We start from the raw sequence: 57671 nt of genomic DNA, 5'->3' as shown, positions 1-57671 counted from the left end.
TTTTTAATACCCGTAGACGACGCTGCACAGCGTATAATGGCAGCTATCGACCAGAAGAAGAAGCAAGTAGTGTTTCCGAAGCGTATGAAGTGGTTAATGGCATCGCTGGGACTACTTCCAAATATCGTATTGAATAAAATTATGTCGAGGAAGGCCAAATGGATGAAAAACGACTGAAAAATAGGGGACTGCAATTTGCTGTTTTCCTTTATTGTGCGCTATTTTTCCAGGTGACTTATTCTGCTGCTGCGGTCCACGCTGCAAATCAGACTACTGTATCTTCGTTTGTGTTTCCTTTTGAACACTTTATGCCGTTCGTTTCTTGGATGATTATACCCTACATGAGCAGTGGTTTGTTCTTCGCTGTGGTTCCTTTCTGTTGTCGAAGTCGAGAAGAGCTTTGGGTCTATACGAAGCGTTTCAGTTTCATTACCATCTTCTCTATTTGTTGTTTTTTTATTTTTCCCTTGCGATTTTCTTTTGATAGGCCTAGCGTCGAGTATCCAGTTTTTGAATTTTTCTTCGCCTTTTTAGGGAAGTACGATTCCCCATTTAATCAAGCACCTTCGTTGCATGTGGCCTATGCATGTCTGTTTTGGGCGGTGCTCGGTAGGCAGCTAAAAGGATGGAAAAAAGAGGCTGTGAGAATTTGGCTGCTGCTCACGGGGATTGCTACACTCACCGTTTATCAGCACCATCTGGTGGATGTGCTGACCGCATTGATTTTGGTTCATATGGGATTCGTTCTATTCCCATCTCCATCGGGACTGCTTCATGACAGTGCATTATCTATGTTAAAGGCCGGGAAGTTGCCCTTTTTGGCTGGTACCGAAAAGGCGAATTTATACGAAAAGACGAAATTAGACCTGGAAGCGGAGATTTGTCGTAGAAACCAAAGAATTGGTAACGTTTACTATACCATTGGCTGGAATTTACTGTTACTGGCATTGTGGGGCGGAGCTCATGCTTTTGGATTATATCTTCTGTGTTGGCCATCCCTGGTCTGCATTGCGGTAGGAAGGAATTATGTTATCAATAATCCAAGGTTTTTAAAAAATGAAAAAGGTTGGATACCTGGATTTAAAAAATGGTTTTATTGTCCATATCAATGCATATATTGGTTACTGTGGCGTTTTGTCAGACGCAGCAATAATCCGCCTTTATTTGAAATTTTACCAGGTTGTTATGTGGGGCCGAGGATGACTGCAGGAGATCTCCGTGTGCTTGGTCTGAATAAGCATCTGGTTGTTTTTGATCTGGCTGCTGAATTGGAAGAAATACCTATTCTACATTTAGAGAAAAACTATCATTCGTTTCCATTGTTGGATATAGCAGCAATTAAATTGTCGGTTGCCGAAAGGATATTGGCAGCGCTCGTAATCAGTTATCAACAATTGAAGCGAGGTGAAAATATGATTATACATTGTACAATGGGTTACAGCAGGAGTATGATTTTTGCTGTTCTATTGTCACAAAAAATATTATCTTTAGATTTAACGGATGCTATAGATCGGGTTAAATCTCATAATAAGCATTTTGTATTGCATAGACATGCACTTGAGTTGATGGAGGTGCTGGTCGAGAGAAATAGCTAGACGGTCCTTTGCATGATCTTTGTTATGAAATATACTATTTGATATTAGTACGTAAAAATTATACATGAAATCAGGTTACTTCAAGAGTTTTGATCAAGGAGAGTTATTATATCGCGTTTGGAATTATCAGGCCGGACAGCGGGCATTGGTCGTACTGCACCGGGGGCATGAGCATTCGGAACGTCTGCAGGAGATGGCTACGGATCCACAGTTTGCCGATCACTCCATCTTTGCATTTGATTTGCGCGGACATGGTTATACGAAAGAACCAGTTTCACCGATCTTTATGGATTATGTGCGTGATTTGGATAGTTTCTTTCATTATATAGGCCGTGAATATTTGGTTGATTCGAAAGACATCTTCGTTATCGCCAATAGTATTGCGGGGGTTGTTGTCAGTGCGTGGGTACACGATTTTGCGCCTAAAGTCGCAGGTATTGCATTGTTGGCACCTGCATTTGAAATTAAATTATATGTGCCCCTAGCCAATCGGATGATTGCTTTGGGAACAAAGCTAAAAAAAGATCTGATTATCCAGAGTTACGTCAAATCCAAGGTGTTGACTCACGATATCGATCAGCAGAAGGCTTACGATGCTGATCCGTTGATTTCCAAATCTATCAATGGCGCTTTGTTGGTTGATCTATTAAAAGCCGGCGAGCGTATCGTTGAAGACGCAGCGGCGATTGATATCCCAGTAATTGTCCTTTCTGCTGAAAAAGATTATGTGGTCAAAAATTCGGTGCAGAAAAAATTCTTTGTGACAATAGCTTCAAAGTTGAAGACTTTTATCACTTTACGTAATTTCTACCACGGGATTCTATTTGAAACAAATCGGCAGAAAGTTTATCACTATCTGCGAAATTTTATCGACAAAGCCTATGCCCGACAAAGTCCTGAACTGACGCTCGAACCCGATGATTTTTCGGTGAAAGAGTATGAACAATTATACCATAAATTACTTCCTGCAGGTGAAAAATTGAACTATGCTGTCCAGAAATGGGCATTGGGCAAAATAGGTTCCTTAAGTAAAGGAATGAATTTAGGCCTGCAGTTTGGATTTGATTCGGGGATATCGCTGGACTACGTCTATCGCAATGAATCGCAGGGTAAAAATCGGTTCGGTCGTATCCTCGACCGAGGTTATCTGGAGGCGATTGGATGGAAAGGAATTCGCATTCGAAAACAGCACTTATTACAGTTATTGGAAGAGAATATCGCGAAGGTCAAAGCTGCTGGAAAGACCGTGAAGATATTGGATATTGCAGGTGGCACCGGCAATTACTTATTTGATATCAAAGCGAAATATCCCGAAGCCGAAATCGTGATTAATGAATTCCTGTTGTCCAATATTGAGGTGGGAGAGAGGATTATCCGTAGAAATGGATTGCAGGGGATACGATTTACCAATTACGATTGTTTTGATCCAGCTACCTATTCCAAACTGGAATTCGAGCCTAATATTGTTATTATCTCAGGTATTTTTGAACTTTTTGGTGACAATGAAATGGCAAGTAGGGCTGTAAAAGGCGCAATTTCGATTTGCGAATCAAGCAGTCATTTGGTTTATACTGGACAGCCATGGCATCCACAGTTAAAGATGATTGCTTACGTGTTAAACAGTCATCAGAAAAAGGACTGGGTGATGCGTCGTCGTTCGCAGAAAGAATTAGATCGTCTGATGGCGTACAATGGAGTTGTTAAGGAACGTATGCTGATCGATGACTTTGGCATATTTACGGTGTCTTCAGGGACGGTAAATGGGTAGCCATTCCGCTATTCTTAGCAGTGAAAAGTTATGTCTTTGTTTAGGGTAATGATTATTCCAGCTGACGCTTCCAATTACGTCAGCTGGAATAATCAGGACGAATATTAATTCCTATAAGCACGGATAGCTTGTATGATGCCCTCCAGGTTTTCGTTAAAGTCTTGCATTTGTGCAAAGACCTTATCATCTTTGGCAAGTCCACCATGTTTATTGTTCTTGCGGAATATTTCTTTGATGTGTTCCCACCGTTCTTGTTCCACTGTATTGATTAATCCAGCAAGTTCTTTCAATTTTAAAAGATTACTTTCCGTATCGGCAGTAAGGGTTTGTGACTCACTTTCATAATGTGCGAGGAGAACTTGATCGATTTCCTGTTCGTTCATCATCGGCACAACTTGGGCGACGAGCTTACTCATATTCCGATAAGACCCTTGCAGTTTGAACGGCGGTTCTGTTCGGTAATTGTCCTGCATGGCCGCACTTTGAATATAATTTTGATTGACCTTGATGACAACGTTTCTGATCTTTAATACATGTTTTAATACTGTGATAAAATCATCGATATCTTGCTTCAGGTAATTGCCTTCTAAATCGGGAAGTTGATCTACAACCGATTGTGCATAGTTCACTAAAGCATAGAAATCGTTGAAAGATTTGCTTGCTATTTTTTCAAGGTAGCTGTTTTCAATTGCCGCATTTTCAATTAAGCTGAGATTGAAAAGTGCTTCGGTATCACCGATCACATCCCCAAGATTGTATACATCCGCACGGTTGGCCAACATATCTGGAATCTGAAATTTGGACCCACTTTCGGTGTAAGGGTTTCCTGCCATTACGATGCAGAATCTTTTCCCACGCAAATCGTATGTTTTACTCTCACCTTCAAAAATACCGTCGATCTTACGTTGCCCATCAGCCAATGAAATGAATTTCTGAAGGAATTCGGGATTCAAATGTTGGATATCATCGAGGTAAAGCATCACATTATCGGCCATTTCGAAAGCAAGATTGATCTTCTTAAGTTCCTCACGTTCACCAGAGGTTTTCGCTTCCACAGGATCTATTGAAGTAATGGAATGCCCTATTGTAGGTCCGTTGATTTTTACAAAATGTAATCCCATGGTTTTCGCGAGGTATTCCATTAATGTTGTCTTTCCGTAACCTGGCGGAGAAATGAGGAGAAGCATACCCATCCTGGCGGTACGTTTATTGTCGCCAGCTTCCCCCAGCTGTTTGGCCAAATTATTTCCGATCAATGGGAAGTAAACTTCGTTGATCAACTTATTTCGGACAAAAGATGTTAGGACTTTTGGTTCAAATTCTCCGATTTTCAGCTCCTTGGCGTATGTTTTTCCAAGCTGCTCCTTCAAAGAAGCGAATTCTTGAAAACGAGGAACATTCCATTCTGCAAAAGTCTTCAATCTACGCAGAAATTGATGGTATTGAATTTGCTCTTCTCCATTGTTCAAGATCACGTGATTTCCCTTTAATCCCTGGATGAGTGCATTGTCTTTGGCGATGATCAATTGGTATTCATCCTTCGGATAAAGAAGCGTGACTGCAGTTTCCTCCACGTACTTTTGGAAAGCCTGGTAATCGTCGTTCTCGTCGATAAAAGAATTTAGCCAATTTAAGGTCAAATAGAAGCGGTCTACGAGACTAAATTGTGTATGCTGAATATCTGCTTCAAAGAGTTTAAAACTCTTCTTGTTTTCCAATAGCCTGATGAAAGCCTTTTTAAGTTCATCCGATTGCTCACTGACGACAAACTTGCTGTAGCTTGTGAAAGTCTGGAAGAGATAGCTCGCGACGTCCTCCGCATGAAATGTCGAACGATCCAAATGGGTGTCCCAATTGATGAATAATTTTGTGAGTTCGTCCACGACAGATTGGTAGCGTGTGGAATTTGGAAATGCTTTTAATACCGAATGTGTAGATTGAATCAACGCTGTCTGTTTTTCCTGCTCGTCTTGCGCAAGTGAATGCCAAAACAATTGTGCCATAGCACGCAAATGAGCATCGTAACGTAAAAGATCAAGTTTGCTATCTAGCTGCTTGATGGTATCATAGATTACCAAGGCATCAAAGTTATGCACTCCTTTGACATAACCTTCCGAATAACTTTGCTCGACAGTCTGATTGATAAACAGGTTGGCATCAAAATCTAACTGTCCTTTGGAAGCAAGGAATGTTTTATAGGCGAGATATTCAGCCCGGTATACGTCCTTGTTTTCGGAAATCAGTTCCTGATCCCAAATATCGCTAAAGTTTTCGATCTCGGATCCTTTGACTTTTTGATAGAAGCTCGTTCCGGTAAGATGGAAGAATAGTTCGTCATTTTTGCGTACGAGTGTTAAACTGAGTGACTGACTATTGACGGCAAATTTATGCTTGCCAAGCGCAATAATGTTCTCTCCATCTACAAAAAGATCATTCTTGTCACGTAAAATGCGTAATGCATCCTCCTGAGATTTTTTGAGCAGGTTTTCAAGATTTTCGGCTTTTGAAACATCACTGAGCGTTTTCAGCTCTTGCACAAGCTGTCTGATTTTGTCAATCATCAAATCTGAAGCAAAGAAACTTAGGATTTCCTCACGCGTTGCAAATGTCTTTGATTTGTTTTCGATATTCTTTAATACGCGAAGTCCAATTTGCTCGAGTGAAGAGCTACGTTTGTTGATCTGTTCAACGATTTGCTCTCTGCGGGAATTAAATGCTTTGATGATCTCATCGCGTTTATCTGCTATTTTCAGGGCGAAGTCCTCAAATTCTGAAAACTTACTTTCGAGTTCTTCCAGTTGAACAATGACCTTGGTATAATACTCGTCTACTTTTTCAGTTGTCGTAGAGAGTTCAAGATAATTGGTGACAGACTGTTCCAGTAGCGTAAGTTGGGCGGAAAATTCTGCAATGGCTTCCGTACTTTTTAATGAATTGAGTTTACGCGTAAGCTGCGCCCGGACCTCATTCAAGGACGAGAAAATAACGGCTATCTTCTCGATGATTTTGGTGGTTTGGGTGGAGTCGTCAATTTTTAAACTGTTTAGAATATCGATCAACAGCTCCAATTCACTCGATATAGCCGAATTGGCTTCCTCAATCGCTTTGGCGTCATAGACTTTGACAATTGCAGCAACATTGTTTTTCTGCTGCTCCACTTTCTGCTCATAGGGTTGTAAAGCCTCGTCGCGGAGCAAGAAAGCAATTGTCTTTTCGGCAAGTTCGGTGGTGATTGACTGCAGCTTCTCGAGTAAAGCATCGATACGGACTATATCAATATATCTGACATTTTTGAGGTCAATGATTTCGCCCTGTAAACGTCGTGAATCTGCCAGTTGATGAACAAGTTGGTCAAGCTTTTCGACTACAGTACTATTGATGGAAAAGGTAAGCTCTTCCATTTTCTTCTCGGCAGTGCTATTGAGCTCTGTAGCGTATTTACGTTGGGCTTGGACCTTAACAAATTCGTCAATTGCCGTATTAGCGACCTCCTTGATCTGAGCTAATGGCTGACCAAGGTTGGACAAGGCTTCATCCTTTATCCAAAAATAAGAGTCAAGAAGGACAGTCGATTTTTTGAGTATATCCTCGTAAAGGCCTTCATAACTATCTTCTTTGTTGATGAGCTGTATGACTTCTTGTGCTTCGGCCATGGCCTGTACGATCTGTTTATTACCAAGCTTATAAAGCGGGTCGTCTTTTTTTAACTCATTTTCTTTGAGCACGGCCATGTAAGGGGTTTCCCAGATCTGAACCTGATGATGCCTTGTTGCTTCGGCCTCTGTATGGAAGTAAATTAAACTACCGTCTTTAAAAAGTGTGAATCCATTGCAGATGATCGGCGTTTCGACATGCTGCTGAATGATGTTATAAGACAGTAAGATGTAGGTATTCGTTTCCTCCTGACAAAAGATATAGAGGAAGTCTTCACCGTTTGGTGATGCGATGCGTCTAAGGAAACTAACCCGGTCAAACTGGACGTCAAAGATTTTATGGGTGCCATTCTGCAGGTAGTATCCGTTAGAAAAAATGATTCCTTGATTATCGGGTAGTAAAATGGCTGATTCATTAAGGGATTTAAGATTCACCACTTCTTTTGTCCGTTGATTAAAGACAAATGCACGGAAATCTTCTTGATACGGTTTGATGCGAACGGCAATCAAATTGCCAAGGTCTGCATAGTAGTAATCCGCATCATCCAATTGTTGGTCGGCGTTTGAAACTTTTTCGGAGAAGATTCCTTTCCCTGTATCGGTGTTATTTTCAATTTTGAAAGTAATATCGCCATTGATCGCTTCTATAAAGATCTTGTCCTTAATGGATATGTGTGGGTGTTTTCCGAGGCGACGGTCTTCCAAGGTTGTTTTTGTCCATTCAAATTCAAATTGGTTGGGTAATTTGACTTCATGGATGCTGCGGTCGTCCTGATATTGGAGCTTTCCGTCTTTAATCAACCACTTGAATGCCTTCAGGTCAGCAGGATTTTTGCTGGTCTGAAAGATCATATAAAGATAGTTTTCCGTACGTCGAAACTTGGAAAAGATCGAGTCGCGATAGTATTTGTATAAATTTTGGTAATCGCCAATGAAATTAGGATCATTGATCAGATCGAGTGATTGTGGGATAAACTGATTGTTTTCGAATGTATATACACTGAAAACATCTTCGAGTTTAATTTCGGTGCGTAACCCAAAATGGACATTATAACCAAATATACATAGCTTGTCCAGGGCTAAAATACCACGAGCAACACAGTTATTTTCTGTGGTGATCCGTTGATTGGCCCTGAGTATAAAACTTGTCGCATTAAATATTTCCTTGCGGGCATTATTTAGTTGTTGGAGTTTGATAGTAAGCTCTTCTTTTTGTGTAAGAAGCCGCTTCCGAATAATCTCGTATGCACCTTGATCAAGGGAGTCGTTCTGATTTATTACGTTTTCTTCTGGCATAAAATGAGCTTTCTCGACTTGGTATATGTGATAAAATCTTTTGTTTATTGCCTGCAATGGTAATTATCATTGCAAGCAATAATGAATTGGGGAGGGACTAGGACAGTTTTTTGTTTGATATGCCCAAGTTTTTCGCCAATCCGAACAAAGAATTAATGAAGCTTGTATCTTCGCCATTTTCAGCATCAGTCGCCGCTTGTTGAAGTTTGATCAATGCTGCTGAAACGGTGAGGTTCTTAATATCGTTTGTGGAAATTCCATATTTATCGGCTAATCCACGCACCTTATCTGCGAGGTCTCCTTGTCCATCTGGACCTATCAAAGAATTTTTAATAGCTGTGGCATGTTTGGAGTTGTCAATCAAGTGATCAAAACCTTTGGAGTTGGATACTTGACGGACGATATTCTCAAAGAACATGGTTTCACCACCAACAATATCGATTTTTGCTGTTTTAAGTGCTTCCGATAATACGCCGGCTTGTGCTTGAGCAATGTCTTTTTGGATATTGATGTGTGCGAGTTCAATATCACGTTCTTTTTGCAATTGCAATTTGAATTCTTCGTGATCTCTGCCCACGCCGTCTAATTTCTTCATCGCTTCAGCTTTCTCTTCGATACCTTTGGCTTCAGCAAGCGCTTTCTCACGCACAACTTCCGCCTGTGCTAAGCCCTCTTTACGCATCGCTTCTGCTTTCTTCTCAATGACACTAGCTTCTACAGTACCTTGTTTTTCTTCAGCTTCAGCTTTGGCAACCATAACTTCGGCCTCGGATAAGCCAAGCGCAGCTTCTTCTTTGGCTTGTGCCTCGGCAATAATCTTACGACTTTCGGCTTCTTTGAGTGATGCTTCTTTTTTCGCTTCCGCATCGATCAATAGCTCTTGTGCACGCTTTTCGGCGATTTTACGAGCAGCCTCCGCGTCGATTACTTTTTTCTCTGCTTCCTGTTCTGCCGCAATTTTTGCAGCTTCGGCAGCTTTAACAGTTGAAATTAATTTTTCTTCTGCTTCTTGTGATGCCGCAATAACACCCGCTTGTTTTTTACGTTCTACTTCACGGAATACTTCGATGTCTTTGACGCCTTGTTGCTCTTCAACAACACCTTTTTCCAATTGTACACGTTCTTTGATAACGCCTTGGATACTTTTCTTTTCGGTTTCGATCGAGCGTTCTTTGTCGATCTGTGCTAAGGTAACAATGCGCTCGCGTTCTGTTTGTTCTAAGGCGCGATCTTTTTCTACACGTTCGGCCTCCACAGCATCGGTACGTTGTTTATTCTTTTCAGCAATGATAATCTGCCGCAGTTTATTTTCTTCTTGAACAGCGAGTTGCTCTTCGGTAGAAATCCGGACGCTTTCGTACTTGAGACGTTCTTCTTCGCGTACCTTTGCTATTTCTGCTTCTTCGCGTGCTCTGATGTTGTCAATTTCCCGTTTTTGTTTCTCTTCCTTTTCGGCAAGCTGACGGTCTAGTTCTAGAATTGCTTCCCTTGCTTCCACGTTTTGTTTTTTGATTAGTTTCTCCTCATCACGACGAATGAAGTTGGCATTTATATTTTGTTTGGCTGTTAATTCGGTGATCTTTTTGATACCCTCACTGTCTAGGATATTATTTGGATTGAGATGTTCGATGTCGGTCTGTTCAAGGTAATCAATCGCACAGTCGTCCAAAATATAACCATTAAGATCAGTTCCGATGACGTCGAGTATCTCATCACGGAATTCGCGACGGGCTTCGTATAATTCAATGAAATCAAATTTCTTACCTACTGTTTTGAGTGCTTCGGAGAATTTAGATTCAAAAATACTTTTTAATGTTTCTGGTTCACTGGCGCGGTCGCAACCTAAATTTTGGGCTACATTGATCACATCATCTACATTTTTATTGACACGAACAAAGAAAGCAACTTTGATATCTGCACGAATATTGTCCTTACAGATCAAACCTTCACCCTGCATACGGGCAATCTCAATTTTTTTGATTGAGATGTCCATGATCTCCATCTTGTGAAATACAGGTACAACATACATTCCCTTGTTGAATGCTACTTTTGTACCACCAACACCGGTTCGTACAATCGCCTTCCCTTGTGGAATTTTCTTGTAGAATGCACTCAATACAACAAAGAATGCAAAAATTAAAAAGACAGCCAAACCGACAATTAAAAGTATAATTCCGTTTAAGCCACTTAAAAATAAAAGAGGTTGATATAGCATATGATTTGTATTTATTTAGATTTTAATATTTGGGTTTACGATTAGAATTTAAAAGGATAAAGATTCGCTCTTTTAGGACAGTTGTTTAGTGTCGGGGCTTTGCGTTTATTCCTTTTCCATTAAATATTGTCTATCGTGATTTCTTTGGTCACATAATAATATTTCTTGTCCTTGGATTCGTCAACAATAATGACATCGTCTCCATAGCCTATTTTCTCCCCATTATGGCTGACAACATTGAGGCGAATAGGATCCTGTTGGATGATAAATTCGGCAGAACCTATTTTCTTGCCTTCAATACTGGCTCTCATTTTACCCATGCGACCAAGAAAATCGTGACTTTCTTCGCCATTGTAACCTATACTTTTGAACATTTTAGCTAAAGGTTTGGTCAGAAAATGCATTAAAATAAATGTAACAATAAAAACAGGGATCAGGATTAATACGGACTTTATCCCCCATGAAGCAACGTCGATAAAGAGCGAAGAAACAATGGTAATTATCCAGCCTATAAATTTGAACAGTGTTACAATAAGCATGATGGGTACTTTGCCAACATTGATGTAATCCATTGCTTTTGCAAAGAAACCAGGTTCTGTATTAGCGTCCGTATCCGTATGATGATGGTGTGCATGATCGCCGCCCTCAGTTGCGATATCATGTGAGCCATCAACGTCCGTGACATCAGGTGTAGGATGGAGGTCTATATCTGCATCGGCATCAAATAGATGTACTCCATCACCCATCAGAAACATAAATAACCAATACACTACAGACATGCCAGTTAAGACTGTCATAATTCCATTGGACAATGGATTGAATAAGATATTGATTAGTTCTGTCATAGTGTTATTGTTTAAATTTTCTCTCTCTTGAAAGTATAATGAAAAGACCAGGAATTCCCATTGACTTCAAGGTCCTGCATGGTTACCAATTCCCAGCCTTGATTTCCAAGATCATTTAAGATTTCATCAATTTTTTCGGGATCCAACTTTGTTCCCCAAAAACCTTTAGGTTCAATTTTTAGCGTTTTATATTCAAATCTTTTCATCATTATTTAATTTTCTTTTTAGTTCTTCTAATTCGTTGTTGACGGCTTCAGACCCGCCGATGGTCTCGTTGATCTCATCAACTTTACTTTTGTTACCTAGTGCAATCTCGCCATAGGCCTTTGCTAGTGCCTCGTCTTCCTCGACCTTCTCTTTCATACGTTCTAACATGGAAATCGTACTATTGGAATCGATATTAGCGAGCTGACGATTGACCATTTTAGCTGCGTTGGATACCTTTACACGTGCCTTTAAAGTAGAGAGTTCACCTTCCCATTTCGATATATTGAATTTGAGAATGTCTACATTTTTGTGTAGCTCATCCGATGAACTTTGATGAATCACGGCTTGTTTCTCCAATTCACCAGCTTCGATTAATAACTGTTTTTTCAACAACAGCGCTTCCTTTGCAAGACCTTCTGCCTTTTCTGTCGTTAATTCTCCCTTTTGTGCTTTTTGGAGTAATAGAATAGCTTTGTTTTCGAATTCATTGGCTTCTTCTTTTTTCCTTTCACAATTGTTTTGGGTACGTATGGCTAACGCTTTAACTTTAGCATAGGCTTCTAACGATTGTTCCAGGTCCTCTTTCATCTCACGGATACCCTGTTCCGTCATTTTGATAGGGTCTTCCATTTTGTCCACGACTGCGTGGATCTCGGCTTGACCAATTCTGAAAATTCTCTTAAAAATATTCATTATTCTATAATTTTGAAAAACTTATTAACTGATTATAATATTCACTCATCAAAAGACTCAGCGAATTAATGGCTGCATCAAACTCATTCTGATCGAGATTATGTATTTGTAAGGTATACCGAAATATAACTTTGGTACCATCTTCTGTTAATGCAAACCCACCGTGTATAATATCTCTATTTTTTATCAATAGTGATTTGAACATATCCATGGTGTCATTGCTGATTGTAAAAAGATATTGCTCAAAAATCAGGATGGGTTGGGCAATGCCTACAATCAGGTTACGGATTCCGTCGTCTTCATTTTCGATGACAAAGATTCCTTCTTTTGTATCCTTATGGGTGATGGTGTAACCGATATTGGCGATATAATTTTCAATTTTTGAGAAGTACATAATCAAGTTTTTTATATATTGCACATATTCTTTGCATAAAGGTAATAAAAATGCAAAAATATTTTGCAATAAATATTCAATTTTTTTTAAAATGAGCAACGTAGGCAACAATATTAAGAAATTAAGAAAAGTGAAAGGAATGAGTCAACAGGCATTTGGGGATATTTTTAATCTTACTAGAGGTAATATTTCGTCTTACGAAGAAATGCGTGCAGAGCCAAAAATTGAGATTGTTCTAAAAATTGCAAATTATTTTGGCATTCCTGTGCAGCATCTTATTGAAAAAAATCTATCTGTCAATGAAATTCTTAACTTCAATGATTATTTTGATCCAAATGTTTCTCTTATTGGACGTAAAAGATTGTTACAAATCCCGCTGCTGGAACGAGATGGTATTTTTGAGGCGGGTAGTTATTTTTCGAAATTAGAAGAGCTTCCAATAATTGAATTTCCTTTGCAAAGTAGGAACCGCCTCATCGCAATCGAATACGCTGACGCTATTCCGGTGCCGAGTGATTTTTTGGCTGGCCCTCAATCCATTTTATTTTTTGAAGAGGTAGATGTTCAGAGCCTACATACGTTGGATAAAGCATTTGGTTTGTATTTTTCCGAAGAAGAGTTCTTTATTGGAAAATACAGTTTGCAGGAAAAGGAGATTAGTTTAGCCTTAAATGCCTGGAAGAAGATTGATCTCACTATGGGGGAGAAAGCATATTTCTGGAAATTGTATGGCAGGTTTGAGCGAATCTAATTGCGTGGAACTTTTTCCTATTGTTTATTCGGTTTTGCCGGTATCGGGCGTATTTCCATGTTGTTATCATATCCGTGGTTAATTATGTAATCGCAGTCCATTTACAAGGTATTAACAAGGGGTTTGCAGGGGTTTACCCTTGTAATACCCCTAATATGTACGGCCTTGGAGTTGATCTGATGTTGACTTGCCTACAAGAAAAGAAGACTCCTAACTCAGGCCTGCAGAATGTGAGTGTCCACAAAAAATTTCGTAGAGTCGGGCATTGTAATTAAATTAGTTCGATAATAAAGTAACGTTACAAAAAGGTAGGGTTGTGATTAAGATGATGGTGAACTTGTCGATCCGATAAAACTAGAGTGATTTATTTAGCTTTAGAACAACACGCATAAACGAATAAATGACCAGACTTAAAAAACTAAATTTAAATAAATGAAGAAAGTAGCCTTATCAGCATTAATTGCTGGATTTTTTGTTATTTCCTGCAATAATTCCACGACTAAAAAAGTCGAAGTAAAAGATACAACTGCCGCTATTGACTTAAAAAAAGATACGGCCGAAACGTCGGTAGAAAATAGCGGTGGCGAAGTGCCAATACCGAAATTTAGTTCTGCTGAGACACAAAAATTGGCGGAGGATTATACAAAATATATCAAAGAATTTATCGCTGTTGCTAAAAGCGGCGATGTTGTTAAACTCAAGGAGCTTGCAGCGAAGCGACAGGAATGGGCGGCCAAAGAAACTGAAGCTGTTGCTAAGTTTACGCCAGAAGATGCTAAATTATGGAAGGCTTATGCAGAGAACCTAGGAAGAGCGTTGACTGCAAGCCTGACAAAATAAGTTGGAAACAATCGACGAGGTAGGGGCTTGAAAACCTACCTCGTTGATCATACTAGAAAGGCAGATCGTCTTCATTTTCATCTGGAGGTGTTGGGATGTCATCTTTGGCACCGTTCGAATCAGATAAAATCATAAAATTATCTACTTTAATTTCTGTGACATATTGTTTTACCCCATCTGCGTTCTCATAGTTACGATAGGTGAGTTTGCCTTCAACCATGAGTTTGGTCCCACGTTGGCATTTCTTTTCAATGGTATTGTTTTGCTTACCCCAAACCACGAGTGTATGCCATTGAACTTCTTCAACCCATTCACCGGCTTTGTTCTTGAAAAGATCATTGGTGGCGAGACGTAATATGGAGTAATTGGTGCCAGTGGAAGTTGTTTTGATTAACGGGTCGTTTCCTAAATGCCCAACCAATTGTACTTTGTTGCGTAATGTGCTCATGTGTCTAATTTTTAAAAGTTTTTAATAATTCTTATTTTAGTTGATGGTCATTGGCTATGAACGCCGAATGATCTTAAGCAAAGGTGGGGTGGGGAAATAACTATAGTCGTCTATTTACCATTTGTATTCGACTATAGTCGGTTGTAACCGTTTGTTGTCGTTTAATCTTCCGTTATGAGTTCTGGAGAAAAAGTCTGCCTTGAATGTGGCAAAGTAATATATGGCCGTTCGGACAAGCGATTTTGTGATGATGCTTGCCGGAACGCCTATAACAATAAATTAAATAGCGACCAGACCAATCTGGTGCGCAATGTGAATAATATCCTACGAAAAAACCGCCGTATTTTATTAGATGCATTGAGTGGGGTGGGTATGGTGAAGATACAACGGGAAAAGTTAAAGCGGTTGGGATTTGATTTTAAGTTTCATACACATACTTTTTCCAATAACAAGGGGCAGACCTATAGCTTTATTTACGAAACAGGGTATCTGTTGTTGGAGAATGATTGGGTATTGATTGTTCAAAAGAAACCGCTGTGATATTGATCACAATAGATTCATTTGTATTGGTTTAGTTTGCAGAACTGAGCTTGGCTTTTCTTATTGCAATATAATTAAAAATAGTAAACGTTAGAATCAATATGTAATAGCATACTGGGATGAGTAAAAAATAGGCGCTATTAAAGATATTGGTTAAAAAAGACGGTAGTGCAATTTTAAAAAAATCTGCAATAATGATATAGCCTATGAAACTTCCGAGAAAAAATAGTCCAACAGCGTGTATTATAATTATTTTTTTTAGGTGCTTACTGTATAGGGCGTCTTTGTTTTGTTTCGTATAACCCATAATTGCTGGGACCAATAGCCCTAATAATGGGTTGACCAAAAAGGTGAGCGATGCTAAATATAGCGCTTTAATACTTCCTGTTTGATTGTTGTCGATACTGATTTGATTTACATTTGGCATAATGAGTTGTTCTAATGGTATTTCCAAAATTTGACTGATCTGTTTGAGACTAAATCCACTGATTTCTTCCGTGCCTTTTTCTATGCGTTGTACTGTTCTTAGCGATACCCCCGCTTGATCGGCGAGTTCCTGCTGCGTTAGTCCCTTACGTTTTCTTGCTAGTTTGATTAATTGATTAGCTGATTGACTTTCCATAGTTCAAAGATGGGGAAATAGTCGTTGAATTTTAGTGAAATTGATGCGACAATAATATGCCAATATCGTGCTGAACAATATAACAGATTAATAATCAAAAGTTTTTGGAATTTGGTAAATATTTTGAATCTTTGCAATTCAATAGAGTAATTAATAAAAACGGAAGAATATGTTTGCAATATTAGAAAACCCCGCTTCGTCCACAGAGAAGATTCTCGGGAATATTCTTCGGAATACGGCCCTTTCCTAATCTTCTTCTTAATACGTTAAGTAACCTAGGTTGATATTGGCTAAAACGTGGCGCTCGAAATGGTAGTCCACTTTTCCAATATGCTTAGCTTATTCAGGAGTTTTAAAAATCCAGTTACTTTCAAAGTTATCGTGAAAGCTGGATATGAATGTTATGTTTTAGAAAATTTTATGAATTCAGTAAATAAATATGTCCTTCAGGCGCTGGATAACTATCCGATGTATTTGGAGGAGACCATGGAATCCTTATCCTATGCGCTATCCTATGATGAGTCCAATACAATGGCGCTGTGTTTGATGGGAAGAGTTCATGCCGAACAGCTATTGGACTATGAGCAGGCAAAAAGGTATTTCCAGGAAGCTTTGGTGCATAATGTGCAGGCACTGGAAGTATATCCTTATTTCATTCAGACATTGATTGATATGGGGGAGTATGAAGCTGCAAAAAAGACGATCAAATTTGCTTTGACACTTCCGGCCATGCCCTTGACAGGAATCTGGATCAAGAAAGCACTTCTATTTGAAAAAATGAGAAAATACAAAAAGGCATTGAAGGCGTTAAAAAAGGCTAAACTTGAAAATGTTGACCTCGATTTTTCGTCAAGCCTGAAGGCGATTGAAGATCGGATTAAAGGAAAACAGGAAATTAAGAACGGGAACGAAAAGGAAAACAAGAAAGAACGGAAGAACAGCCGAAAATAATCTCACCTTATTCGGATAACAGTTTTTATTTTGAACGAAGCCCAATAAAGAAGCCCTAGCTGAAATTTCAGCTAGGGCTTTATCAATATAGTTTAAGAATTATTCTGCTCTTAAGATTTTCGCAGCCTCAACCATAGACTCTAAAGCCGCTTTGGTTTCTGGCCAAGCACGAGTTTTCAAACCACAGTCAGGATTAACCCAAAGTTGTTCTGCTGGAACTACTGCTTTTGCTTTGCGCAATAGATCTACCATCTCATCTTTGCTTGGAACACGTGGTGAGTGAATGTCATAAACACCTGGACCAATATCATTTGGATATTTGAAATCACCGGCGAAAGCATTCAATAATTTCATTTGAGAACGTGAAGTCTCAATCGTGATAACATCGGCATCCATTGCAGCGATATCTTCGATCACATTATTGAACTCAGAATAACACATGTGTGTGTGAATCTGTGTATCGTCTTCAACATTTGATGAAGAGACACGGAAAGCACGTACTGCCCAGTTCAAGTAATCTTTTTGATCAGCTTTACGTAACGGTAATCCTTCACGGATAGCTGGTTCATCGATTTGTATGATTTTGATACCTGCTTTTTCCAAGGCTTGTACTTCATCCAAGATCGCCAATGCAATTTGGTAAGTCGTTGTTGAGCGCGGTTGATCGTTACGTACGAAAGACCATTGTAAGATTGTTACAGGACCAGTCAACATACCTTTAACCGGACGATTTGTCAATGATTGTGCATATGAAGACCAACGGACAGTCATATCTTCAGGACGGTATACGTCACCATAGATAATCGGAGGTTTTACACAACGTGAACCGTAAGATTGTACCCAACCATTTTGTGTGAAAGCGTAACCAGCCAATTGTTCACCGAAGTATTCAACCATGTCATTACGTTCGAATTCGCCGTGTACTAATACGTCGATATCCAATTGCTCTTGAAGACGGATGGTGTTTTCTGTTTCTTCTGCGATTGCTTTATCGTATTCTGCCTGCGTAATAGCACCCTTTTTCAGATCTGCTCTCCATTTACGAACATCTTTCGTTTGTGGGAATGAACCGATAGTTGTGGTCGGGAACGCCGGTAAGTTGAATTTCGCTTGTTGCGCTGCTTTACGGTCTGCAAATGCTGAAGTGCGTTTTGCATCGTCATCAGTAATATTGCTTGTACGTGTTTTAACCTCTGGTTTGTGGATCAATGGAGAGGTACGGCGGCTTTCAGCAGCCGCTTTGTTCGCTTCGAAGCGTTTTGCTGTTTCAGCATCAACTTCTCCCTCCGCTAGTACGGCTAAGTCTTTTACTTCAGCTAATTTTTGTTTAGCAAATGCTAACCAGTTTTTTACTTCAGCTGGTAGCGATTGTTCATTGTGTTCATTGTCTAAGTCAAAAGGAACGTGCAACAGTGATGAAGAAGGAGCTACCCATACACGGTCTTTTCCTAATGCATCAACAGCCTGTTTGATTTTAACCAATGATTTTTCGTAATCATTTTTCCAGATGTTACGGCCTTCAACAATACCTAAAGATAATGTTAATGAAGCAGGAACTTTAGCCAATACCGTATCCAATTGATTTTCACCGCGTACCAGATCCAAATGTAAAGCATAGATAGGTAGGTTAACTGCGATATCTTCGTTGTCTTTTAAAGATTCGAAGTAAGTCGTTGCGATTAATTTGATATTTTTTGCTGCTGCAGCTAATTTTTCGAAAGTAGGTTGATATAAAGCTTTTACTTTAGCATCTAAATCCAATGCTAAGAAAGGCTCGTCAATCTGAACATATTGTGCACCAGCATCAGCTAGTTTAGCTAGTATTTGCTCATATACTGGAATAAGTTTATCCAATAAATCGATACGGTCGAAGCCAGCTTCTTTTTCTTTACCGATCAAAAGGTATGTAATAGGACCTAATAGAACTGGTTTAGTATCGATGCCCAATGATTTTGCTTCGTTGTATTCATTTAAGAATTTTTCGGAAGTCAATTTGAATTCTTGATCTTTGGTGAATTCTGGTACCATGTAGTGGTAGTTCGTATCCAACCACTTGGTCATTTCCATTGCAGTCACGTCGATTCCTTCTTGTTGGAAACCGCGCGCCATGGCAAAATATAGATCTAAACTGTAATTGTTGTCTACTTTATTCAATAAAGAATGGTAGCGAGCAGGAATTGCACCAACAGTGAGGGTTAAATCCAATACTTGATCGTAAAAAGAGAAATCATTGGAAGGGATCAAATCTATTCCAGCATCTTTTTGTGTTTTCCAATTGCCTTCACGAATTTTTTTTGCTGTGTCCAATAATTCCTCAACAGAAGATTTTTTAGCCCAATAGGCCTCATTGGCTTTTTTCAATTCGCGGAACGCGCCCACACGAGGGTAACCTAAATTGTTAGTCAATAACATAATGAATGTTTTTAATATTTCTTTTTCAACTATATTTCTTGCTAGAGAGAGAAGGACACACTAGAATTTGGTGACTTCGGCTTATCATTCCCATATCAAGTAGGGTAGAATTTAGCACCTTGTCAAGGGACAGGTTGCTAAGGCTTCATCGGGTCTATTCCCTCTGCCTTTCTCTATAAGCGACGCTAAGTTAGAACATTTCTTTTTGAAATGCAAATTTTTTATAAAAGTGCGTCAATTTTTTATATTCTACTAAGGATGAAATTGTTTTGTTCTTTTATTTTCATCCACGAATTCGAGTAAGTCACGCTTGAATACGTGTGTAGCATAAAAAGGGGAATGACTATATTTTTCATTCCCCTTTTTTTAGCTGACCAAAAGTTTGTAACCTTTTCCGTGCACATTGACAATTTCAACTTTGCTATCTTCTTTTAGATATTTACGAAGTTTACTGAGAAATACATCCATACTTCTACCCGTAAAATAGTTATCATCATGCCATATTTTTAACAACGCTTCTTCCCGGGTCAGCACATCATTTTTCTTTAAGCAAAGCAAGCGGAGTAGTTCAGCTTCTTTCGTGGAGAGTTTTTGCATCTGTCCTTTGTAAGAAATCTGCTGACTTGTATAATCAAAGAAATAATCGCCAATTTCAAATTTATCCGCAACCACTTCTTCTTCTTTGTCTCGAACACTGCGTTTCAGCAAAGCATTGATGCGGAGCAATAATTCTTCCACTCGAAAAGGCTTGGTGATATAATCATCTCCTCCTAGCTCAAAGGCTTCGGTCTTATCTTCCATCATCCCCTTTGCTGTGGCAAAGATAATAGGAACAGTATTGTTTGTTTTTCTGATTTCACGTCCAACTGTAAATCCGTCCTTTTTTGGCATCATGACATCAAAAATACAAAGGTCGTAGTTATTTTTTTTGAATTGAGAAATCGCTTCATCTCCATCCGTGCATAATGTGACGTCAAATTTTCCCTTTAATTCGAGATAGTCTTTTAAAAGATCCCCCAAATTAGGATCATCTTCTGCTAATAATATCTTTTGCATAATGAATATATTAATTTTCACCAATGTCCCTTGATGCTGATAAATCAGCCTTCCTCAACCTTTGAAATTTTTTAAAGAGGAAATATACAAAAAAGGAACGTTTTATTTTTTAATAGGCAAAATTACTTCAAAGGTCGTGCCTTTATCTTTTTCACTTTTAACTGTAATTTTTCCGTTCAGCCTTCTCAGAATGTCCTGTACATAACTTAAGCCAAGGCCAAATCCTTTGACATTATGAACATTCCCAGTTGGAATACGGTAAAACTGGTCGAAAATCTTTTGCAGGTGATCCCGGCTCATCCCAATACCATTGTCGGCTATGGTGACAACAATGGTGTCGCCAACATTTTTTGAATTGATGTTGACATGTAAATCTCCTTTGCTGTACTTGATGGCATTATCCAAAAGATTGTAAAATACATTGGAAAAATGTAACTCATCACCAACGACAACATCCTTGGTCGCTGCAAGATCTATACTGAATTTCCCGCCAATATTTTGCATCCGTAGCTGCATACTGTCCGTTACTGCCGAAACAAGATCATTGATGCATACTTCTACCTGGTCGAGTTTTAGCGTTTCTTTTTCTAGTCTTGCCAAATCGAGCACACGTTCAATATGATTTCCGAGTCTAACATTTTCGTCGTAGATGATATTAGCCAATTTCTGAACGCGCTTGTGGTCGGCATTGATGTCTGGATCTTTAAGTGACTCACTGGCAATCATAATTGTTGCAACAGGTGTTTTAAACTCATGCGTCATGTTGTTGATGAAATCCGTCTTCATTTCCGAAACTTTCTTTTGTCTGAAGATGATAATCAGTGTATAAGCAAAACACCCCACCAACAAGAAAAGCAGTGCCAGCATGGGCAGCAACAGATAGCCCATATTATCGGCAATTATCGCCTTTTTATTGGGGAAATAGATGGTTAATTTTCCTGGCGCAGCACCGATATCACCTTTAAAAAGTGCCGTTGAGTATTTGGTTGTATTTGTTGGGTTATTTAAAGCGGCTTCGTTTAAAATATTATTTAGTAATATATTGTTTGTGCTCCATATTTCAATATTGAAAGGAGCTTTAATGTCGCGTTGAGCCAACTCCTCTTTGATAAGTTCTTGAACGATGATCACATTCAATCGATCCTTTAATGGACGTTTAGCAAGCTCCATTCCAATAGCAATATCTTCGATGTAGTCTGCTTTTTTGCCGCCCAGCATGGCAACGGAATCATATACATTAAAGCCACTCCACGCGTTTTTTCTGTTGAGGATATCCAATCTTTTTTCCAAATCAGAAATTGTTTTCGCAAGTTTCGCATTCTCTCTTGGAGGTAATGTGGCTACCCGGAATTTTGTTTGTTGATTGACCAGTGGGTCCATTAGGGGGATAACAAACCGCGTGCTATCGTCCTTCCCATTGATCTGATCATCTACCTTTGAAGCATTTAACATGATAAAAGCCTGTACCAAATTATCGTCGGTAAGCTCATTTGAAACAGAAAATTTGATAAATTTCTGGTACTCCGGTCTTTTGATGTATGTTTCGTAGAATGAATTTTTGATTTCAATTACATTTGGATACAATGCACGTAATTGGTCTTCTTGCTCTTTAAAGTTTGAGAAAACAACATGTTGTTTGTTTTTTAATTCTTCAATTCTATACTGTATTTCGAGTTGCTCGGCCAAAAGACGTTGTTTGGCCTGTTCCTGCTTGGATTTTTCAATGTTACGCTCCTGTTGAACCTTAGCGAAGTCAACTACCTCCCGTCGTTCAAGCTTACCGGCAACAGCTGTAATCGCAGCATTGACGGACTCATCAAATAATTGAGACTTTTGGCGATAAGAATCTCTCAGAAAATAGAATTGCATGGCCAATACCCCAATTAGAGCGAGAGACATCAGTCCAATGATTAATACAATGCTATTTTTCTTCATTAGTATTGGGTATTAAATAAATGTATTTTGAATATATCAAAAAGTTTATAGCGCTCAGTTTATTTACCATTTGCGTATTCATCCCTTATGCCATGTGAGCGGCCATTTAAGGTGCGATAGCTCATTTTTTCTTAAATTGTTACAAATATAAAGATGCTAATGTGTTTTGTAGCTGTTTTAACAATGTTTAACAGCAATCTGTTTAAATATAGATGCTGTTCTTTGTAAATTAGTGAATAGAAATGGATTATGTGCTGAATTGCGCTGTGGACAAATTTTAATCTACGCGGTTGAGTCTAACTGCTGGAGAAGTGAATAAGCCGAATATGAGGCGTTCATTGGTACAATGAGTGCTCTTTAATAACTATATAAAGATGAAAAGCTACGTATTATTATTGGTATTGTCTTCCATAGGAACCATTGCTTTAGGACAAGTAAAGGTGAAACCGCAGATTCCTTTAATGGAGGAAAAAGAATCAAAGATGCCTGTCTTTAAATTGGATTCTTCAGATGAAAAGTATCATATGCCGATTAAGAAGCCAAATCGTGTGGACGGTCTAGCCCCAATGCCAGGAACGGAAAAAATGCCCAAAGGTGATGAGAAAGAAAACAATCTTCCTTTTAGGCGCTTGAATGATTCGCTAAAGGTGAAGGACTTTAAATTAAAAATCGACTCCTTGTATCCAAACAAGCAAAAAAAATAGCGTTCTAGATAGAACGCTATTTTTTTGCTTTAATCCTTATTGTCCATTATAGCTGGGAAACACGGATTGTATTTGTTTTACCTTTTTCGATTAACGGTGTCGAAGCTGTATTGATAATGATAGATCCAGGTTTAACGTAGTTATTTTTTACAATAAATTTGTTAACATCATGAATAGATCCATCTGTGCTTTCGAACTTGTCGTAGATAAAAGTTTTTACGCCCCAAAGTAGGCTGAGTTGTTTCAGCAATTTTTGTGTTCCTGTGAAAACTAAGATATCTACATTTGGTCTATAACTTGTAATTTCAAACGCTGTTGCACCAGATGATGTCAATACCGCAATTGCAGATGCATTTGTTTTTTGAGCAAGATAAACCGAAGATGCGCAAATCGCGTCCGGAATAAGTGTTCCGTCGTGGATTTCACTAACTTTCTCATTATAATAAGGATAAGAAGTTTGTTCCACGTGGATAATGATTTTGCTCATTGTTTCGATAACGATTTCAGGGAATTCACCAACTGAAGTCTCGCCACTTAACATCACAGCATCCGCTCCATCCAATACGGAGTTGGCTACGTCATTTACTTCAGCACGTGTAGGACGTGGTGTAGTGATCATACTTTCCAACATCTGTGTCGCAATGATTACCGGTTTTGAAAGATCTCTACATTTCTGTACGATGATCTTTTGAAGTCCTGGTACCTCTTCCATTGGAAGCTCAACGCCCAAGTCACCACGAGCAACCATAACAGCATCTGTAGCTTCGATAATGGCATCAATATTTTCAATCGCTTCCGGTTTTTCAACTTTTGCGATGACACGAGCATGGCTTCCTTTTGCCTCGATGATTTTTTTACATTGAAAAATATCTTCTGCCGAACGTACGAAAGACATCGCGATCCAGTCTGCACCATGATCCAGGGCAAAATTCAAGTTGTCTAAATCTTCTTCCGTCAACGATGGGATAGATACTTTGGTGTTCGGTAAGTTAACGCCTTTACGTGAAGTAAGGACACCTCCGTGTACAACATCACAGGTAACAGTATCTTTATGATTGGTCTCTAAAACACGAAGTTGAAGTTTTCCGTCATCAAGTAAAATGATTTCGTTGGCTTCAACATCGTTTGGAAAGTTTTCGTATGTAATGTAGATTCTGTTTTCGTCTCCGATGAGTTCTTGTGTTGTAATTTCAACTTTTGAACCATTCACGAGAATAGCTCCACCTTCTTTCATTTTTCCGATCCTAATTTTTGGACCTTGTAAATCGGCTAAGATGGCAACATTGAATCCTGTTTCATTATTTATTGCATTTATAGTTTCGATTACCTTAAGGTGATCTTCCTGGCTGCCATGAGAGAAATTCAACCGGCACACATCAACCCCTTTGGCAATCATGTTGGTCAAAACTTGTTTGTCTGCCGAGGCAGGGCCTAATGTTGCGACAATTTTAGTCCTTTTTTGAACTTTTTCCATCTGTTATTTTGTATTTTAAATGTTCTTCATTAATCACAACAAATAGCCTACTATATTGTTGTGTTTTGTCAAAACTAAATCGAATTAATTTAGATCTAAGTTGGGGTGTATTTGCTACACTAACCTACAGTTTGCTAAAATATGAGATTTTCTTTAGATTTCAATATTTTTGGTGATATTTCTTTTGCAATGACGACTTCGGGTAATTTGTTGATCCTTTTGATAATATGTTCCACGTCATCCTCACAGATGTAGTTTTTAATGATGATAAAAAAATCGAAGTGGGGGTTTTCCGGGATTAAATAAGTGCCTTCGATGCTCTTATTGTTGATCAAGAAATATTCGGTGTCGGCATCGGCGATAAGGTAATGAAAAGCAGTGAAGTGGTAGCTTATTTTTTTCTTTGGATCAAAGACAATGTGATATTCAAGCTCTTCTTCGGTTTTGTTTTTTTGTCGACCATCATGGTCGTACTTGCTTTCTTTTCCTCTGGAAAAATTCAGGTTAGTCTCCTTGTTGATGAAATGGCAGAGTCGGTAATCTTTCAACGAACAGGTGATGGCGAGTAGGGTAAAATCCAACTCTTCATTCATGTCCATATCCAATCTTGCTACTAACTTATTGACCACTTTAATGTTTAAATATATGTCCCTCTGCTAACGAAGGTACTAATAATTTTGAGGTAGGAATATACTTTTTGTGTAAAATTTGAGTTAATTAGCTGAGCGTTTGGAATACAAAATATTTTTTGTTATACTTGAACTAAGTTAATATAGAGTGGGTTAGCTAGTATAAGACGCGAATAAGTTCGGTCGCCTAACATGGTGACTTTCATCTAAATATCAATTTAGGTTTGAATTTTGATGAAATTTATTTTTCTTTGCACAGATTTATTAAACAATTAAACTATAAAATCATGTCAGATATCGCTTCAAGAGTAAAAGCAATTATCGTTGAAAAATTAGGTGTTGACGAAAACGAAGTAACACCAGAAGCTTCATTCACTAATGATTTAGGTGCTGATTCACTTGACACTGTTGAGTTGATCATGGAGTTTGAAAAAGAATTCAACGTTGCTATTCCTGATGATCAAGCAGAGACTATTGGTACTGTTGGTCAAGCAATCGCTTATTTAGAAAAAAACGTTAACTAACTAATTTAATTAGGCTAATCGTAATAAATGGAGCTTAAAAGAGTAGTAGTAACAGGATTAGGCGCCCTTACACCAATTGGTAATACCGTCTCAGCTTACTGGGAGGCGTTAATAAATGGTGTAAGCGGAGCTGCTCCTATTACGCATTTTGATGCGTCAAAATTCAAGACTCAGTTTGCATGTGAGGTAAAGGGGTTTGATCCGCATGAATTTATGGATCGAAAGGAAGCTCGTAAAGTCGATCCTTTTGTCCAGTATGCAATTGCGTCAACAGATGAGGCAATTAAAGATGCTGGCTTAGATTTTGAAAAATTAGATACAAATCGTATCGGAGTAATTTGGGGATCAGGAATTGGAGGTTTAACAACTTTCACTGAAGAAGTTGCAAACTTTGCAAAGGGAGATGGAACACCTCGTTTCAATCCTTTCTTCATTCCTAAGATGCTCGTTGATATTGCTCCAGGACATATTTCAATGCGTCATGGTCTACGTGGCCCTAACTTTTCTGCCGTATCGGCTTGTGCCTCGGCTACCAATGCAATGATAGATGCTTTTAACTATATTCGTATGGGCAAAGCTGATGTGATTGTTACAGGTGGATCAGAAGCTACAGTCAATGAAGCTGGAATTGGTGGGTTCAATGCTATGCATGCGTTGTCAACCCGGAATGATGATCCTAAAACAGCATCACGTCCTTTTGATAAAGACAGAGACGGTTTTGTTTCGGGAGAGGGTTCGGGTGCATTGATCTTAGAAAGTTTGGAGCATGCCTTAGCACGTGGAGCAAAAATCTATGCAGAGATTGCAGGGGGTGGAATGAGTGCAGATGCACATCACATCACAGCCTCGCATCCTGAAGGATTGGGCGCAAAACTGGCTATGACAATGGCTGTAAATGATGCAGAGATGGATTTTTCAGATATTGATTATATCAATGTTCATGGAACATCTACACCGGTCGGTGATATTAGTGAAACGAAGGCTATTGTTGACCTGTTTGGTGAACACGCTTATAAATTGAATATCAGTTCAACTAAATCAATGACAGGGCACCTTTTGGGTGCTGCAGGGGCTATTGAAACTATCGCTTCTATATTGGCTGTTCAAAATGATATTGTCCCTCCGACAATCAATCACTTTACAGACGATCCGGAAATTGATAACAACTTGAATTTTACATTCAACAAAGCGCAAAAACGTATCGTTAATGCCGCTTTGAGCAACACATTCGGTTTCGGTGGGCATAATGCTACCGTTATTGTGAAAAAATATAAAGCTTAATGTTTGATCCTTCAAACATGGTTTGATAATATGAGCTAGCGACAGGTTCTTTAACTAGGACTTGTCGCCTTATTTTTAGAAGAGATGCCTTTTGCAAGGATATATAAATTATATTTTTCGCCAGATCGGGAATACGTTAGAAAACTAAAAAACCTGCTAGGATTTGTTCCCGGAAATGTACATCTGTACAAGATGGCGTTTAGACACAAGTCTGTCGCCGTTACAATTAAAGAGGGCGCAAAAAATAGCAACGAACGTTTAGAATTCTTAGGTGATGCTGTTTTGGGTTCGGTTGTGGCTGAACTGTTATTTAAGAAATATCCTTATAAAGACGAAGGGTTCCTGACTGAAATGCGCTCAAAAATTGTCAGTAGAGCAAATCTAAACCAGCTTTCCAGAAAGTTGGGGTTTAATGAGCTTATCCAGTTTGATGCGCGAATGATCAGTTTTCCAAATAAACAAGGATCTTTATTGGGTGATGCTTTTGAGGCATTGATTGGGGCAGTTTATCTAGATAGGGGCTATGTTTTTACCAAGAGCTTTTTGTTGAATCGAATTATTAAACCGCACGTCGATATTCACCTATTGGAACAGACGGAAACAAACTTTAAAAGTCGGTTGATCGAGTGGTGTCAACATACTGGCAAAGAGATTGTATTTCGGCAAACAGACAACCCGGAAGGGGAATCTTCTAAGATGTTTAGTATTGAAGCGGTCGTGGATGGTATTGTTTGTGGACTTGGCCGTGATTTTAATAAGAAGTCTGCCGAGAAATCTGCCGCCGAAAAAGCCTGTGAATTCCTTAAAATTCTGGAAGTAGAATAAAGGATTTTATTAACTTTGCCAAATATGGCAGTAGTAAAACCTTCTTTGGCAAAAGGAACGCGTGATTTTTCGCCTTCCGAAATGATCAAACGCAACTATATTTTCGATACACTGAAAACGGTATTCAGAAAATATGGCTATAATGAAATACAGACCCCTTCATTTGAAAATTTGACGACCCTCACCGGTAAATACGGCGACGAGGGTGATAAATTGATCTTTAAGATTCTTAATTCGGGTGACTACCTGACAAAAGCGCCCGACAGCCTGCTTCACGATAAAAATTCCAATAAGCTCATTCCGCATATAACCGAGAAAGCACTAAGATATGATCTTACGGTGCCCTTTGCGCGCTATGTTGTGATGCACCAAAATGATATTACTTTACCGTTTAAGCGCTTTCAGGTGCAACCTGTATGGCGTGCAGATCGTCCGCAGCGCGGAAGATACCGCGAGTTTTACCAATGTGATGTCGACGTTGTCGGGTCAGAAAGTCTATTGAATGAAGCGGAGTTTATTTTGATTTATCAAGAAGCCTTCGAACGGTTTGGACTGAAAGATTTTAATATCAAAATCAACAACAGGAAAATTCTTTCGGGTATTGCTGAAATCATCGGCAAACCGGAGCTGATCGTAGACATGACTGTCGCGATCGATAAATTGGATAAAATCGGGTTGGAAGGTGTCAACAAAGAACTGTTGGAAAGGGGTTTTACAGAAGCAGATCTTGCTATTTTGAAACCTATAATTTTATTGGAAGGCTCAAATGATGAGAAACTTGCTTCCTTAAAAGCGATTTTAGCAACTTCTTCTGTCGGCTTAAATGGTATTGCAGAGATTGAGGATGTGTTTGACTATGTGGCCAAATTAGGTGCTGAAGAAAAGTTGCTTCATCAAATTATAGATCTGGATATTACATTGGCCCGAGGTCTCAATTATTATACGGGCTGTATCTTTGAGGTCAAGACGAATGAGGTTGCCATGGGAAGTATCGGTGGAGGTGGCCGCTACGATGATCTTACAGGAATGTTTGGTTTGAAGGGACTGACCGGTGTCGGCGTTTCCTTTGGTGCAGACCGCATTTATGATGTGCTGGAAGAGTTGAACTTATTTCCTGCTGGGAAAGCTGATTCTACCAAGCTCCTGATCATCAATTTTGACAAACAGCTGGAAAGTTATACCCTGAGCTTACTCAACAAGCTTCGCAAGGAAAATATCGCTTCGGAACTCTATGCATCTCCTGTAAAATTGAAAAAACAAATGGGTTATGCGGATGGGAAGGGTATTCCCTACGTGTTATTAGTCGGTGAAGAGGAGGCTGCATCGGGGCAATTGTCCTTAAAGGACATGGAAAGCGGGGAGCAGGTAAAGGTAACTGAAAGTGAGCTGATCCAAAAACTTCGATAGCAAACAGTTTGCATAAAATAGATTAAGCCAAATGATTATTAAGTTCTTTGGCTTTTTTATTTTCATAAGTTTTTGATTTATTTGATTGTGCCGTTCATTTATTTGTAATCAAATGCTATATACTTTAAATCAAATGTCTTAGAAGTGTCTTAAAGTATAAATAAAATTGATTTTTGGGCAAGGAAATTCGTCCAAAATTATTAGATTTGTAGTCTAGAATAGTAAGAAAATCAAAACTTTGAAATGAGTTCAACACCTATAACAAAAGAGACATATTTGGAGTGGTATAAGTCTATGTTACTTATGCGTAAGTTTGAAGAAAAAGCAGGTCAACTTTACGGACAGCAAAAGATTCGTGGTTTCTGTCACTTGTACATAGGACAAGAGGCTGTAGTCGCTGGAACGATGTCAGTAATCAAACCTGAGGATTCTCTAATCACTGCTTATCGTGATCACGCCCACGCTTTGGCTAAAGGCGTTTCTGCAAATGCTTGTATGGCTGAATTATATGGAAAGATCACTGGTTGTTCAAAAGGTAAAGGAGGTTCTATGCACTTCTTCTCCAAAGAGCACAAATTCATGGGTGGCCATGGTATTGTTGGAGGTCAGATTCCTTTAGGTGCTGGTATCGCATTTGCTGAAAAATATCTTGGTACAGATAATGTAAATATCTGTTATATGGGTGATGGAGCTGTGCGTCAAGGTGCATTCAATGAGACATTGAACATGGCGATGTTGTGGAAACTCCCTGTTATCTTCGTATGTGAAAACAACGGTTATGCAATGGGTACTTCTGTACAACGTACAACGAACATGCAGGATATTTACAAAATGGGCTTAGGTTTCGATATGCCTTCTGCTCCGGTTGATGGAATGGATGTTGTTGCTGTACACAATGCGATGGACGAAGCTGTTCAACGTGCTCGTGCAGGTGAAGGTCCAACGTTCTTAGAAATTCGTACATACCGTTACAAAGGACACTCAATGTCTGATCCGGCTAAATATCGTACGAAAGAAGAGCTTGAAGCGTATAAAGACCGTGATCCATTGTTGTCGACTAAACATGCTATTTTAGAAAACAACTATGCGGATGACGCTTGGTTTGCAGAGGTTGAGGCTGATGTGAAAAAGGTCGTTGAAGAGTCTGTAAAATTTGCAGAGGAATCTCCTTATCCAACTGCAGATGAATTGTACAAAGATGTATATGTACAACAAGACTATCCATTTATTTTAGATTAATACTCTTTAACTTGATAATATAATAAAGAATGGCTGAAGTAGTAAGAATGCCGAAAATGAGCGATACAATGACCGAAGGGGTCATCGCGAAATGGCACAAAAAAGTTGGTGATAAAGTAAATTCTGGTGATTTAGTAGCTGAGATTGAAACAGATAAAGCTACAATGGACTTTGAGTCTTACCAAGAAGGAACTCTTTTATATATTGGTCCTAAAGAAGGCGAAGCAGTAGCTATTGATGCTGTTATTGCTGTTTTAGGTGAGCCAGGTGAAGATTTTCAAGCATTGTTGAGCGGTGATGCGCCTGCAGCTGAAAAAGCACCGGAAAAAACAGAAGAAAAAAAAGCAGAAGAAGTTTCTGGTCCAGAATCTTCGGCTAGTACTGTAACTCCTGAGGAATTGGGATGTACGGTAATTACAATGCCTTTGTTAAGTGATACCATGAAAGAGGGTGTCATTGCGCAATGGAACTTCAAAGTTGGTGATACGATTAAATCTGACGATGCTATTGCTGATGTAGAAACTGATAAAGCGACAATGGAAGTTACAGCTTATGCTGATGGTACTTTATTATATGTTGGCCTTGAAGCTGGACAAGCGGCAAAGGTTAACGACATCATCGCGATCGTTGGTCCTGCAGGAACTGATATCACACCTTTGTTAAATCAAAAATCTGCACCTGCAAAGGCAGAAACTGCTGAAGCTCCTAAAGCTGACTCAGCTGCTGCTGTAACTGCCGCACCGGTAGCATCGACTTCAAGCGATGATTCTCGTGTGAAAGCTTCTCCTTTAGCACGTAAAATTGCACAGGAGAAAGGTATCAACTTAAGTGATATCAAAGGTTCCGCAGATGGTGGCCGTATTGTGAAGAAAGACGTAGAATCATTTGTTCCTGTTGCTGCACAACCTGCGGAAACAAAAGCTGCAGCCGCTCCTGCAACAGAAGCAAAAGCAATCACTTTACCTACATTTGTTGGTGAAGAGCGTTATACTGAAAAACCAGTTAACCAAATGCGTAAAACTATTGCGCGTCGTCTAGCAGAGTCATTGTTTACAGCTCCACACTTCTATTTGACTGTATCAATTGACATGGACAATGCAATGGCTGCTCGTGCGCAGATTAATGAGGTTGCTCCAGTAAAAGTTTCTTTCAATGATATCGTTGTAAAAGCTGTTGCTGTTGCCTTGAAAAAACATCCTGCCGTAAACTCTTCATGGCAAGGTGATAAAATCCGTTTCAATGAGCATACCAACATTGGTGTTGCAATGGCTGTTGAAGATGGTTTATTAGTCCCTGTTGTGCGTTTTGCAGATGGTAAATCATTGTCGCATATCTCTGCAGAGGTGAAAGACTTCGCTCAAAAAGCGAAAGCTAAAAAATTACAGCCTGCCGATTGGGAAGGATCTACATTTACAGTGTCCAACTTAGGTATGTTTGGAATTGACGAATTTACATCCATTATCAACTCACCAGATGGAGCAATCCTTTCTGTTGGTGCTATTCAAGCAGTTCCTGTTGTTAAAAACGGTGCTGTAGTTCCTGGTAATGTAATGAAAGTGACATTGGGTTGTGATCACCGCGTGGTCGATGGTGCAACTGGAGCTGCATTTTTGCAAACATTAAAATCTTTGGTTGAAAATCCAGTAAGATTATTAGCATAATCCTTTAGTTGAGGAATTAAAAGCCACTTTAGTAATAAGGTGGCTTTTTTTATGGCCTTAATTGGTTAATCTTATGATAGGGAAAAGTTTTTTTACCTATAGTTTTCCATCGTTATCCATTTGTTTGAAGTAAGCCCAGGTTGTCCGTTGCTAGAGTGAAAGAGACTGCGCACATAAAAAAGGTAACATATCCGATGAATATCAATTATTGTGGTGAAAAATTCGTTTTTTTATACTAAAATCTTCATTTTAGCATTATTATCAGTAGGCTGGTCCTTCTATTACGAGCTTCAATAATTTAATGTTGTTTAGAACAAAGGAAATAGGAGGTATTTATTGATAAACAATACATAAAACACAAAAATCCGGGAGACTTAGTATAGTGAAATTATTTTTTTTAAAGGGAATGGTCGCTCTTTTGATGGTATCTACAGTGGCTTGTAGTTCAAAAGAGAAAAAACAGAAGGAAGCAGCAATAGCGCAGGCAAAAGCAGATAGCACGAGACTCGTCTATAATCCAAATAATGCAGATCAGAAAATCGATGCTTTTATGAAAAACCTTCATTCAAAAGCTGCATTCAATGGGAACGTTCTTGTTGCTAAAGATGGGAAAATCTTATATCAGAATATATTCGGCTGGGCCAATTACTTAAAACGGGATAGTCTAAAAATAGATGACAAATTTGAACTCGCTTCAGTTTCTAAACCGTTAACAGCTGTCGGAATTTTGAAGTTAGTGGAGGCAGGAAAGCTACGTCTCGATCAAACGATCAATGACTTCTATCCGGATTTTCCTTATCCTGGTATTACCATAAAAATGTTATTGACACACCGCTCGGGATTACCTAATTACGTTTATTTTTCGGAGGAACATTGGCCTGATCGCAAGAAAGGAATGACAAATCAAGATGTGATGAAAATGCTGACCGAATTTAAGCCTAATCGCTATGGTGCGCCAGGAGGCCGTTTCTTTTACAATAATTCGAACTTTATGGTCTTAGGGGCCATTATTGAAAAGATATCAAAGCAAGATTATGCGACGTATATGAAAGATAGCGTATTCAATGTTGCCGGAATGACAAATACAGCCGCACTCTCTAAGGCCGTGTATGATAAAATTCCGACCAACGTTATCGGGCATGATAAGGTATGGCGAAGATCGGTGGTGCAAAATTTTCAGGATGGACCGCTTGGTGACAAAGGAATTTATAGTACAGTGCGTGACCTTTATCGTTTTGATCTGGCTTTGAGAGATGGACGATTGTTAAAGCAGTCAACATTGGATTCAGCATACCGAGGATATCCCGATGCCAAAAAAGGAATTTTTAGCTATGGTTATGGTTGGCGTACCTTTGAGCATGGTAATGATCATATCGTATACCATACAGGCTGGTGGCACGGTTTTAGACATATTTATGTAAGAGATTTAAAAAGAAACATTGTTATTGTTTTACTTTCTAATATGACCAATGGAAGCTTGGTCAAATTGGATGAGCTTTATAAAATCATGGGAATGCCGGTATTGCGTAAAAATGCCTATAGCAACCATGGTGATTTTATCATCGATGAGTAATTTTTGAGCGATGCTACTTTGAGAATTTAGATTATCTTCTTTATCCTATTGTAACGAGAAGGCAAAGAAGATAATCTACATGCCCTGAGTATGCATGCAACAGGTAAACACAAAAGATATAAAAAGGGATGAAAAAAACATTGATTTTAGGTGCTAGTACCAATCCTTCACGTTATTCGAATAAAGCCGCAAATATGTTGCATAAACATGGGCATGCTATCGTTAATATTGGCTTGAGTGGAGGAGAAGCCGCCGGAGTTCCTATTGAAAAGAAAGGTGATATCCATACAGATATTGATACGGTGACAATGTATCTTAGTGAGCCTAATCAGAAAGAATATTACGATTATATATTAGCGACGAAGCCAAAACGAATAATATTTAATCCTGGTGCGGAGAATTCAGCATTGGAACAGCTCGCTATGGAGCACGGTATTAAGACAGAAAGAGCCTGTACTCTTGTCTTGTTGAGTACAGGGCAGTTTTAGATTTTGGATTTATGAAGCAATTCAACCGATAGGTACTTCGTGATAAAATAATTTGTCAGACCCACGGTATTGCTGTCGAGATTTAGGCTTGACACTTTTATGTCACAATGTTCCTTCAATATTGCCATGGTATAAGAATTGATGGCTTGCTGTATCGGAATCGTGATCAGTTCATTTGCTTTTGCAATTTTCCCCCCCAATACGATCAATTCGGGGTTGAGGAGCTGTATCAAGGATGCAAATGCTTTCCCTAGATTTGTCCCTAGTTTTGAAATCTGGTTTATTGCAAATTGATCACCTTTGTTTGCAGCTTCAATAATATGCGTTGGTGTTAAATGTTGTAATTCATCGGGTTGCAATTCGTTTAATTTAGTCAGCTCTCCTTTCTGGATTTCCTGTTTCGCATTGTTGACTAAAGCAATTCCGGAAGCTACGGTTTCCAAACAACCTCTTTTCCCACAGTAGCATAGTTCGCCATTATCGATAAAGGGCATATGTCCCACTTCGCCGGAGTAGCCATCACGTCCCAGATAGACTTCGCCATTGGACACGATTCCTAAACCAATCCCCCAATCCATTAGGATAATTAAACTGTTTTTTGTGTTTTTTGCCAATCCAAATTTCAATTCAGCATAAGCAGCGCCTTTGACGTCATTGAGAATGAAGACTGGTTTTTTATATATGCGCTCAAAATAATTTGTTATGGATTGATTGTCGTCATGTAAAAAAGTCTCGTTGGTACCTTCTTCAGCGTTGATTAGCCCAGGCATACCAATGATAATCCCTGTTAGGTTCTCGATATCAACTGATTTATCGATAAGATATTGATCAACGATTTGTGTGATAGCGGCTAGATTTTCTCCATTGCGAGATAATTCATTATCCAGCTCAACAGTTTCAGCAATAATGTTCTGGTTGTTGTCCATTATGCTCATAGTGATAGAGAAACGTTGGAGCTCAATCGAAAGCACCTGAAACAATCCATCACATAGCTTATATAAATTGGGTTTACGTCCGCCAATAGATTCTCCTTTGTCAAATTGACGGATAAAATCATCTTCCAGCAACTCTGCAATGAGGCTATTCACCGTAGGCAGGCTTAAATAGAGGTTTTTTACAATGTCATTTACCGATACAGATCCTAATTCGGCTATTAATTTTATAATGGAGATTTTATTGAACAGATTTTTCTTTTCAGGTTTACTCTCCAATTTTTTGTTAATCAGTAAGTTTACGGCTTTAGTCATAAAACATCATATTTTGAAATAGAATCCTCAGGGCTTTAATTTAGCAAAAGTTTTGGAATCATTGGTTATTTTTCTCACTTGACAAACAAGTAGGCTAATTAGCAAAAAGGGGATAAGATTCCTTATCCCCTTTCTACGTATAAGTTAAGACTATTTGAGTTTTTTTACTCGAATATCTTTAAAGAATACTTCGGTACCGTGTCCAAGGAACCCGATATGACCAGAGGTTCGTTTAAGTCCAGGATGTTGTTTGCCATCCAAGGTTCCGTTTTTGCTTGCCTCGGCGATATCCGCATCAACAATAACAGCGCCATTTAGTGTAACTTTGATACGATTTCCTTTCACGACTATTTCCTCGGAGTTCCATTCACCTACAGGTTTTAAATGACCTTTTTTGGCAGGAACAACACCATAAATCGAACCGTGATATTGGTATTGCTTCAAGTCTTTATAAACATCTGCGCCATCATCAAGTACCTGGATTTCCATTGCCTCATATGCGGCGTCCCCCTCTAGAGGAGCCCTTATTCCCACACCATTGTTGGCACCAGGGGTCAATTTGAAGTCGAAGCGATAAATGAAGTCTGCGTATTCTTCTTTTGTGTAGAGGTTTCCACCAAATTTTGCATTTGGATACACCCAGATATAACCTTCGTCATTGATGACATAGGCTTGGTTTTCTGTCCACTTGTCGAGGTTTGTTCCATCAAAAAGTACTTCAAAACCTTCTTTTTTCTCTTGATCGCTCAATTTAAAGATTTGCTTTCTTGGGAATTCCTTGATAAAAAGATCTCTATAATAAACAACTGAACCATGCGCTTGTAACTCAATTTGTTCGGTAGGGAAAATGGATTGGTTTCTATCCCAATAGTTTTCAAGAGGAATATTATCAGTTACTAACTGTCCATTTAACCAAACCGTGACTTTATCGTCTACCATTTTGATTTTAAACGTATTCCATTCGCCGGTAGCATTGTCGGCAACCTTCAATGGTTTGCTTTCATTTTTCTGGTTGTTATATAATCCACCAGAGCCAACTTGGGCACCGACTCTTGTATTCGCAATATCCCAAATCTGTACTTGTGGAGTACCTCTCAAGTAAATACCGGCATCACCTTCTATACCACCATAGTTCTCCAATTTCCAATCTACAAGCATTTCAAAATCGCCATATTTTTTTACGGTAGCCAGGTTATCTCCTTTACCACTGAAGGTAATTTCGCCATTGGATGCTGTCCAGCCTTTGCGCATGATGTCATCGGCTTTAGCTTGTTCTGCTGCTAAAGTTTTCTCGTTCATCTTACTACGTTTGATCGGATCCGCTACCAAACCTTTCCAGCCACTTAGGTCTTTACCATTGAACATCGAAACGTAACCCTCTTTGATGGGCATTTCAGCGAGATAGCGAACAACGGCTTCTTTAAGGTATCCACTTTCACTACCCGACAATTTACCGATTACCTGTTCAAGAACCTCTCTGACCTTTTTTCCATAGAACTTGTTGTCCATTGCAATGTTCATTGCTACATTGGCAGCAGTTCCGCCCAGTTGTGCATCGTTCATTAAGTCGGCGGCAAAAACTAAAGACTGGTATGTTCCTGTAGGTTGTAACACCGATAATGCTGCTTTTTTCTGATCTGCTGTTTTGGCAACGCTGAATGCATCTCTTAATAACAACGTTTTCTGTTCAGGCGTATTCGAAGAAGAAGAAATTGATTTAATTAATCCCCGGTATACCGTATTGAACAGATTATCGTCTTTTTCTGTTCGGGAAAGAGATACCAATTCTGGAAGTGCGTTGGAGGAAGACCAGCCAGCCAAAGATTCAATTGCTGCTGACCGTAGACTTGTATTATTATTGTTAAGGTATGCAGTTACAGCTTTCAATGACTGTGCGTCACCAAGCCCAGCAAAAATAGGGAAATATTTAGCGGTATTAGGCGCTGCTGATTTCGCTATATTAGTTGCTAGTTTTTCTGTTAATCCTTTTGAATTTGTGCTTGACTGAATCACATTGACAATGGCACGCTGCAATAGAACGGCAGATTTATTATCTGTCGTATTGTTTAGCCTATTGAATAGTTCTTCTAAATCCGACTCCTGGGCAACATTGGGAAGTGCTTTGTTGATCGCTTCTTCGACAGCAGGATTTGAACTCTTTATTGCTAATACAGCTTTGGATGACGCATTGTTGGAACGTTTACTTAAAATATCCAGTAATTGAATCTTTTTGTCGTCATCTACCGTGGCGAGCGCATTGTTGACATCGGTAACAACATTTGCATCTTTAGATGATAGGATCAACGCCTTTACCGAATTGTTGATCTGTTGATCTGTGTTGAGAGCCTGGATTAAAGTATTGGTTTCTTTTCCCTGTGATAGTGTATTTAGTGCACTTAATCCAGCTAATTTAGTTACTGGAGATTGTGTTTTATTTACTAACGCCTGGATTAGTTTTAAACTGCTTGCCGAACCATTGTGGGCTAAGTAGTTCAATACACTTTCTTGAACTTCAGGCGTACCCTTGCTTGCTAAAGCAAGCAAGCTTTTTGCGTCGCTGCCCTTTCCGTATTTTCCGAGTAATTGTAAAGCAATGTTACGGTAAGCACCATTATCGCTCTTAACTGCTGCTAATAAGTTCTTTTGTTGTTTCGCCGGGTCAAGAGTTGTCAATAATTTAAGCGATGCAATTTGACCGTTGATTGATTTGGCTTTTTGGGATTCTTGGAAAAATTTGTTCAGAAACTTGATTGCATCTTGATCATGCTTATTGTCGATCAATGCTTGGGCATAGTCGATACCAAGACCAACCGCATCAAATTTGTCGTAGCTGTAACCTGCAGCAGTTAGTTTTTCCTGGAACAGCGATTCAGAAGCTGTGCCACCTATTTTGCTTAATGCGATTAATGCTGTCCGTTGAAAACCGTCCGAATTATATTTTTTGGTCAATCCCAAAATAGCATTTTCAGCATTTTTATCCTTTAAATCTCCGAGTGCAGTAACTAAGGCAATAGCAGTTTTCTCTGTCGTTGACGCAGCTAAAGCTTTTTCTAATGCTGCTGTCGACTCAGGGGTACGAATAGATACCAGAGTTCTCGCTGCAGCATCGGCAAGATAATCGTTTGCCAAGCAATTTGCGACAGCGGGTATAGCGGTATTATCTGCACATTGACGTAATAGGCGTAGGGCAAAGACCTGATTTGTTGGTTCACTCAATTGCGAGATGGATTTTGCCAAACCTTCAACAAAAACTCTTTTATGCTGTTCTTTACCTGGTTGATTTACATAGAATGAATAGCTGTTTGCTGCAAATTCTATCGGAGCATTATTGCTTCCCGGTGCTTTAAGTCCCTTGAGGAAAGTGACAACGTCGTCAGACGAAAAACCTTCCAACTCATGCATGGCAAGCAAAAATTTTTCTTTTTCTTCGGCAGGCTGCTGTGCCAATACGTCTGCTATTTTGGTTGCAGTCGTTCTATTTTGTGGTTGCTGAGCGTAAGTTGCACTAGATATAAGAAGCAATACAGTCAGCGAATTGAATATTCTTTTCATTGGGATTTCTTTTTAAATAGACCAAGGGCCTCTCATTGGTTGGTGAATCAATCTATTTGCGGCGTCATCATTAATAAATAGCTCGTTTTGAGAGTCGTATTTTAATGATCTGTTTAGTCGCAATGCTGCTAACCCCATGTTGACCAAAGTACAAGAACGGTGTCCATTGATTTCATTCAGTGCAAACTTTTCTCTTGTGCGCACAGATTCCAGGAAGTCGGTAATCTGTGGTGCTGGTTCAGGATATTGTGCAAGTTTTCTTTCCAAATCTGGTATATCTGATTGAAACCCTCGATATAATTTACCTTTTGGACCTTCAATATAGGCTGCCTTTTCATCTTTCGCTTCACCATCTAGAATGATCTGACAACCATCGGCATAGGTAAATGTAATTCGTCTCCATGTGCCCACGGCATCCGGATGTTGCTGCGGAGCATCAACGTCAACAGTAACGGGACTTTCGTTGTCTTTTCCTAAGAAGTATTGAACAGGATCCATATAGTGTTGTCCCATATCTCCTAGGCCGCCGCCATCATAATCCCAATATCCTCTAAAGGTCGTATGTACACGGTGCTTATTATAAGGTTTGTATGGTGCTGGGCCTAGCCAAAAATCGTAGTCAAGTTCCGCTGGTACTTTCTCTTCCGGTAGGTTTTCCTTTCCTACCCAATAAAATTTCCAGTCAAAGCCCGTATGTTTGCTTATCGTCACTTTCAAAGGCCAACCCAACATCCCTGTATCAACTAATTTTTTGATTTTGCTTACGGGAACATTCATTCCATAAAAATCATCCTTAAAACGAAACCAGGTATTTAAACGAAAGATATTACCATGCTGTGCAATGGCTTCTTTCACTTTTTTACCTTCACCGATAGTGCGTGTCATCGGTTTTTCACACCAGATATCTTTTCCTGCTTTTGCCGCTTCAATGGACATCAGTCCATGCCAATGTGGCGGAGTAGCAATATGTACGATATCTACTTCCGGAGATTTAATCAACTCCCTAAAGTCATGGTATTCCTTCACACCACCGCCTAAGTCTGCTTGTGCTGCCGCCAGATGGGTTTTGTCCACATCACAAATAGCTACTGTTTTAGTTCCGGCGTAGCCAAAGTGTCCACGCCCCATATTGCCGACACCAATTACACCTTTGGTTAGATGGTCGCTCGGAGCAAGATAGCCCTGTCCTCCGAGTACAAAGCGTGGTACAATAGAAAATGCCGCAGCACCGACCACGGATTTTTTTATGAAATCACGCCTTGATGAATTCTGTTCTTTCATTTTGGTTGGATTAGTTGTTTTATAATTGATCCACTATTAGGCTGTTAAAAATAACGGCATTGGATATTTAATCTTAAAAATAGATAAAAAACTGATAAATGTAAACTGATAACTAAAATTTTACTTATTGTTTATTTGTGTTTTATTAAAAAATAACAAAAGAATACTGTTGAATTCATTTCTTTCATATATAGTGTCCAATTTTTGCCTATGCCACGTCATTGTGTCTGCTAAATTGTTACATTTCAGCTTGGTAACCGACCTGTCGGATAGATTCGGAAAGCCCTACCGATCAATTTTTCTCAATCGTTTTCGTAAAAGAGGCTTGATTTCAGTCGAATAATCCAGCATCTTTATGGTCGCTCTGATAGCATTAAATCCTAATGATGAATCTAAGAATACTATTTTTACTCGTTTGCATCCTATGCCGGCCATTTGGAGGATCAGCTCAATTTAGAATTCCCGTGTTGGGTCATACGATCTATGAAGGTGTATTTACCGGAAATGGTCTACTGGGAACGATGACTTACTTAGCCGGCAAGAATTCAATGCGTGTGGATATTGGACGAACTGATGTTTATGATCATCGCGCGAATTCGGCCGATAAATTGTTTGATCAGGCGCGTATGTCGTTAGGTCATTTTGAAATGGAATTTGAAAGCCCTATTGTACAGGCACAAGGAGAAATTTATTTAAAAGATGCTTATGCAGAGGCGAAAGTCAGCACGGATAAGGGCATAATGAGAATTCGGACAACCACCTTATCGAATGACAATATTATCTTGCTGGAGGTATTTAAAAAAGATTTTAACGGGAATTACCAGCTTACATGGAAACCCGACGAAGCCATCAGCCCAAGGATGGGATTCAGCTATACGCAAAAACCGAAAAACTATCCGACAAATCCAAAAGGCAGTTTTGGTACACAAGGCGGAATTAAATATTTTGACCAGCCTCTCTTAGCGGGGGGAGGGTATGTAACGGCTTATTGGAGCAAATCTGATAAAGAAGTGGATACCTATTTAATTTCTGTAGATTATAGCCAGCATGGGACTGCTTATTTCAAAAAGGCGATTCATTATGTTCGGAATTTTAATGCGCAACAGTTAACGAAAGGACTGGCATCCCATCGCAAGTGGTGGACAAACTATTTTAAGGCATCGACGCTAGAATTGCCAGATACGGTTTATCAGCGATTTTATGATATGCAACTGTATAAGCTTGCCAGTGCAACAAGGTCAGATAAACCCGCCATGGATTTACAGGGGCCATGGACGAGTCCAACTCCTTGGCCAGCTTACTGGCTTAATCTTAATATGCAACTTGCTTATTCACCAGTTTTCAAAGCCAACCAGCTCGGTATTGCAAACTCGCTGATCCAGATGATTGATCGAAATAAAGATAATTTAAGACAGAATGTTCCCGAGCCTTATCGCTATAATAGTTTGGCTGTAGGTCGCTCCTCGGGACCAAGTTTATGGAGTCCGGTTCTTCTGGCAAAAAATGTTGCGCTGGAAGGCGCTTCCGATGGAGAAAAAGAATTGGGAAATCTCGTTTGGCTTCTGCATAGTTATTATCAGTATTATCGAGCGACCCTTTCTCAGGAAGTATATGATCGCTTGTTCCCGCTACTGAAGGAAGCTATAAATTATCATTTGCACTTATTGCAAAAGGACCAACAGGGTAAATACCATATCGGGGTGAAAACCTATTCACCGGAATACCCTAAAGGTTATGCTTATGATACAAATTATGATCTTTCCATTTTCAGGTGGGGACTCAAGACACTTATAGAGCTGGATCAAGAAAGAGGCGGCAAGGATAAACTTTATGCGGTCTGGAAAGACGTGTTAGCCAACTTGATTGATTATCCACAAGATGCCGATGGCTTTATGATCGCAAGAGACCTTCCCTATGGTGAGTCGCATCGTCATTATTCGCATCTCATGATGATTTATCCGTTTTACGACATAAACTGGGATCAGGCAAATAACCAAGCGCTTATTGAACGTTCTATTGCACATTGGCAGAGCCAAAAGCAATGGTTACAGGGCTATTCATTTACGGGTGCTGCCTCAATGTATGCCATGATGGGGAGAGGAGATTCGGCTTTGGCTTCGCTGGATGTTTTGTTACAGAAATATATTAAATCCAATACACTATATGCCGAAAGCGGTCCGGTGATAGAAACCCCACTCGCAGCGATGGCGAGTATTCAAGAACTGTGTATGCAGTATTGGAATGGCATATTACGTGTGTTTCCTGCAATTCCTTCTAAATGGAAGGATGTTTCCTTTACCAATTTTTTGACAGATGGTGGAAATCTCGTATCAGCGGAGCGTAAAAATGGAAAAACGGTCGGCATCCAAATCCGAAGTCAATATGGCGGTCGTCTACGTTTAAAATCCGATATCGGAACACCAGAGGTAAAAATACAGGGAAAAGGTACCTTTACTGTAGCGCAAGACGGAATAATTGATCTGCAGCTCGATAAGGGAGCAGTCGCTTTGATCAACGCACATGGATAATCGAGCTTAGAGAAAGGAAGACAGGAAAAGCTGGATAGGCAGATGCTTTGAACCCACGCTCCATATTAAAATGGAGAAAAGAGCTGATTATTTAACTATAGAATTGACGCGCTCATGCGCTGACCAAATAAAAATAAACGAATAAAAAATAATGAAATTAAAACAACTTTCTGTGTTATTATTGGCCGTTTTGGGCACTTCGACTGTCGTTCAGGCCCAAACAGCAAAACCGAATCTATCCAAAGAGTTCATTCAGCAACAGTTAGATGCTGCAGCAAAGCAAATAAAAGTCCTGGTGAATGAAACGCCGGCAGAAAAGTTTCCAAAAACTTTCGAAAATGGGAAAGAGGTATTTTCTTCATCCAGTTGGTGGTGTTCGGGCTTCTATCCGGGGACATTGCTGTATTTATATGAAGGCACCAAAGATGAGGGATTATTAAAGAAAGCAACTGAGAAATTGACGTATCTGGAGAAAGAAAAGAACAACAAGGGTACGCATGACTTAGGATTTATGTTATTCTGTAGTTTTGGAAATGCACTTCGTCTCACGGGAGATACGCAAAAGTATGAGCCGATACTCAGTACTGGTGCGAATTCCCTAGCATCTCGCTATAGTCCCGTTACCAAAACAATTCGTTCTTGGGATCACGGATCATGGCAATATCCTGTAATCATTGATAACATGATGAATTTGGAATTTTTGACACAGGTATCTAAAATGACTGGAGATAAAAAATTCTATGACATTGCGGTAGCTCATGCCGAAACAACCTTGAAAAATCACTTCAGAAAAGATTATAGTTCCTACCATGTGATCGATTATGATAAGAAGACTGGTAAGGCTATTGGAAAAAAAACACTTCAGGGTGCATTTGATGAATCGGCATGGTCAAGAGGGCAGGGATGGGCACTCTATGGTTATACGATGATGTATCGCGAAACCAAGAAGAAAGAATTTTTGAAGCAGGCACAGCAAATCGCAAAATATATCTTAAGTAACCCAAATATGCCTGCTGATCTGGTTCCTTACTGGGATTTTGATAAAGATAAAATTGCGCAGTCGGACAAAATGTATCCAAATAAGGACCTTCGGGATGTGTCGGCAGCGGCATTGTATGCATCGGCTTTATTAGAACTTTCGCAATACACAAAGGGAAGTGAGGCCGTGAACTATTTTAACAAAGCAGAAATTATTCTTAAAAACCTGTCGAAGGCGCCTTATCTTGCTCCTTATGGTCAAAATGGCGGTTACATTTTACAACATAGTGTTGGAGCGTTGCCATTGAATTCCGAAATCGATGTGCCTTTGACTTATGCAGATTATTACTATGTTGAAGCCTTGGTGCGTTATCAACGCCTATTGTCAGGAGAGCCAATGATCAAAGAGATCGCTAAATAGGACCATCAAAGAAAGCTTGTCGTTGATAAATTAACTCGTTTTAAGTACACAGGTATAGATAAAAAAAGAGATGTTAGAGACATCTCTTTTTTTATGGGATAGGATCTAGACTACTTTGAAATATCACTAAGTTTCAGTGGTCTGGCTAGAATTTGTTGTTTGCTCTGACGGATTGTATCCGAACTGTTTTTTAAATTCCTTACTGAAGTATTTCCTGTCGGAAAAGCCTACGGCATAAGCGATTTCACTGATATTCATTGCGGATGTTAGTAACTCTTTCGCTTTGTTTAGCCTATACGTTTTTACATAATTGTTGAGTGACAAATTGGATATGGCTTTTAGCTTGCGATAGAGGATTGGTGCGCTCATTCCCATTGTTCGCGCTATAAAATTGACATCAAAGCCATCTGATTGGATATTTTCTTCAATCAACTGATTTAGGGATGAGATAAATTGTGCATCGAGTTCATTGTCGAATATAGCCGTTTTGACTTCAAATTCCTTGCTTCTTTTCTGACTGACCGCTATGAGATTGTGTGCAGAAAGAAAAAGCTGTTTATTGTCGAAAGGTTTTGTCAAATAGATGTTTGCGCCATGCTCTAAGGCCAACGTTTGGGAATCGTTGTCGGTTACCGCAGTCAGCAAGATGAATGGTATATGGCAGGTCGTCATATTTGTTTTAATGGCCTGGCATAGCTGAGCACCGTCCATGTAAGGCATCATCAGATCCGAAATAATCAGATCAGGGATATATTCCAATGCTTTAGAAAGGGCTTCCTCACCATTGACAGCAGTAATAATGCTGAAGTTTTCCTCAAATAGACTGACAACGGCTGCTAATAATTCGCTATTGTCCTCTACAATCAAGATGGTCTGCTTTAAGGAAATATCCAGCGTGCCTAAATTCGTTGTGTTTGCTTCCTCTGTCTCTTTTGTTAATATTTCTAGCGGTATAACTCCGGTTTTTTGGTTTATTTGCTTGGGGAGACTAACAGTAAATACAGTCCATTGGCCTTTTTCATCATTCATCGTTGAGCAGCGAATATCTCCTTCGTGCTGCTGCACAATTTGTTTGGTAAGTGCTAGACCAATACCTGTTCCGATCACGTCATTAGCCTGTTCTTCACGATAGTACTCTTCAAATATTTTAAATTGGTTGTCGGTAGCGATACCGATACCATTATCGATAATACTGATCGCTATTGTGTGATCATTTTCGATAAGATCCAGATAAACTGTGCCATGTTCTGGTGTGTACTTGATCGCATTTGATAAGAGGTTAAACATGACTTTATCAAATTGTACAGTATCTATGGATTGTAGCCCCACAGCATCCAGCTGCCGGATATAGTAGTTGAGGTGTTTTGCTTTTGCAAGGTCATTTAATAGGTAGAATGTATCTTCTATATATTCCCGAAAAGAGATGTCTGTTTTCTTCAGTACAAAGTGTTTGTCATCGAATTTTTTAAAATCCAGTAGCTCGTTGATAACACCCAGGAGTTTACTGGCATTCTTTTTTATCCGTTTTACCTTGTTCTGGGTAGAAGTAAGATTGGCTGTTTCGGAAATAATTTCATCCAAAGGAGCCGTTATCAAAGTCAGTGGTGTACGGATTTCGTGGGATATCTGTGTGAAGAACTTTATTTTCTTTTCCTGTTCCCGTTCTGAGTTGATCAACATCTCACGTTCGACAACAAACTTGATAACAAAATGTACACCGAGAGTAAACAAGCCGGCATACAAAAGATAGGCCCACCAGGTCCTCCAAAAGGGAGGTTTAATATCGATATTGATCCGCAGGGGTATGCTGCTCCAGATACCATCGTTGTTACTGGCGAAAATGGTCAAGGTGTGCATACCTGTAGGAATATTGGTATATCGTATAGAGGGGGTATTTGTTTCAACCCAATCCTTGTCGAAACCTTCGAGCTTATAGCGGTATCTGTTCTTCTGCGGTTTGATGAAATTGGAACCTGAGAAATTAATCGTTACAAAGTTTTCATCGTGTCGGAGTTTGAGCTGGTAGCTGTTGGGGTCTGACGTTTTCTGTAAACGTCCGTAGTTCAATGGCGTGTCTTCGAGAAAGATATTTCGAAAGAGTACTTCGGGGATGTTCTGATTAAAGATAATTTTTCGGGTATCTAGAGAAACTACACCATTTAGTGTCGTGACGAATAGTGTTCCTGCTTTGCTGGCAAAGACTTTGGCACCAAGTAGATTTTTGACCGGTAAACCGTCATATTGATTCAGGAGATAACGCTGTTTTGTTTTGGGATTGTAGCATATTAATCCATTTTTACTTGTAAGCCACACTTGATTGTTCACAATGATGGGCCAGCCTAAGGAATTGTTTGGAAAACGTGATACTTTGGTAAGCTTATCGTGCTGATCAAGATGATAAAGATCTTCTTTTGACGTCAGCCAGATGTCACCATTCGGATGCACATAAAATCCACCCAGGGCTAATGTATCAAGCTGTTTTATTGGTCGTATGTTTGATTCATTCGGTTTTTTGCGAAAAAGTGTCCCGCCTCTAAGAAAATAGGTCTGCTGTTTATGATCAGCTTGGATATCATCAATTGTACCTGTTTTTAATGCAGCATGATACGTTGCAGGTTTTCCTGGCTCCACGATATAGAGCCCTTTGTTGGTTCCAAGGTAAATACGGTGTGTCGGATCGACGTAAATGCTGTAGATGTTATTTTTGAGATTTAGGAGTTCTTTTTCGAGGTAAAAATGCTGTGCATTTCCAGATTGTGCATCGATAATGGAATAGCCGCCGCCATATTGTGCCGCGTAGATTTTATTATCGCGAACATAGAGGTCCTTGATCAGGTTTGACTGGGTTAATTTTGATAAAGGTGAAGTTACTCCAGTTATTTTGTCAATTTTGTTGATTCCTTCTTCTTCTGTTCCGATCCAAAACGCATTTTCTGACTCAGCAAAACTGCCGGTGATATCGCTACTGAGGCTGAGAGCAGTGCGCGAACGTGTTGAGTAATGCTGTATGGGGATGAGATCGGGGTAGATGGCATTGATTCCTCCAAAATAAGTTCCTATCCAAGTGATCTGTTGGCGATCTATGAAGATATCATAGATGGAATTTTGACTCAATGAGTTTTTGACGGAGGTATTGTGTTTATAGTTTAGGAAATGTGGCGAGCCGTTAAAGATGGAGAGTCCTTTTAGTGTACCGATCAAGAGATCTCCTTGTTTGGTTGGGACTATTTTTCTGATGTTATTGCTCAGTAGGTTGCTGTTTGATTCTGTTAAGTTATTCCATTTTTTATCAATGAAGTTGTATTGGAATATTCCGTGCAATTTTGTGCCAACCCACAGGATGTTTTTATGAAGATACATTGTGCTGAAAATCTGCTCTTTTAAAGGCAGGGGAGATGCTATAAGATTCTGGTTCGTAGAAATTTGATTATTTTTCAATGAAAAAGACGTTATGCCATCCATGCTCGCCATGATATAGGTTTCCGGTCCTGTCTGAATAATCGATTGTACTCGGGATTGGTTAATGAGTTTTTTGAGATTGTAGGTACCTGCGGTGGGGATAGCCTGATAGAGCCCTTTGTCGGTGCACAGAAATATTTTGTCTGAAAGGAACTGTATGTCGGCGACAGTAATTTTTTCTTGAAAAGGTTTTCCCTGTTTAAATACCGCTTTGCGTTTGTCGATATCGAAAATAAATAACTGCGTTGCTGTAGCAATGAAAAGGTCATTATTTGCGTTGATGGCAATCTTGTTAATGTAATCTACCTTTTTAAATACTGTATCCTGTATGAGAATATTGGTGATATTTTGGGAGTCGTATACAAAAAGGTTGGCTCCGCCACCGAACCAAAGTTTACCTTGTTTATCTTGAGCAATTGTTAATACCGCCTGTTTATCCAATACGTTCTCCTGGCTTAGTGTCTCAAATTTCAGATTCTGGGCATGACAAATGGAAACGATGGATATCAACAGCAGAAATTGTCGCGATAAAATAGGTAGTATGCTCATGGTTATGGGGTATTTGTGTCAAATTTAAGATTTTACCCCCAAATATTTATGAATTTCACCCCTCTTAATTTGCTGATAGACTCATCTTTGACCTATTAAACAACCAATTTTTATTTTAAAACTAATTTCCTAAAGTATGGCAAAGTTTTACAAAGTTGGACTGTCTGCTATGATTATGTTTACTGTGGGTGCGAGTATGGCACAACAGAAAATTTCAATTACGGGGCGGATTACAGACAGTCAAGGAGCACCTTTATCGGGTGTAACGATTCGAGAAAAGGGTGGAAAGAACGCCACTTCAACAAATGAGGCAGGTCAATATGCCATTTCTGTTTTAGAAAATGCTACATTACTGATTTCATATATAGGATATCAGGATCAAGAAATCAATCCTAAAGGGCGTTCGATAATTAATATCAGTCTGGAAAAAAACACCTCAGCCCTTGATGAAGTTGTTGTTGTGGGTTATGGCACGCAGAAAAAAGTCAATTTGACTGGATCTGTCGCTACTGTCGGTGCAGATAAACTTACAAATAGACCGATAATGAACCTTGCTGCGGCTCTAGGTGGAACTGCACCCGGTATACGTGTTACGCAGGGCAACGGAAATCCTGGAAGCGAGGATGTCTCCATTCGTGTTCGTGGTACAGGATCTTTCAATAATAATAACCCACTGATTCTTGTTGATGGTGCTGTCGCCGATATGGTTCCATTAAATACCGATGATATCGAGAATATTTCTATTTTGAAAGACGCGGCTTCGGCAGCAATTTATGGATCTCGTGCTGCTAATGGTGTCATTCTTGTGACTACTAAAAAAGGGAGGAAAGGTGAGGCGCCTAAAATAACATTCAATGCATTGTATGCACGTGAGAAAGCACAAACTGATTTGAAGTTTATGTCAAGTACCGCAGATTGGATGGAACTACACAACATCGCTAAGGTGAATGCTAACCCAACTTCTACATCTCCTGATTATACACTTTCAACGATTGAAGACTGGCGCAAAGCAAATGCTGATCCTAATGGTATTTATACTAATCAGATTACCGGGAATAGCATCCCTAATTGGTTGGCATATCCAAACACAGATTGGGCGCAGGTTCTCTTCCAGCCCCAATATTATCAGAGATATGGTGTTTCAGTAACTGGGGGTAGTGATAAATCTTCTTATCTCATGTCCGCCGGATACCAGAATAATCCTGGAACGTTGGCAAATACTGGAATGAAGAGATTCAACATTCGGACCAATTTGGAAACAAAAATTGCGGATAGAATTACTTTTGGAACACAAACCTATGCAACAAAGGAGTATAAGCAGCCAGGTAGCACTTCAATGACTTATTTGCTTCAAGCTTTTCCGGGAATGACACCAATTTATGAGGGAAAATATGGATCCAGTGAAGATCCCAACACAACAAATAAGGATAATATTCTCCAACAGGTGGCTTCGAATGGTGGAGAAAACAACTACACACGTATCAATAGCACGTGGTATGTTAACGCGGATCTTTGGAAAGGAATTATTGCAGAAGCTCGCTTTAACTATAGTGATTATATGCGTGAGGATGAAAATTATTCCCAAAACTTGCCGAGATATAGTTTTAGAGAAAGCTTTGAGAAGCCTAAAGAGGGGATAGGGAATTTAGACCAGGCAACGACATATAGATACTCTTATAAATCTTCCAGTTATACAGCGAATGCATTATTGCGTTACGCGCATACTTTTGGGAAACATGATGTTGGCGGATTAGTAGGATACGAGCAATATTATTCAAAGACAAGTGGGTTTAACGCTACAAAAAGGGGCTTATTAGACTGGGACGTAACGGATATAACTTCAGGTGCGACAATGGAATCAATTGGAGGTGACGCTAAAGCGGAGAACGCAATGATTTCTTATTTTGGCCGTGTAAACTATGCCTATGATGGTAAATATTTGTTCGAAGGAAACTTTCGTTCGGACGCGTCATCTAAGTTTGCTCCCGGACATCGCACAGGATTTTTCCCTTCTTTCTCAGCAGGTTGGGTAATCAGTAACGAACGTTTTTTTGACCCAGCCAAAACAACGGTTAATTACTTAAAGCTTAGAGGGTCCTATGGAACCTTAGGGAATACAATAAGTGGGAATTACGATTGGCAGACTCTTTATCAAAAAGTGAATAATGTATTTAACGAGTCGGTTGCGAATGGGGTTATTCAGCAAACTATCCAAAATCTTAGTTTATCATGGGAGAAACTAACGACATATAATGTTGGGTTGGAAGCCAGTTTCTTAAATCGTCGTTTGAGTGTCGAAGCCGATATGTACTCCCGAAAGACTTCTGATATCTTAACAGCAGCTATTATTTATTTGACAATGGGTAATATCAATGCACCGATGTCCAATACCGCTTCAATGAATAATAAAGGGATAGAACTAAATTTGGGGTGGAACGACAAAATCGGAGATTTTAGGTATGGAGTTAGTGGTAATATCTCTTACAACATGAACAGAGTTTCCGGATTTAAAGGAACGTTAAAGTATGAACAAGATCCATCGACTCTCGATATTTGGGGTAATCCAACTTGGCGCTATACGAATTTAGCAGATGTATCTACAGGAGGAAACGAACGTCGTGTTGAACAACATATGCTTGACGAATGGTTTTTAAGAAGGCCTTACGCAGGTACTGGAACTTATATGAAATCTGATGGAAGTGTAGATCCTAATGGTGGTCCAACAGATGGAATGATTCGTACTAAAGCCGATCTGGAGTGGGTGAAATCCATGATAGCTGCAAATTATTCTTTCAATAACAATACAGTGGGGCCAGGAGCAGCAAATATTTGGTATGGCCAAATGCTTATGGCAGATGCGAACGGTGATGGTAAGTACGGTAATGATGATGACCGTGAATTCACTGGGAAGTCTTCTGTTGCCAAATTTGTGTTTGGCTTAAATCTGACAGCAGCCTACAGGGGCTTTGATCTAAACATGCTTTTGGCGGGACGTGTCGGATCTTATCATTATATTAATGAGCGTGGATCTAATGGATCAATATTGGCAAATACAGGTGATCAATTGCCAGCAGATGCCTGGACCAAATATTATTCTTATGATGCAGTAAGAGCAAATAGCGATTATGATAATTATGATCCTGCTACAGATCCAAATGCAAATATAAATGGTAAATATCCACGTTTACTTTCTTCAAGTTCAATCATGCAGGCTAATACATTCTACCTGTATAATACCTCGTATTTAAAATTAAAGTCTTTGCAGTTGGGGTACACATTTCCTAAAAAATGGATTAATCAAGCTAAAATTAAAGACTTAAGGGTATTTGTAACAGGAGAAAACCTATTGACTTTTAAACATAAAGACTTTCCAGGAGTGGACCCGGAATTAGGTGGTTCATTGATTGTTTATCCGATCGCGAAGCTATATTCCGCCGGGGTATCAGTAACTTTTTAACTTAATCTCAGAACAGAAGGATAAGTTAATTTGAGTTTTCAATAGAGTAAGACTTAGACTAGCATCTTAATCTTAACTCTGTTTAGTCAAATAAAATAGAAATAGAGATGAAAAAAATATTAAAATCTGTCATAGCAATTGGTATAGCAAGTTCTTTATCGTCTTGTACGAAAATATTGGACCTTGCACCTAATGACAAAATATCTTCGGGAACAATGTGGTCAACGGAAACGCTGGTTGATCAAGGGGTAATAGGTGTTTACTATTCATTACAACGTCCGGTAAGAAGTGACGGAATCGTAGGGACATCTGCAAATATTGGGTATTATGCTTATGAGGCATTTGGTATGACTGGTCAAGGTGAATATAACTTAAATAACCTATTCTCCAGCGCTGTGAATCCAAGTAATTCCTATTTTTCATTCCAATGGAAATGGTTGTACGATGGTGTACATCGCGCTAACGATGCAATTGTTCATATTCCCGGTGCGACGATGGCTCAGGAAAAAAAGAATAAATTAGTAGCCGAATGTAAAGTGTTACGCGCCTTTTTTTACATGCGGCTCAATGAACTGTACGGTCGGAATGGTTTAGGTGTTCCTATTTACACCGAGCCTATCAGTCCTGCAGAAGGTAACAAAGGGCAGAGTTCAGAAGAGGAGGTTTGGGCACTTATTATTAAAGATTTGACAGATGCAATCAATGAGAGTGCTTTGCCGAACAATCAAATCCAAGGAGAAGGACGTGTGAGTAAAGGTGCCGCTTATGCACTACGTGGCCGTGCTTATCTTATGACCAAAAAATACGATCAGGCAGTAGCTGATTTTGCGAAAGTTGGAGAGAGCGGCTATAAACTCTTTTCAAATTATAAGCAATTATTTAAAGTTGCCAATGAACGTTGTGAAGAGATGATTTTGAGCGTTCAATATATTGAGGAACCTTCAGGATACGGTTCTGCCGTACAGAAGTATACCGCCGCATTTCAACAGGGAGCAAAAGATAGTAGAGGGTGTTGGACAGATTTGCAAGTAACCCCGGCCTTGGTCAATTTGTATGAAGAAATAATTGATGGTACTACTGTGCGTCCTTTTAGTTGGTCGGATTATATTCCTGAATGGAATACCGTAAATGCTTTAGGTGCGCCCAATAGAAAAGTCTTTTTTATACGAGACCAAAAAGTTAACGGAAATGATGTTCACCCTACGGTAACCACAGTAATCAATACAGAATTAAATAAATTGAATAGTACTGCGCGAGCGTTGTATCTGCCTGAGGGTAACGAAGCGCGGCTTAAAGCAGCTTATGCGAATAGGGATCCACGGTTAGCTTATAATGTAGTGACTCCTTATGCATCATTCCAAGGAGTAAATAGCAATTCCACGGCTGCAGGTATGTATACATACAGATTCCCAGTTACTGGTAAGTACTATGTAGACCAATCTGGAGCTGAGCCCAATTTAAATAGTAGTTTACCTGGTAGTTATTATACTTCTGGAAGTGCAAATGCGCAGGCAGAATTTAAGTATATCCATCGTAAGTTTGTGGGCGAAGGGTTAGAATATGCTCGTCGTGAACAAAATCCGATCGACGAACCTATTATTCGTTATGCTGATGTTTTGTTGATGTGGGCAGAAGCATTAGTCGAAATGAATGATTTACCTGGTGCTATGGCAAAGGTAAAACAGGTTAGAGATCGGGTTGGAATTCCAACAATGGCCTCTTCTTTTTCAGATCAAAACAAAGCACGGAATTATGTACGAGATGAACGGCGCCGGGAATTAATTGGTGAGGGAGTTAACTTTTTTGATGAAATGCGTTGGAAGACACTGAAAGAAACAAAGTTCAACGAAAAATTCGCGCAGCATGCTTGGGGTGGCACAGAAAATACAGGTGGTACCACTTATGAATGGATAGGTGACCAATGGTACACGTGGCCAGTCCCTAAATCTGAAATAGAGTTAAATAAAAATTTGAAGCCAACACCAGGCTGGGTTTATTAAGTAAAGAAGTTGTTATCAATCGCTCACGCAATCGTTTGCTAGAGCGATTGATTTTTTTTGATTTGTTTTTTTAGTTTAAAATAAAGATTTTTAATGTTTTGTGTAACACTTCGATTGTGTTCGTTATAAACCAATGTCAATGAAAAGAAGACTCTTATTAAAACTATTGGGCGGTGCTGGAATGGGCGCACTGGCGACATCTTTTGCTAGTGAAGTGAAAGCCAATGTTGCCGCGTCGGAAAAAAATAATAACAGCGAGAACGATCGTGCCTATTGGGTATCTATTTTACATAAGATGGCTGCTCCAATTTTAGGCAATATCAGTAAGCAACAATGGCGTAAAAATATGCCGATGGAAGTGAGTCCTACTTTCGATAGTAGAGACCCTGGAGTCGGATACCTAGAAGCTTTCGGTCGTTTGTTGGCAGGTATGGCTCCTTGGTTGGCCTTACCGGATGACGCAACTGAAGAAGGTCAATTGCGTAAAAAATTACGTGACCAAGCATTACTGGGTATACAATATGGTGTAGATCCTAAATCGCCGGATTATTTTACCTGGCGAGGCCCTTCATCCCAAACACTCGTCGATGCGGCGCATCTTGCATTAGCCTTTTTGAGAGCTCCTCAAGCTTTATGGCAGCCTTTGGACCAAGTGACTAAAAAAAGAGTAGTTGAAGAATTCAAATTGCTGCGGAAGATCAAGCCGAATGAGAGTAATTGGTTGCTGTTTGCCGCGATGACAGAGACATTTCTCTATAGCATCGGGGAGGAGTGTGCTCGTGAGAAGATCGATTATGCGGTCAATAAATTTGATCAAGAATGGTATGTCGGAGACGGTTGGTACAGCGACGGAGCCCGTTTTAGTTTTGATCATTACAATGGGTATGTGATTCACTGTATGCAGGTGGAGTCGCTACGCCATAATATTACCGCCGGCGGAAAATACAAAGAAATGTATGATAGAGCGTATAAACGAATGCAGCGCTATGCACATCATTTGGAACGTATGATCTCTCCAGAAGGTCATTATGTTGTTGTTGGCCGTTCCTCAACTTATAAGAATGCAGCGTTCCAGCCTTTGGCGACAGTTGCTTTAGAAAACAAGCTCCCCGAGGATATCTCAAAAGGACAAGTCCGGGCAGCTCTTACAGCGATATTAAGGCATATTTATATAGACAAAACCTTTGCACCCTCAGGATGGCTGCGTATGGGAGTGGTAGGTGACAAACAATCCAATCTCGCAGATTACTATACAAATGCAGGGTCTATGTATGTGGCCTCCCTATCATTCTTGCCATTGGGGTTACCGGCAGACGATGAGTTCTGGACCTGTGCTCCACAACCCTGGACTTCCCAAAAATGCTGGAATGCAGAGCAATTTCCCAAAGACTATTATGTAAGTTATTAAACAAAAAAGAATAAAAAAGCAAAAGATTAAGGACTGGATAAAATGAAGATACAACACTATATTACGGGGGCTTTAATGATTGGACTAGGAATGCAGGGAATTTCCTGTTCCAGTCAGCGAAACTTAGGGACAGCAAAATTGGGCCTTGACAAAGAATTTGTCCGTACCAATTTAGAAGATGCACATAAACAAATCGCTTACCTCGCAGCATCGATCAATGAATCCGATATGCCCACGACTTATAAAGATGGTAAATATGTGAGTTGGGGTTCAAGCTGGTGGTGCTCTGGATTTTATCCCGGTACAGTGCTTTATCTATATGAGTATACCAAGGATGAAAAACTTTTGACGGAGGCTAAACGTAAATTGAAGCAGCTGGAAAAAGAAAAAAATAACAAAGGAACACATGATTTGGGCTTTATGTTATACTGCAGCTTTGGGAATGCATTACGTTTGACGGGAGATTCGGCTGCTTATAAGGAAATTTTAAGTATTGGAGCAGCATCGCTGGCAACACGTTTCCATGAAGCACCGAAAACAATTCGTTCATGGGACGGTGGAAGAAACTGGGATGGTCAGCCTTGGACCTATCCAGTAATCATCGATAATATGATGAACTTGGAGTTTTTGACGGAAGTTTCCAAAATGACAGGTGATAAGCGTTATCGTGATATTGCGGTACAACATGCCAATACAACGATGATCAATCATTACCGAAAAGATTATAGTTCCTACCATGTGGTGGATTACAATCCGAAGGATGGAAGTATTATTTCGAGAAAAACTGCCCAAGGAGCTTTTGATGAGTCTGTATGGGCTAGGGGACAGTCTTGGGGACTTTATGGGTATACGATGATGTATCGTGAGACTGGCGACAAGAAATATTTGGAGCAGGCTAGGCATATTGCACAGTTTTATCTGAATCATCCTAATCTTCCAAAAGACCTGATTCCTTATTGGGATATGGACCAGAACAAGCTTACTCCGGATAGTAAATATTATAGCCAGAAAGATCTTCGTGATGTGTCGACAGCTTCAGTAACTGCTTCGGCTTTGCTGGAACTGGCACAATACACAACAGGCAGTGAAAGCCAGTTTTATATCTCGAAGGCTGAGCAGATGTTGCGCTCGCTTTCTTCTAAACCCTACAAAGCAGATTACAAGGAAGCCGGTGGCTACGTCTTGAAACATAGCGTCGGCTCAATCCCACATAAAACAGAGGTGGATGTGCCTTTGACCTATGCCGATTACTATTATGTAGAGGCATTAGTGCGGTATGACCGATTGCTCCGAGGAGAAAAGGTGATTAAACAATAGACGATAAGGCACGTTTAAACTGTTCTTAAAATAAGTGTTGTTTTAGGAACAGTTTTAGCCGTTTGTGCTCTTGGAAAAAATGCAGTTCCAACCAATCCTAAATTTTCATTGGAGCATCTCCTGTTATAATAGTCGCGATAGACCCATAATATTTGGCGAGATCTGTCACCCGGATGTGTCAGATCTATACCGCTCCGTTTATACGTTACCAATATCATAAATCTAACAAAGGATGAAAACAACAAATAGTAAAGTCAGATTTATTGAAATTACACTTATTATGTTTTTTAGGGGTCGGTAAGTTCTTGTATTTCAAAATTGTATATTCTGATCAAGTAATCATTTGGACGTATTAGTAGGTAATGCACCTATTTTTTTACGGAGAATTTTTTAAAGCGATGTGCCGTTGATCTTTCAACCATAATTATTAATGGCGAGGCATCATTCGCTAATGATCGAGAAACTTTAGTCAATTTATCTAAAAGAAAGGAGGCCCTTATGATTTAGGCAAGATAAAAGCCAATTGTTGATAAGCTATATCTCAAAAAAGCTTATTGAAATAGTCAATTATTTATAAACACTTTTGAATTATGTTAAAAAAATCATTTGTAATAGCCTTTGTGTTATTTATTGTCACTGGTTTGTTCGTTCAAGCTAGAGATTTGAGTGTACCAGCAGCAGTAAAATTATCTAATAAACGAAATATAATTTCTACGGAGAATGTTGGGGCAAAAAAAAATACCAAAACGAATATTAAAACACTAAGTAGCACATTCGACTTTTATGTGTATAACTTTAGTAATTCACCCATTTATTTGACCTTTAGTGGGAATTTTCCAGGAGGAACCACACAGCATGTTGTTGTCCCTGCGAATACGTTATCTTATCCAGTCAATATTCAAAGTGGAAATTATGATATTTATGCAAGTTGTCCTAGTTGGTTAACAATGTGGTATGCGATGAGCTGCGGTCATTCGGGCTCCGGACAATCTTACACTTTCGAAAATGTTTATTTAAGCGATACTGGCTGTACATCGTTAGATGTCGGAAGCAATTAAGTTGCCCAAAATAATTAATGTTGCTGTCTCAATGTCTTCATTGGGGCAGCTATTTACTATTTCGGTCGAATACGATGGTAGAAGCCGAAAGAATTTTTGATTCGCTACATATTGAGGGCTAAGCAAATGCTGCGGTCGCTTTCTTCTAAACCCTACAAGGCAGATTATAAAGAAGCCGGTGGCTATATTTTGAAACATAGTGTCGGATCAATTCCACATAAGACAGAAGTAGATGTGCCCTTGACCTATGCCGATTACTATTATGTGGAGGCATTGGTGCGATACGATCGGTTGCTTCGCGGAGAAAAGGTCATCAAGCAATAACAGTAGCTTTTTTTAGTTTTCAACAAAGTTATTAACACGATGTGGAAAAGAAGCTGTCTCAAATTT

Annotated in this window: 41 protein-coding genes and 1 riboswitch (1 of these 42 running past the window's edge); of the genes, 24 read left to right on the top strand and 17 right to left on the bottom strand. The window is 39.4% G+C overall.

The genetic code is table 11. From position 1 onward, the window contains the following. From B3H30_RS19490 to B3H30_RS19480, 3 genes are all read left to right on the top strand, one after another. A protein-coding gene (locus tag B3H30_RS19490; RefSeq protein WP_070561595.1) for an SDR family NAD(P)-dependent oxidoreductase crosses the window boundary here: on the top strand, positions 1-177 show its 3' end. Its footprint begins 579 nt before the window's first position; the window shows 177 of its 756 coding nt (coding positions 580-756); its start codon lies off the left edge, out of view; its stop codon occupies positions 175-177. Further along, the gene (locus B3H30_RS19485; protein ID WP_286774623.1) at positions 159-1595 is read left to right on the top strand and encodes a phosphatase PAP2 family protein; all 1437 of its coding nucleotides are present in this window, start codon (positions 159-161) and stop codon (positions 1593-1595) included. Before B3H30_RS19490 ends, B3H30_RS19485 begins: the two co-directional genes overlap by 19 nt. A gap of 64 nt (positions 1596-1659) precedes the next feature. After that, positions 1660-3363 (top strand): bifunctional alpha/beta hydrolase/class I SAM-dependent methyltransferase, encoded by a 1704-nt coding sequence (locus B3H30_RS19480; protein WP_070561591.1) that lies wholly within the window; start codon positions 1660-1662, stop codon positions 3361-3363. Between the two features lie 104 nt (positions 3364-3467). Here the strand turns inward: B3H30_RS19480 and B3H30_RS19475 are convergent, their stop codons facing one another. The 6 genes from B3H30_RS19475 to B3H30_RS19450 form a co-directional block, all read right to left on the bottom strand. Continuing rightward, the gene (locus B3H30_RS19475; RefSeq protein ID WP_286776800.1) at positions 3468-8312 is read right to left on the bottom strand and encodes a DNA repair ATPase; all 4845 of its coding nucleotides are present in this window, start codon (positions 8310-8312) and stop codon (positions 3468-3470) included. Between the two features lie 97 nt (positions 8313-8409). After that, entirely contained in the window at positions 8410-10527 is a 2118-nt protein-coding gene (locus B3H30_RS19470) for a flotillin family protein (protein ID WP_286709454.1), read from the bottom strand. 119 nt (positions 10528-10646) lie between these two features. Further along, positions 10647-11372, bottom strand: a complete 726-nt coding sequence (locus B3H30_RS19465) for an OB-fold-containig protein (protein ID WP_046674834.1) — start codon at positions 11370-11372, stop codon at positions 10647-10649. A gap of 11 nt (positions 11373-11383) precedes the next feature. Next, positions 11384-11581, bottom strand: coding sequence for a DUF4177 domain-containing protein (locus tag B3H30_RS19460; RefSeq protein WP_083295781.1), 198 nt, complete (start codon positions 11579-11581; stop codon positions 11384-11386). Further along, entirely contained in the window at positions 11565-12272 is a 708-nt protein-coding gene (locus B3H30_RS19455) for a PspA/IM30 family protein (RefSeq protein ID WP_070561586.1), read from the bottom strand. Before B3H30_RS19455 ends, B3H30_RS19460 begins: the two co-directional genes overlap by 17 nt. Positions 12273-12276: 4 nt before the next feature. Further along, complete coding sequence (locus B3H30_RS19450; protein WP_046674974.1) at positions 12277-12666, bottom strand: YbjN domain-containing protein; 390 nt, start codon at positions 12664-12666, stop codon at positions 12277-12279. 91 nt (positions 12667-12757) lie between these two features. On the opposite strand from B3H30_RS19450, the gene B3H30_RS19445 reads away from it, so the two are divergent. Continuing rightward, complete coding sequence (locus B3H30_RS19445) at positions 12758-13417, top strand: helix-turn-helix domain-containing protein (RefSeq protein ID WP_070561585.1); 660 nt, start codon at positions 12758-12760, stop codon at positions 13415-13417. A gap of 432 nt (positions 13418-13849) precedes the next feature. Beyond that, positions 13850-14257, top strand: coding sequence for a hypothetical protein (locus B3H30_RS19440; RefSeq protein ID WP_115047011.1), 408 nt, complete (start codon positions 13850-13852; stop codon positions 14255-14257). A 52-nt stretch (positions 14258-14309) separates the two neighbouring features. Here B3H30_RS19440 and B3H30_RS19435 read toward each other — a convergent pair whose 3' ends face one another. Next, positions 14310-14705 carry a single-stranded DNA-binding protein gene (locus B3H30_RS19435; RefSeq protein ID WP_070561582.1) on the bottom strand — a complete coding sequence of 132 codons (396 nt, stop codon included), beginning with the start codon at positions 14703-14705 and terminating at the stop codon, positions 14310-14312. A gap of 174 nt (positions 14706-14879) precedes the next feature. Here B3H30_RS19435 and B3H30_RS19430 point away from each other — a divergent pair, with 174 nt between their 5' ends. Next, a complete protein-coding gene (locus B3H30_RS19430) occupies positions 14880-15245 on the top strand; it encodes a hypothetical protein (protein ID WP_201639776.1) in 366 nt (121 codons plus the stop codon). 31 nt (positions 15246-15276) lie between these two features. On the opposite strand, the gene B3H30_RS19425 is transcribed toward B3H30_RS19430, so the two are convergent. Beyond that, positions 15277-15867: a helix-turn-helix domain-containing protein gene (locus tag B3H30_RS19425; protein ID WP_115047015.1), complete on the bottom strand. Its 591-nt coding sequence runs from the start codon at positions 15865-15867 to the stop codon at positions 15277-15279. A gap of 420 nt (positions 15868-16287) precedes the next feature. Here B3H30_RS19425 and B3H30_RS19420 point away from each other — a divergent pair, with 420 nt between their 5' ends. Continuing rightward, the gene (locus tag B3H30_RS19420) at positions 16288-16818 is read left to right on the top strand and encodes a hypothetical protein (protein ID WP_112374064.1); all 531 of its coding nucleotides are present in this window, start codon (positions 16288-16290) and stop codon (positions 16816-16818) included. Positions 16819-16917: 99 nt separating this feature from the next. Here B3H30_RS19420 and metE read toward each other — a convergent pair whose 3' ends face one another. The 3 genes from metE to B3H30_RS19405 form a co-directional block, all read right to left on the bottom strand. Then, positions 16918-19230, bottom strand: a complete 2313-nt coding sequence (gene metE / locus B3H30_RS19415; protein ID WP_312128715.1) for a 5-methyltetrahydropteroyltriglutamate--homocysteine S-methyltransferase — start codon at positions 19228-19230, stop codon at positions 16918-16920. A 78-nt stretch (positions 19231-19308) separates the two neighbouring features. Then, positions 19309-19412, bottom strand: a riboswitch (SAM riboswitch). Positions 19413-19596: 184 nt separating this feature from the next. Then, a complete protein-coding gene (locus B3H30_RS19410; RefSeq protein WP_172840643.1) occupies positions 19597-20286 on the bottom strand; it encodes a response regulator transcription factor in 690 nt (229 codons plus the stop codon). Between the two features lie 102 nt (positions 20287-20388). Beyond that, on the bottom strand, positions 20389-22221 hold the full coding sequence (locus tag B3H30_RS19405; protein WP_115047017.1) for a sensor histidine kinase: 1833 nt from the start codon (positions 22219-22221) through the stop codon (positions 20389-20391). 374 nt (positions 22222-22595) lie between these two features. Between B3H30_RS19405 and B3H30_RS19400 the strand changes: the two genes are divergently transcribed. Beyond that, the gene (locus B3H30_RS19400; protein WP_070561571.1) at positions 22596-22925 is read left to right on the top strand and encodes a hypothetical protein; all 330 of its coding nucleotides are present in this window, start codon (positions 22596-22598) and stop codon (positions 22923-22925) included. A gap of 46 nt (positions 22926-22971) precedes the next feature. On the opposite strand, the gene pyk is transcribed toward B3H30_RS19400, so the two are convergent. Both pyk and B3H30_RS19390 read right to left on the bottom strand, forming a co-directional pair. Continuing rightward, a complete protein-coding gene (gene pyk / locus B3H30_RS19395) occupies positions 22972-24399 on the bottom strand; it encodes a pyruvate kinase (protein WP_286834802.1) in 1428 nt (475 codons plus the stop codon). 134 nt (positions 24400-24533) lie between these two features. Beyond that, entirely contained in the window at positions 24534-25028 is a 495-nt protein-coding gene (locus B3H30_RS19390; protein WP_236560104.1) for an IPExxxVDY family protein, read from the bottom strand. Between the two features lie 287 nt (positions 25029-25315). Between B3H30_RS19390 and B3H30_RS19385 the strand changes: the two genes are divergently transcribed. The 8 genes from B3H30_RS19385 to B3H30_RS19350 all read left to right on the top strand — a co-directional run bounded on the left by B3H30_RS19385 (position 25316) and on the right by B3H30_RS19350 (position 34026). Continuing rightward, complete coding sequence (locus tag B3H30_RS19385) at positions 25316-25552, top strand: acyl carrier protein (RefSeq protein WP_028070665.1); 237 nt, start codon at positions 25316-25318, stop codon at positions 25550-25552. A gap of 27 nt (positions 25553-25579) precedes the next feature. Further along, the gene (gene fabF, locus B3H30_RS19380) at positions 25580-26833 is read left to right on the top strand and encodes a beta-ketoacyl-ACP synthase II (protein WP_046674847.1); all 1254 of its coding nucleotides are present in this window, start codon (positions 25580-25582) and stop codon (positions 26831-26833) included. 84 nt (positions 26834-26917) lie between these two features. After that, a complete protein-coding gene (rnc, locus tag B3H30_RS19375; RefSeq protein WP_046674848.1) occupies positions 26918-27658 on the top strand; it encodes a ribonuclease III in 741 nt (246 codons plus the stop codon). Positions 27659-27682: 24 nt separating this feature from the next. Next, complete coding sequence (hisS, locus tag B3H30_RS19370) at positions 27683-29065, top strand: histidine--tRNA ligase (RefSeq protein WP_070561565.1); 1383 nt, start codon at positions 27683-27685, stop codon at positions 29063-29065. A 243-nt stretch (positions 29066-29308) separates the two neighbouring features. Then, positions 29309-30304: a pyruvate dehydrogenase (acetyl-transferring) E1 component subunit alpha gene (gene pdhA / locus B3H30_RS19365; protein ID WP_046674850.1), complete on the top strand. Its 996-nt coding sequence runs from the start codon at positions 29309-29311 to the stop codon at positions 30302-30304. Between the two features lie 29 nt (positions 30305-30333). Beyond that, positions 30334-31965, top strand: coding sequence for a pyruvate dehydrogenase complex dihydrolipoamide acetyltransferase (locus tag B3H30_RS19360; RefSeq protein ID WP_115047021.1), 1632 nt, complete (start codon positions 30334-30336; stop codon positions 31963-31965). Between the two features lie 382 nt (positions 31966-32347). After that, positions 32348-33538 carry a serine hydrolase domain-containing protein gene (locus tag B3H30_RS19355; protein ID WP_070561562.1) on the top strand — a complete coding sequence of 397 codons (1191 nt, stop codon included), beginning with the start codon at positions 32348-32350 and terminating at the stop codon, positions 33536-33538. A 128-nt stretch (positions 33539-33666) separates the two neighbouring features. Continuing rightward, on the top strand, positions 33667-34026 hold the full coding sequence (locus tag B3H30_RS19350) for a CoA-binding protein (protein WP_070561561.1): 360 nt from the start codon (positions 33667-33669) through the stop codon (positions 34024-34026). Here B3H30_RS19350 and B3H30_RS19345 read toward each other — a convergent pair. The 3 genes from B3H30_RS19345 to B3H30_RS19335 form a co-directional block, all read right to left on the bottom strand. Then, positions 34023-35273 (bottom strand): ROK family transcriptional regulator, encoded by a 1251-nt coding sequence (locus B3H30_RS19345; RefSeq protein ID WP_046674854.1) that lies wholly within the window; start codon positions 35271-35273, stop codon positions 34023-34025. The genes B3H30_RS19350 and B3H30_RS19345 overlap by 4 nt on opposite strands. Positions 35274-35423: 150 nt before the next feature. After that, positions 35424-38825 carry a DUF1080 domain-containing protein gene (locus B3H30_RS19340; RefSeq protein ID WP_286834801.1) on the bottom strand — a complete coding sequence of 1134 codons (3402 nt, stop codon included), beginning with the start codon at positions 38823-38825 and terminating at the stop codon, positions 35424-35426. Positions 38826-38837: 12 nt separating this feature from the next. Continuing rightward, a complete protein-coding gene (locus tag B3H30_RS19335) occupies positions 38838-40106 on the bottom strand; it encodes a Gfo/Idh/MocA family oxidoreductase (RefSeq protein ID WP_046674856.1) in 1269 nt (422 codons plus the stop codon). Positions 40107-40489: 383 nt separating this feature from the next. Between B3H30_RS19335 and B3H30_RS19330 the strand changes: the two genes are divergently transcribed. Both B3H30_RS19330 and B3H30_RS19325 read left to right on the top strand, forming a co-directional pair. Next, positions 40490-42634, top strand: a complete 2145-nt coding sequence (locus tag B3H30_RS19330) for a glycosyl hydrolase family 95 catalytic domain-containing protein (RefSeq protein ID WP_286709451.1) — start codon at positions 40490-40492, stop codon at positions 42632-42634. A 151-nt stretch (positions 42635-42785) separates the two neighbouring features. After that, complete coding sequence (locus tag B3H30_RS19325) at positions 42786-44033, top strand: glycoside hydrolase family 88 protein (RefSeq protein WP_286834800.1); 1248 nt, start codon at positions 42786-42788, stop codon at positions 44031-44033. Positions 44034-44159: 126 nt separating this feature from the next. On the opposite strand, the gene B3H30_RS19320 is transcribed toward B3H30_RS19325, so the two are convergent. Beyond that, entirely contained in the window at positions 44160-48041 is a 3882-nt protein-coding gene (locus B3H30_RS19320; protein ID WP_286709449.1) for a hybrid sensor histidine kinase/response regulator transcription factor, read from the bottom strand. Positions 48042-48177: 136 nt separating this feature from the next. On the opposite strand from B3H30_RS19320, the gene B3H30_RS19315 reads away from it, so the two are divergent. The 6 genes from B3H30_RS19315 (at position 48178) to B3H30_RS19290 (ending at position 57605) form a co-directional block, all read left to right on the top strand. Beyond that, positions 48178-51498 carry a SusC/RagA family TonB-linked outer membrane protein gene (locus B3H30_RS19315; RefSeq protein WP_286709448.1) on the top strand — a complete coding sequence of 1107 codons (3321 nt, stop codon included), beginning with the start codon at positions 48178-48180 and terminating at the stop codon, positions 51496-51498. A gap of 107 nt (positions 51499-51605) precedes the next feature. Further along, a complete protein-coding gene (locus B3H30_RS19310) occupies positions 51606-53498 on the top strand; it encodes a RagB/SusD family nutrient uptake outer membrane protein (RefSeq protein ID WP_286709447.1) in 1893 nt (630 codons plus the stop codon). A gap of 139 nt (positions 53499-53637) precedes the next feature. Continuing rightward, on the top strand, positions 53638-54906 hold the full coding sequence (locus B3H30_RS19305) for a DUF2264 domain-containing protein (protein ID WP_070561789.1): 1269 nt from the start codon (positions 53638-53640) through the stop codon (positions 54904-54906). Positions 54907-54948: 42 nt separating this feature from the next. Then, on the top strand, positions 54949-56223 hold the full coding sequence (locus B3H30_RS19300; protein WP_286834799.1) for a glycoside hydrolase family 88 protein: 1275 nt from the start codon (positions 54949-54951) through the stop codon (positions 56221-56223). A gap of 590 nt (positions 56224-56813) precedes the next feature. Continuing rightward, on the top strand, positions 56814-57281 hold the full coding sequence (locus B3H30_RS19295; protein ID WP_070561546.1) for a hypothetical protein: 468 nt from the start codon (positions 56814-56816) through the stop codon (positions 57279-57281). 96 nt (positions 57282-57377) lie between these two features. Further along, positions 57378-57605 (top strand): hypothetical protein, encoded by a 228-nt coding sequence (locus B3H30_RS19290; RefSeq protein ID WP_312351930.1) that lies wholly within the window; start codon positions 57378-57380, stop codon positions 57603-57605. Positions 57606-57671 lie beyond the last annotated feature (66 nt).

The sequence above is a fragment of the Sphingobacterium sp. UBA7038 genome (assembly GCF_002494055.1).
GTDB lineage: Bacteria > Bacteroidota > Bacteroidia > Sphingobacteriales > Sphingobacteriaceae > Sphingobacterium > Sphingobacterium multivorum.
The sequence above is the reverse complement of the archived record's forward strand: the minus strand, read 5'-3'. Positions and strand labels throughout refer to the sequence as shown.

Bases quoted from the DNA above. Each gene is read 5' to 3' on its own strand.
- B3H30_RS19325 (WP_286834800.1), top strand. From the start codon at position 42,786: ATGAAATTAAAACAACTTTCTGTGTTATTATTGGCCGTTTTGGGCACT.
- B3H30_RS19465 (WP_046674834.1), bottom strand. From the start codon at position 11,372: ATGACAGAACTAATCAATATCTTATTCAATCCATTGTCCAATGGAATT.
- B3H30_RS19295 (WP_070561546.1), top strand. From the start codon at position 56,814: ATGTTAAAAAAATCATTTGTAATAGCCTTTGTGTTATTTATTGTCACT.
- hisS (WP_070561565.1), top strand. From the start codon at position 27,683: ATGGCAGTAGTAAAACCTTCTTTGGCAAAAGGAACGCGTGATTTTTCG.
- pyk (WP_286834802.1), bottom strand. From the start codon at position 24,399: ATGGAAAAAGTTCAAAAAAGGACTAAAATTGTCGCAACATTAGGCCCT.
- B3H30_RS19310 (WP_286709447.1), top strand. From the start codon at position 51,606: ATGAAAAAAATATTAAAATCTGTCATAGCAATTGGTATAGCAAGTTCT.
- B3H30_RS19400 (WP_070561571.1), top strand. From the start codon at position 22,596: ATGAAAAGCTACGTATTATTATTGGTATTGTCTTCCATAGGAACCATT.
- B3H30_RS19445 (WP_070561585.1), top strand. From the start codon at position 12,758: ATGAGCAACGTAGGCAACAATATTAAGAAATTAAGAAAAGTGAAAGGA.
- B3H30_RS19410 (WP_172840643.1), bottom strand. From the start codon at position 20,286: ATGCAAAAGATATTATTAGCAGAAGATGATCCTAATTTGGGGGATCTT.
- B3H30_RS19405 (WP_115047017.1), bottom strand. From the start codon at position 22,221: ATGAAGAAAAATAGCATTGTATTAATCATTGGACTGATGTCTCTCGCT.
- fabF (WP_046674847.1), top strand. From the start codon at position 25,580: ATGGAGCTTAAAAGAGTAGTAGTAACAGGATTAGGCGCCCTTACACCA.
- B3H30_RS19475 (WP_286776800.1), bottom strand. From the start codon at position 8,312: ATGCCAGAAGAAAACGTAATAAATCAGAACGACTCCCTTGATCAAGGT.
- B3H30_RS19420 (WP_112374064.1), top strand. From the start codon at position 16,288: ATGAATTCAGTAAATAAATATGTCCTTCAGGCGCTGGATAACTATCCG.
- B3H30_RS19435 (WP_070561582.1), bottom strand. From the start codon at position 14,705: ATGAGCACATTACGCAACAAAGTACAATTGGTTGGGCATTTAGGAAAC.
- B3H30_RS19480 (WP_070561591.1), top strand. From the start codon at position 1,660: ATGAAATCAGGTTACTTCAAGAGTTTTGATCAAGGAGAGTTATTATAT.
- B3H30_RS19330 (WP_286709451.1), top strand. From the start codon at position 40,490: ATGATGAATCTAAGAATACTATTTTTACTCGTTTGCATCCTATGCCGG.
- B3H30_RS19350 (WP_070561561.1), top strand. From the start codon at position 33,667: ATGAAAAAAACATTGATTTTAGGTGCTAGTACCAATCCTTCACGTTAT.
- B3H30_RS19320 (WP_286709449.1), bottom strand. From the start codon at position 48,041: ATGAGCATACTACCTATTTTATCGCGACAATTTCTGCTGTTGATATCC.
- B3H30_RS19440 (WP_115047011.1), top strand. From the start codon at position 13,850: ATGAAGAAAGTAGCCTTATCAGCATTAATTGCTGGATTTTTTGTTATT.
- B3H30_RS19305 (WP_070561789.1), top strand. From the start codon at position 53,638: ATGAAAAGAAGACTCTTATTAAAACTATTGGGCGGTGCTGGAATGGGC.
- B3H30_RS19360 (WP_115047021.1), top strand. From the start codon at position 30,334: ATGGCTGAAGTAGTAAGAATGCCGAAAATGAGCGATACAATGACCGAA.
- B3H30_RS19425 (WP_115047015.1), bottom strand. From the start codon at position 15,867: ATGGAAAGTCAATCAGCTAATCAATTAATCAAACTAGCAAGAAAACGT.
- B3H30_RS19455 (WP_070561586.1), bottom strand. From the start codon at position 12,272: ATGAATATTTTTAAGAGAATTTTCAGAATTGGTCAAGCCGAGATCCAC.
- pdhA (WP_046674850.1), top strand. From the start codon at position 29,309: ATGAGTTCAACACCTATAACAAAAGAGACATATTTGGAGTGGTATAAG.
- B3H30_RS19460 (WP_083295781.1), bottom strand. From the start codon at position 11,581: ATGATGAAAAGATTTGAATATAAAACGCTAAAAATTGAACCTAAAGGT.
- B3H30_RS19300 (WP_286834799.1), top strand. From the start codon at position 54,949: ATGAAGATACAACACTATATTACGGGGGCTTTAATGATTGGACTAGGA.
- B3H30_RS19335 (WP_046674856.1), bottom strand. From the start codon at position 40,106: ATGAAAGAACAGAATTCATCAAGGCGTGATTTCATAAAAAAATCCGTG.
- B3H30_RS19450 (WP_046674974.1), bottom strand. From the start codon at position 12,666: ATGTACTTCTCAAAAATTGAAAATTATATCGCCAATATCGGTTACACC.
- B3H30_RS19470 (WP_286709454.1), bottom strand. From the start codon at position 10,527: ATGCTATATCAACCTCTTTTATTTTTAAGTGGCTTAAACGGAATTATA.
- B3H30_RS19485 (WP_286774623.1), top strand. From the start codon at position 159: ATGGATGAAAAACGACTGAAAAATAGGGGACTGCAATTTGCTGTTTTC.
- B3H30_RS19340 (WP_286834801.1), bottom strand. From the start codon at position 38,825: ATGAAAAGAATATTCAATTCGCTGACTGTATTGCTTCTTATATCTAGT.
- rnc (WP_046674848.1), top strand. From the start codon at position 26,918: ATGCCTTTTGCAAGGATATATAAATTATATTTTTCGCCAGATCGGGAA.
- B3H30_RS19315 (WP_286709448.1), top strand. From the start codon at position 48,178: ATGGCAAAGTTTTACAAAGTTGGACTGTCTGCTATGATTATGTTTACT.
- B3H30_RS19385 (WP_028070665.1), top strand. From the start codon at position 25,316: ATGTCAGATATCGCTTCAAGAGTAAAAGCAATTATCGTTGAAAAATTA.
- B3H30_RS19345 (WP_046674854.1), bottom strand. From the start codon at position 35,273: ATGACTAAAGCCGTAAACTTACTGATTAACAAAAAATTGGAGAGTAAA.
- metE (WP_312128715.1), bottom strand. From the start codon at position 19,230: ATGTTATTGACTAACAATTTAGGTTACCCTCGTGTGGGCGCGTTCCGC.
- B3H30_RS19430 (WP_201639776.1), top strand. From the start codon at position 14,880: ATGAGTTCTGGAGAAAAAGTCTGCCTTGAATGTGGCAAAGTAATATAT.